Origin of the sequence: Nitrosomonas sp., assembly GCF_019752415.1 — a bacterium.
Lineage (GTDB): Bacteria > Pseudomonadota > Gammaproteobacteria > Burkholderiales > Nitrosomonadaceae > Nitrosomonas.
Genome location: NZ_JAIEME010000019.1, coordinates 1 through 45,658 on the forward strand (window position 1 = coordinate 1; position 45,658 = coordinate 45,658).

The window sequence follows — 45,658 nt, forward strand, 5'->3', positions numbered from 1 at the left end:
AGATGTCTCTACTTTGAAAGTTAATGGGACAGTAGTGAAACCATATCATAAATTTAATCAATTGAAGCATTTCCAATATATAAAAACTGCGAAACGATGCGACTACGCTATCTCCCGAGCGAAGGTGCAGAAGACTGATTCCAGAACTGAATATTGTTGATGATCAGCGGATCTGGCAGAACAGATTATAGGTAATTGATTACAAGTTAGAAACTGTGTATTTTGGCAGACTAATCATAGTAATTTTGTCATAGTCCACAGCATACATACATTCATTTTTCTTGGTTCGCGACCTGCCCAATGCAGCGCGGCTTTTTGCACAATTCCCCTTGACTGCCAGGTTAGGGCTGAATTTGGTCAATGCGTTCATTTGTGAAAACCCATTCGCCTGGAATTTTGTGGCTGTACTGCGAGCGAGGATGATGGAGCTGATAGTCTTCTTGTAGCGACCCGTGACCGCGACCGTTACATTGGGTTTTCATGTGATCCGCAATCTCCGTCGGGCTCGCAACGTAAACGCGTGGAGCTTGACCAAGTGCAACATTGAGAAATTGAACCAACACGTAAACAACGTCTTTCTGCTGAATGGTTAACCATCGGTCAATTGCGGCATGGTAGTTCACTCACGGTTTGACAAAGCGGACAGCGAGCATCCAATCGCCATCTTGGCTTCCCTTCACGGACACTGGAAGCTTGCGTTCGTCCTTGACGGCCATGAGATCGTAGTGCGGTTGATTCGCTCCGCACTGCGCACAAGAAGGCAAGCGGGTAAGACTCTGCGGCGATTTCACATTGGCGCGGTGTCATGGATAGAATGCCCTAACTATATACGACATCCGATGCCTTATAAAAACCGAAAATTGTCGTATAGTCATAGAAAACTCAAATTATCCTACTGTTAATTATCGGTTTACTATAAGCAAGCACGAACAATCAATGCTCCCTAAGCTTAATTTCAATTTTAGGTGTCCGGTGTTGCTCGGACGAAGGCAGGCGATTAAGTCCTAGTACCGTAATGCGGTGCGCGGCGTTGAAGCTGGGTGCGCCATCCTGGTCGCGCAGAATGGACGATACTTTGTATTCCAAGCTGTTGGCGTCCGGATTGAAGTGGATGTCATGGATCCAGATGCCTGCCCGTTGCACTTGCTGATGCTCGCATTCGTAGGAGAGGTCCCAGCCGGTCAGCATCGGCACGGCATAGTCGTAGGGTAAATCATTGATGCGGAATGTCTGGGTGCGGACAATGCCGTCGGTGTTTTTGCGGCAAGTAGCGGTTTTCCCGGCGCGGGGGTTCAGTGCCAGGAAATCTGCGCGCAGTTTGACGCTGCTGCCGCGAATCTGGGCGGCGCGTGTTTTAATGCGGTGCGTGCGCGGATCGTTATCTTTGAAAATGGTTTGAGTAACCCAGTGCGGGCTGCCGTCGCGGTTAGGCGAGGCGCCGGTTTGAGACAGGTTGTAGGCAGCTTGCAGCAAACGATAATCGGCACGATCCGCCCATTTGCAGGGGGGGAAACGTAATTCGCATTCGAAGATGTCATCAAACTGAAAATCAAATCCGCGCGGGATGATTGCAATCACATCATTGCCTTTTAGCGTACCTTTGCTTCCCAAGTTTTCCACAGTAGCCACTGCACCTTGCGCTTTATTCTGTAACGCCGATGCCTCAATACCGTTGTAATCCGATTCAATCACGGCATCAAACCAAACCGAGCGATAGCCGAATCCGCTATAAAATACACAGAACTCGTACGCATCAGCACGATTCTGGTCATCCAGTTTGCCTTGCACCTCAAACACCAGGAAGGAAGAACCGGCGCTCTTAACCAGCTTGCTGTGGATGATGTCCGCTTTCATCGAATTCACTTCGCGATCTTTTTGCAGATAGCGCAGATCCCAGCCATTCAGCACGACGGTCGCACTATCCACGTAGCCGGGCATTTCGATCCATTGCAGCACGGTTGCCGCTTCCGCACCATTATCCCGCTGCATGCATTTACTTCCCTCAATCAGGATGAATTTTCCCTCATCCTCAAAAACCGTTTTCCCTTCCGATTTAAAGGAGAGTTGTTCAAAAGGTGTCGCGATCTTGGCTTTATCCGTTGAATCAATCGTTTTCTTTACTTGTGTTTTGGTTGCACAGGCAGAAAACGCGAATAGTATGAATAGCCCAAGAAGTATGTACAGATAGCGAATCATTCATACCCTCCAAAGATGAGTGTTGTGTCACGAAACAAATATTTGCGCAAATAATCTTGGCGGCTGTTCGCTCATTATGCCACGCTATAAATTATTTTCCCTCACAAGCCATGCAAAAGATAATGGTGAGCTATTCAGGCCAGAAAATCTGCAATCGCGATAAATTTTTCTACCGATAAGTTCTCAGCGCGCAGCCCAGGATCAATACCCAGAGCGCTAAAATCCTCCGCCTTCAAGAAATGATGCAATGTGTTGCGGAGTGTTTTACGGCGTTGCGAAAATGCCGCCAAAACAATTTGTGCGAATAATGCTTCATCCTTAACGGTACGAGAGGATTGAGAACGTGGAATCATCCGCACGATAGCCGATTCTACTTTGGGTATCGGGCGGAAAGATTCTGCCGGAACGCTAAAAACATGCTCCATATCAAAGCGGTACTGCAACGTGACAGAGAGGCGTCCATAATCTGGCGTTGACGGCGTTCCCACCATACGCTCCACAACTTCTTTCTGCAGCATGAAATGCATATCCAAGATCTGTTCTGAGAATTGACTCAGATGGAACAGTAAAGGGGTGGATATGTTGTAAGGCAGATTACCGATAATACGCAGTTTCTCACCCAAAGCAGAAAAATCAAACTTCAGCGCATCGGTTGCATGAATGGTCAATTTTTCTTGCGGAAATTCCTTTTCCAGCTTGACTACAATGTCGCGATCGATTTCCACAACATCCAGATGATCCAGCACTTGCAGCAAAGGACGTGTCAACGCACCAAGGCCCGGGCCGATTTCAATGATTCGTTCACCCTTTTGCGGGTAAATTTCATGGATGATTTGCGCAATGATCTGCTGATCAACTAAAAAATTCTGGCCAAAACGTTTGCGCGGGTTATGGTGCATGAAGAAACAACGCGTGGTTTTTGGCCAGTTGCGCGGCCATTTCAATTGCGGTCAGTAAGCTGCCGGGATTCGCGCGCCCTGTTGCGGCCAATTCCAGTGCCGTACCATGATCAACCGAGGTACGGATAATGGGCAATCCTAAGGTGACATTAACACCGCCGCCGAAACTGGCATGCTTCAAAACCGGTAATCCCTGGTCATGATACATGGTAAAAATACAATCATATTGTTTGAGTTGTGCGGGACTAAACAAAGTATCCGCCGGAACAGGTCCGATCAACTGCATCCCCTCAGCACGCAATTTATTGAGGACAGGAATAATGACATCGATTTCTTCACGTCCCAGATGACCGGACTCACCGGCATGCGGATTGAGTCCCGCGACAACAATACGCGGATTATCCAGCATAAAACGAGTGATTAGATCACGCTGAATAATACGTAATTTGCTTTCGATTCTATCCGGTGTGATCGCCGCGGCCACATCCTTGAGCGGCAGATGCGTTGTCGCTAGCGTTACGCGCATGTTGCCACCCACCAGCATCATGACCACCGCGCTATGCATCAATTCTGCTAAAAACTCTGTATGCCCGGTAAACGGAATGCCCGCATCATTAATCACGCCTTTATGAACCGGCGCTGTGACCATGCCGTCAAATTCACCGGATCGACAGACTTCAACAGCACGTTTCAGTGTGGATAAAACATAACGTGCGTTAGCCGGATTCAGTGTTCCCGGTATGACCGTTTCCGATAAAGGGACATGCAGAACTTGCAAGCTGCCCGCTGTATGTTGACATGGTGTAGTGACTGAAATATCAATCAGCTTCAGCGGAAGCTTGAGTTGTTGCGCACGTATCCGCAATAATTCACGATCTGCGATGACTACCAGATTACATGACAGCGGCTGCTGTGCAATTTGCACACATATATCCGGGCCGATTCCTGCGGGCTCACCGGCAGTCAGCGCTAATCTGGGAATAAATTTATTGTTCATGTTTAATGATCGTTATCTAGACGATATTCCACATAGGCCTGATCCCGTAATTGCCGTAGCCATTCCTGAATAACAACATCAGATTTACGATTTCGTATTGCTTGCCGGGCTGACTGCCGGCGGCGGTTAAGACTGATATCTTGTGAGCGGCGTTCCATTACTTGGATTACATGCCAGCCAAATTGCGATCTGACCGGATCACTGACTTGACCCGGTAGCAGCGCGTTCATCGCCCGTTCGAAATCCGGTACGGTATCGCCCGGCGAAAGCCAGCCAAGATCACCGCCGGATGACGCACTGGTGTCCTCGGAATACAGTTTGGCTACTTCCGCAAAATCCTCCCCCTTATCAAGCCGCTCTTTAATCTGAAGAATTTTTTGCTTGGCATCATTTTCGGAAGTCAATTCATTAATTTTAATCAGTACATGCCGCGCATGCGTCTGATCAATGATCACAGTCGGCACTTCTTGAACACGCCTGCCGAGGAGTTTAAAAATATGAAAACCATTCGGGCTTTGGACTACTTGTGTCACATCCCCCGGTTGCAACGGTGTCAATAAGTCAGCAAATGCCGGACCCATTTGGGTAATTGGGCGCCACTCAATGATCCCGCCTTGATTAGCATCGGCAGCATCGGAAAATTCAGCAACTACCTGCGCAAATTCTACGCCTTCATTCAGTTTCTTTAGCGCCATATCGGCGCGCTCAGCTCTTTGCTGGATTTGGTCGGAATTCATATTTTCCGATACTAATATCAAAATATGTGCGAGACGGTATTCATCATTACCCTCGGCCGAGGTTTCCTGGGTATGAAGAAAATTGTCAACTTCTCCTTCCGTAACATTCACCTGATTTTTAATCTCCCGCTCCTTCATCCGCGCCATGATCATTTCCTCGCGAATCTCATCTCGGAACTTGTTATAACTGATTCCGTCTTTTTCCAACACAATATAAAATTCCGGCAAAGACAACTTATTATCCTCAGCAATACGCAGTATGGTCTCATCCAATTCACTTTCACCGACGGACAACCCCACTTCCTTTGCATGCTGTAATTGAATACGTTTGCTTATTAAAGATTCCAGTACCTGATTCTCCATTGCTTGGTGATTAGGCAATTGAGCACCTTGCTGCTGCAGCCGGCCGATAGCTATTTTGATGGCTTCATCAAGCTCCTGCCGGGTAATAACATCTTCATTCACAACTGCTACGATATGGTCAATCGGTTTTGCAGCCGGAACAAATTCCAATTCTTGTGCAGTAACATGAGCAGATAAAAATGCAATGAGCAATAGAAAGATGCAGGAATAGTTTCTGTTATGCATAGATTGATGATACTTGATGAATACGATTGGCGTGGCAAATCAATGATCAGTGAACGCTGGTATACCCCGGAATACTTTGTTGTAACACCTGCAATGGGTTATTGCCAATTCCCATTAGCCCCTTTAATTCCAGCTGCACAAAAACTGCAGTGGTTGTGGTTTGCGTAGCCGTTGTCAACCGTTGTACGACAAAGCGTAAAGCCCAACAACATGCGTTGTACTCAAAACCTGCCAATCCTGCGAGGATCTTGTCATCTTTCAGCGAATAATTTGCCCGGGCAATACCGTGCCAATTTCCAGCAATTGGCCATTGAAATGAACTATCCATCTGTTCCAGAACATTACGTGTAAAGCGATAACCAAGATTAAGTACCTTGCCCGGTTCCGGTTGATAACTGATACCAGTACGCACTTTCTCAATCCAAAATTTGGATTCATCCATCTGAATGTTAGAATCGGTACTAATGTGCTGTGTTAAACGCCCTGAAATAGCTGCAATGAAATCCGATTTGCCGCTGGCAACCTGGGGAGGAAGAAGCAAGACTCGCGGGTCGGTAAAATTGACTTGTTGCCCTACTGCAAGCCGCAAACGCTCTATTCCCGTATCCTGTTCAACGAAACGCGATGTCAATGCGACTGTAACACGGTTGGCATCATTAATACGATCACTGCCGCTAAATCGATTTTCAGTGAGCATTTGCGCAAAACTAAAATCATTAACTGCCGAATCAAAATTCGGCAGATAGTTTTGATTCCGGTATGGCACATAGGTATAAAATATGCGCGGCTCTAGAGTTTGGACAAAATTCCTATCACCCAATTGCAATTTCCGGTCAAATGCGATACCGCTGTCCACGCTGAAAATTGGGATGGCACGATCGATATTTTCCCCTTTATTTTCTACCGGTGTACCTAAACTATATTGCGTATAATGCAAGCCGATTTTAGGCGTAATGTAGCCATATTCATTGCGCAATGGCGCACTGACACTGGGATAGAATACAAAGCGTTTTCCATCGACGAGAGTAGGATGATAAAAATTTGTCCAGCTACTATTGAGTTCAAAGTCCATTTTTCCTACATCGCGTTTAATGGCATTCATGGAAAAATGCGGCAAACGCTCATAAGGAGATACAAACAGCGCCAACGGATCCTGGATTGTTTGAAAACGTTGTGCAAATCCGGTAAAACTCACTGCCCCGTTTGCGCCCAATCTGCCGTTATAAGAGACTCCGCCTTGTTGCGACAAATTGGTCAAACTGGTTTGAGCAAGATTGGGTGTGAGCTCACGGAAATAACGATCGTCCGAAACTTGATTGTAATTCAGAAAACCTTGCCAGCCTTTCCCAATATTTTGTGTATGTGTGAATAAAACACCCCAGCGGGTCTGATTGGTTTGGATATCCTGCGGAAGAAAATCGAACTGCAGATGGCCATTCATGTTCTTATTGCCGATATACCGCACTTCGTTACTCAGCAAGAAACCACGCTCAGTCATAATGCGTGGCGCAATGGTAGCGTCAATATTGGGTGCAATATTTAAATAAAACGGAAGTGCGACATCAAACCCTGTTCTTACGTTATAGCCCGCAACGGGCGCCAGCATTCCTGATTTACGTTTGCCGCTATAGGAAAAGTCTATCCAAGGGGAATACAGTATGGGCGTGTCTTTAAATACAACACTGACATGACGTGCGGTGCCTACTTCTTTCTTGTTATCAATTTCCAGCTCTTTGGCACGAATGTGCCAACCATTGTCACCTTCCGGACAAGTCGTGTAATGGGTTTCCTTCAACCGGTAATTGTCTTTACCTTCAAATAACAGCATGTCGCCAGCCCCACGCCCTTTCCCTTTATTCATCAAATAACGCGGCTCTGTTAGATAACCTTCTTCGGTTTTCAGATTGAGCTGAAGATATACACCTTTCAAAGTATCTTTAGGCCTCTCCAAGCGCACATTTCCTTCAACTTCAGTATCTTCAGTCTGCTGATAGTATTTCATACGGTCCGCGGTAAGTACATTATCCTCATGATGTAATACTGCATTACCGGTTGCTTCAATTTCCTGCTTGTAATAGCCTGTGATACGATCGGCTTCGATCTGCACTGGTTTCTTTTGCGGTTTGATTATTGGCTTTTGTCCGTTCTCAGGTTTAACGGATAACTCACTCGCCAAGCCGGTTAGCGGAAGTATGAACAAAAGAGCCAAAATGTATAGATTCTGAAAAAATCGCATATCCATTACAAGACTATTTTTGCAAGATACAACAAACTGATACAACTTATCTTTGCTATCAATATTTCCAATTGATCAGGTCGCCTCATCGTACAAGTACAAAGCTAATCGAATTTCGAATGGAATAACCCGCACAGTATTGTAATGTCTGTCTAGCCGGTTCAATTTGCTATGCTCCCTTTTTTCTTGTTCTATCTACTATAAAATCAGATTAATAATTTATGAATATAATTATTCATATCAGCAAAGATGGCATTGTACTATTTCTTCCAGCAGCTTATCTATCGAAGAACAGAATTTAGATTGCGAAAATGACCAAATTATTCAGCTTTTTCGTACAAAACATAAGGCGAGCCGCATCCGCCATATGCCTTAGATGAAAATAGAGGATTATCTACTGTTTCTTAAAATCCTAGCAGCTTATTTGCTCTCTACAATTCCATGCATACATAGTTGACTAAATCAATCGGGTATTGTATAGTTGACTAAATCAATCGGGTATTATTCATGCAAGTACTTATTTTTAACGATCAACCCACCCGATTTTTAAAAGGAGTCAATCATGAGATTAACAACAAAAGGCAGATTTGCGGTAACAGCATTATTAGATCTTGCCCTACAACAAAGCAACCGCCCTGTGACGTTGGCAGATATTAGTCAGCGGCAAAAAATATCACTATCTTATCTGGAACAGTTGTTCGCAAAATTGCGTCAATCTGAACTTGTAGATAGTGTGCGTGGACCGGGGGGCGGTTATTGCCTTGCAAAAGATTTAGATAAAGTTTCAGTAGCAGACATTATTCTTGCTGTTGATGAGCCCATCGATGCGACACAGTGTGGCGGCAAAGAGAATTGCCATAACGATGGAAAATGTATGACCCACGACTTATGGGCGAAATTAAACGACCTAATATTTGAATACCTTGGCGACGTAACGCTCAAGGAGCTTGTTGACAATCAAATAAATCAACAAAGCGACGGCATCATCCCGCTTCTTGATATGCGCGAAACAAACGCTGCATAAATTAAGTGTTCGCCAGTTAAAGATCTCGATTCTCAGAGATATCATCTTAAGGATTAAGGACTTTACAAGTTTTTATACTGAACAATTTAATCCGACTTGTGTCTTATCTTCACTGTGGTAGTTAATGTAATGAGTACGTCGGATCGTATCATCAGACGATATATAAGCACCTTGATAATTTTATTTAAATTGAGAATTCTGCATTGAATTAATACTATGCCAATTACCTTAACTGAAAATGCCGCAAAGCATATCCAACAGCAACTTGCAAAACGAGGCAAAGGGCTGGCGTTGCGAGTTGGGATTAAAAAATCAGGCTGCTCAGGATATTCTTATATATTCGACTATGCAGATGAGATCAAATCAGATGATCAATTATTTGAATCCCATAAAACAAAAGTAGTTGTGGATACAAGCAGCTTACCCTATATAGATGGCTCTCGAATCGACTTTACCAAGGAGGGCCTCAATAGCTCGTTCAAGTTTATCAATCCTAATACTGATAATACATGCGGCTGTGGCGATAGTTTTAGCGTGAAAGAACCTACTAAGATTTGACTCAAGGTCATGGTAGTTTCAAATGATTTTTTTCTTTTTAAAAAAACCTGACTTGACTGTTAAGCAATTTGAAATATCTGTTTAAAAACTAAAGATACTAAAATAAAGGAACAAACCAAATGAGCGCAGTACTGCAAAATCTGGTTAATCAACCATATAAACATGGCTTCGTTACTGAGATTGAATCCGATATCGCACCCAAAGGACTAAACGAAGATATCATCCGATTAATTTCGACTAAAAAGAATGAACCCGAATGGCTCTTGTCATTTCGACTAAAAGCCTATCAGAAATGGCTAACAATGAATGAACCAAAATGGCAGAATGTTCATTATCCAAAAATTGATTTTCAGTCAATCAGCTACTATTCAGCACCCAAACCAAAGCAAAAACTCGCCAGTATGGATGAAGTTGATCCTGAATTATTGCGCACATTTGAGAAGCTCGGTGTACCCATGCACGAACGCGCAGCACTTGCAGGCGTCGCTGTTGATGTCATCTTTGATAGTGTTTCAGTGGCCACTACCTATAAGGAAAAACTTGCTGAAGTAGGTATTATTTTCTGTTCTATTTCGGAGGCAGTACAAAATCACCCGGAGCTCATCCAAAAATATTTAGGCTCTGTAGTTCCAGTAGGTGATAACTACTTTGCAGCTCTGAATTCTGCAGTATTTACAGATGGCTCTTTCTGTTTCATACCGAAGGGTGTTAAATGTCCAATGGATTTATCCACCTATTTCCGTATTAACACGGAAGGTTCCGGGCAATTTGAACGAACCTTGATCATTGCTGAAGAAGGCGCGTCCGTTTGTTACCTTGAGGGTTGCACCGCACCCCGATTTGATACAAATCAGTTGCATGCAGCAGTTGTTGAATTGATCGCATTAGATAATGCAGATATTAAGTATTCAACAGTTCAGAATTGGTATGCCGGGGATGAGAATGGCGTAGGCGGGATATACAATTTTGTAACCAAACGTGGCCTGGCAAAGGGTGTTAATTCAAGAATTTCCTGGACACAGGTAGAAACCGGCTCTGCAATTACCTGGAAATATCCCTCTTGTATTTTGCGCGGGGATAATTCTGTCGGTGAATTTTATTCGGTTGCAGTCACTAACAATTATCAACAAGCTGATACCGGCACCAAGATGATTCATCTCGGAAAAAATACACGTAGCACAATTGTCAGCAAAGGTATCTCAGCGGGTCATTCAAACAGCAGTTATCGCGGCCTGGTACGCATCACGCCAACTGCAGAGGGCGCACGCAACTATTCGCAATGTGACTCCATGCTGATTGGCGATCAATCGGGTGCACATACTTTTCCCTACATACAAGTACACAACAACAGCGCAATCGTTGAGCATGAAGCTTCTACTTCTAAAATTGGCGAAGATCAGCTTTTTTACTTCTCACAACGCGGCATTGATGCCGAAGAAGCGGTTTCAATGATTATCAACGGGTTCTGTAAGGATGTGTTTCAGCAATTGCCGATGGAATTCGCTGTTGAAGCCACGAAACTTCTGAGCTTCAAACTGGAGGGAAGTGTCGGATGATTGATAAAAACAGCAGAACCATTCTTTCTGTTCAAGATTTACGCGCCAGTATTAACGGCACCGAGATTCTAAAGGGCATTGATCTTACTGTTAAGAGCGGGGAAATACATGCCATTATGGGTTTAAATGGATCAGGCAAAAGTACCTTTGCAAAAGTGTTAGCTGGTCATTCAGCATATCAAATCACCGGCGGATCAGTTCAGTTTGAAGGCAATAACTTATTAGAGCTGCCACCTGAAGAGCGCGCCCGTGCCGGATTGTTTTTGGCTTTCCAATATCCGATCGAAATTCCGGGCGTTGCTAACACACAATTTCTTCGCCTCGCTTACAATACTGTACAAACAAAACGTGGCAAAGAAGAACTGGATCCTCTTGAATTTGACGATTTTGTGCGTGAAAAAATGAAATTACTGGAAATGAATCCTGATTTCTTAGATCGCAGCGTTAATGAAGGTTTCTCAGGCGGTGAGAAGAAACGTAACGAAATTTTACAAATGGCATTATTAGAACCCACACTGAGCATTCTGGATGAAACAGATTCCGGACTTGACATCGACGCACTTAAAACAGTGGCCAATGGTGTCAATCAAATCGCCAATAAAAACAATGCAACGATTCTGGTTACGCATTACCAACGCTTACTGGATTATATCGTGCCTGATTTTGTACATGTCATGCAAGCAGGACGCATCGTCATGACGGGCGGTAAAGAACTGGCATTGGAGCTGGAAACACGCGGTTATGATTGGGTTAATGCAAACAAACCGGTTAACGGAGTAATCGCATGAGTGATCTCGCCAGCACGGATTATCTCGGATGTCTGCTTAAGTCTTGCCCGATCAAATCGACCGAATCGTTATCGTGGTTGAGTCAATTACGCGCTCAAGCAATTGATCGTATCAGCACACAGAAATTGCCAACCCGGCGCGATGAAGAATGGCGTTTTACGGATATATCGCCTATAGCCCACCTACCCTATCAACCGTCACAGCCGGAATGCAATCTGCATGCGCATGACATTGAACATTTGAGCTTGAAGGAAGCAAAAAACCGTTTGGTATTTGTTGATGGTCATTATTCTTCAAATTTATCGACCATTTTTGACGCTACGGCGCTGGTGATAGGAAACCTGCCGGAATTTGTAGCAACGCACGCATCGACGTTGGAATCGCACTTAGGGCAGCATGTTCAATTTGACAACAACGTATTTGCAGCATTAAACACAGCCTTCCTACGCGATGGCGCGCTGATCATTGTTCCAAAGAGTATCGCCATTGCTGAGCCAATCCACTTGCTGTTTATTGCAACGCAGAAAGAAGTAACCAGTTATCCGCGTTGTTTAGTGATTGGCGAAGCAGGAAGCAATGTAACGCTTGTTGAGGATTATGTAGCGCTTCAACAAGCCACTTATATCACCAATTCCGTCACAGAAATCAGCTTAGCTGCCAATGCGCAGGCCAAACATATTCGAATCCAGCGTGAAAGCGCACAGGCTTTTCATTTGGCAAACTGTGCAGTGTCTCTCGCCCATGCAAGTAATTATCAATCAACCAGTATTTCACTTGGATCGCAGATTTCCCGCTATAACCTGAATGTCCGGTTAACTGATGCAGCGGCGGAATGCGTTGTTGATGGATTGACTTTGATTTCAGATCGTCAACTTGCAGATACGCATACCTGCATTGACCATTTAAAACCCAACGGCACCAGTCGCCAGCATCATAAATGCATTGCCGATGATGCTGCACACGCTGTGTTTAATGGAAAAATCATAGTACACCCACATGCGCAGCAGACGAACTCATCGCAATCCAGTCGCAACTTGTTACTCAGCAAGCTGGCGCAAGTAGACACCAAACCGCAACTGGAAATTTTTGCCGATGACGTTAAATGTGCGCACGGCGCAACAGTCGGACAATTGGATCAAGAAGAGATTTTTTATCTGGAAAGCCGCGGCTTATCTGCAAAAGCCGCACGCAATCTATTAACCTACGCATTTGGCGCTGAAATCATCAGTCGTATTCCTGTCACTTCGCTCAGGCAACAATTGGAACAAGCAGTTCTTAATCAGACTCAAAGTAACTAATCATGAACTCAGCCATAGTCTCCCTGAAACCTGAAATTTCCGCCGATGATTTTGATGCGGAAAAGATTCGCGCCGATTTTCCGATTCTGAAACTTAAAATAGACGGCAAACCGCTTGTCTATCTCGACAATGCGGCATCCAGTCAAATGCCGCAGCAAGTCATTGATCGCTTGGTGCGCTACCAGACTACGCAACATGCGAATATCAATCGCGCTGTTCACTATCTGTCCGAAGTTGCCACAATGGAGTATCACAACGCGCGTTGCAAACTCCAACAGTTCGTCAACGCACGTGAAGATCGAGAAATTATCTTTACCAGCGGCACAACCGATTCCATTAATCTGGTCATGCACGGCTATGGGCGCAAGTTCATCAAGGCTGGCGATGAAATCATTCTGACTACTTTGGAGCATCATTCCAATATCGTACCCTGGCAAATGCTCGCCAACGAGAAAGGTGCAAAAATTCGTGTCGTTCCGATTAACGACAAAGGTGATCTGGAAGTCGATGAATATGAAAAGCTGTTTAACGAACGCACCAAGTTTGTTGGTTTAATTCACGTATCGAATGCACTCGGCACCATCAATCCCATCAAGCACATGATTGATTTCGCACATCAACATGGCATTCCTGTTCTGATTGATGGCGCACAAGCAGCTCAGCATATCATTATTGATGTACAAGCACTCGATTGCGATTTTTATGCCTTTTCTGCGCATAAACTTTGCGGTCCAACCGGTGTGGGCATACTCTACGGAAAGGCAGCTTTACTGGAATCCATGCAGCCTTTTAAAGGCGGTGGCGATATGATTGCTTCGGTCACTTTTGAAGAAACACTCTACAATACCATTCCACATAAATTTGAGGCAGGCACTCCGCCTATTGCCGCTGCGATTGGCTTTGGTGCTGCTGTTGATTATTTGGCGGCTATTGGTATCGAGCGTATAGCCGCATATGAGTTATCCTTACTTAATTATGCGACGGAGCGCTTGAACGATATTCCAGGTGTCAAGATCATTGGCACAGCGGCAGAAAAAACAGCCGTCATTTCATTTACGATCGACGGCATTCATCCGCATGATATCGGCACGATTCTCAATCAGGATGGTATTGCCGTTCGCACAGGACATCACTGTGCTCAGCCTGTGATGCAACATTTTAATGTACCGGCTACTTCTCGTGCTTCATTTGCCTTCTACAATAAAAAAACAGAAGTAGATGCCTTAGTCGCTGGCATTAAAAACGTCCAAAAGGTTTTTTTATAATGCACACAAACTCACTGTATCAGGAAGTCATACTTGACCATAACCGTAAACCGCGTAATTATGGAAAATTGGATCACGCTAACCATCAGGCAGTTGGCCATAATCCCTTATGTGGTGATCGTTTGGATATTACCCTGCAACTTGAAAATGATCAGATTACTGACATTGCTTTTCAAGGTGAGTCCTGCGCAATTTGCAAGGCTTCCGCCTCAATGATGACAGCAACTGTTAAAGGAAAATCTCGTCTAGATGCAGAAACACTCATTCATGAGTTTCGTGAATTAGCGACTGGAAAATTGGATACTACTCACCCGCATCACCTTGGACGCTTGACAGTTTTTTCGGGCATACGTGATCTGCCAACACGCGTGAAATGTGCAATCTTACCGTGGCATACCCTGCATGCCGCGCTCAACTCGATTGCCAGCACATCAACTGAAGCAAATCATGATTCAGCGCACGCGATATCGAGTAAGTCCTAATTGATTCAGTAGCATACTAAGTCAAATCACATCAGTGATCCTGGCATATATGCCCAAACAACTTTCCTGAAAAATAATTGCATACTCAGTATTGATAAAAAAATAAAATGCCAAAAATTGCTGATATTGAAGGAACGCCTAACAAAAATGCATTGAAATTCATCCTCAAAGAACCGCTGACCTGGGGAATTGCACGATCGTACGATAACGCTGAAGCTGCTCAAGATGATCCCCTGGCTGCTGCATTATTCGAAATTGATCATGTTACAAATGTTTTTTATATCGATCATTGGATCACGGTTACCCAAGATGGGGAGGCTAATTGGCAAGACTTGGCACGTGAAATTGCCGACCCTATCCGGGCAGCACCAGCCGCCTCGGCGCAATCTGCCGAAACGGTAGCCGCTGCCAGCAATGTACTCGCTGATTTAAGCCCTGAAGATCAGCTGCGCCTGGAAAAAATCAATGTCTTACTGGATGAGGAAGTACGGCCGTACCTGCAACACGATGGTGGTGATTTGCATATCTTAGGGCTCGATGGCAATATCTTGCGTATCCACTATCAGGGCGCTTGTGGCACTTGCCCCAGCTCCATTTCCGGTACGCTGAGGGGGATTGAGAATATGTTAAAAACCATCGAACCGGATATACAAGTGATTGCCAGCTAACAACCCAATAAAAAAGGTGGCTATCGCCACCTTTTTTAATTTGATCAAGCATCAAACACGCTTTCTGAATTCATTGTTGTGTGGATCAATTTCAATTTTGTCACCAATTTCTACAAAAGCAGCTACCGGAATTTCAAACCCTGTCCCAACCAAACGTGCTGGTTTCATGATCTTACCCGTTGTATCGCCCCTCACTGCGGGTTCGGTGTATTCAACTTCGCGCACAATTGTGTTAGGTAATTCAACGGATATGGCTTTATCTTCATAAAAAGTTACCTGACAAACATCTTCCATACCATCGATCAGATAATTCAAAACATCCGGCATATTGTCAGCCTCCACTTCAACCTGGTTATACTCGGCATCCATAAAAACGTATAGCGGGTCTGCAAAATAGCTGTAGGTGCACTCTTTACGATCCAGAACAACCAAATCGAATTTTTCATCCGCTTTGTATACGGTTTCCATCGTGGTACTGGAAAACAAATTTTTTAGTTTCATCTTAACCACAGAAGCGTTACGGCCAGACTTGGTAAATTCTGCCCGCTGCACGACCATGGGATCATTACCGACCATCACGACATTACCCGAGCGTAGTTCCATTGCCGTTTTCATATTTCAATTCCAAAATTAAGTTATAAGCAAGATTGATGTTGCTCTAGAGCAGTAAACATCAAATTCATAAACGATAAATTATAGCCGATTTTCAGCAAACTGCACCAGACTGGATGCTAAATCAACCTGTTCCAATAATTGTCTAACCCAGCGCTTATTGTGTTGCGTGATAGATTCCCGAAAAAATAAGAAGTTCAACCAAATAGTGCTGTTTATTTCGTACCTGCCACTCCAGCAGGCCCATATCTCACGAACTGCACCTGTCATATCTTCCGGCATATTTGCGGTATATAGTTCAAGAAACGCATCCAACTTCTTCCAATGCGTGCCTTCTGTTTGGGGGTAAATATTCCAGACAAATGGATTACCTGCCCATTGCGCGCGCACAAAGGAATCTTCACCGCGCACAAAATTAAAATCACAACTCCAAAGTAACCGGTCATAATCAGTCTGCTCCATAAATGGAATAATCCGGACGGTTAATTGCCCATGCTGAATCAACTTCCCGGTCTGTGATAATGAATTGTTTAGTTGAGACGCTATGTTTCCAGCCACACTCCCCTCTGGAACAATTAACAAAACCGGCTTTGAAGACTCAGACAATACTCGAATAAGTTTAGTGACCGGCGCAGTGTCATAACAAAAAAGTGAAATGCGTATTTCATCCGGTTTTCGCGCCAACAAATCTTTACGCTGCAAAAATGCACGCTCTGCTGTTGGGCTAAAAGTACTTCGTCGCGCGATTAAATTCTTTTCGCGCAATAATCCACCGGTACCTTGCACAAAACCAGGGAAAAAGAATGTTTTAACTAGAGGAAGGCGTGGGTGTGGCGATGGCAGACCATGACATTGAACCACCCAAGGTTCAGCACTGAGATATTCCAGATTAATCCAAACCGGTTGTTTTTTTCTCTGTAACAGCGCCGCCACATAAACATCTGGCAATTCACAAGCGAATGCTTCGATTACAACTTCAGCTGGTTCAACTTCGACGGATATGTACTGCCAATGACAGATTTCAACACCCTGCACTACTTGCTGTTGAATCTCTGGATTAACATCCGGTGCTACACAGGAAAAGCTGGTCAGATCATCAACCCAAAGCCGTACCACCTGATGATGATCTTGTGTTAATTGCCGTGCCAGACGCCAACACACGCCAATGTCACCAAAGTTATCGATAATCGTACAAAAAATATCCCACTGGCGTTGCATAGCATTTTAAGGAGATAACGTTAGTGATTGGTTACTTTAACCAAAAGCAGAAGAATTATGATGTTTTGAAAAGTCAGACTCAACGGAAAAATTAGTCTATTGATCGTTTCCTTTCAGAATACTATTTTTTTGCTGTTCAAATTCCTGTTCCGTAAGTATGCCTTTGTCTCTTAATTGCTCTAAGCGCTCTAGTGCTGCAATTTGATCATATTGCTGCGATTCTGCCTTGGGGGCACAAGAATCTGGCTCATTGGGTACAAAAGACCGTGCTTTTGTTAATCCGAGAAATTTTCCAATTTTAGAGAGCAATAGCTTAATTAAAATCCATAATTTAGGTAAAAACCAAATCGAAAAACCAAAGAAAATAACAAACAAAACAAGAAAGATCTCTGGATGTTTTAATGCTGCCCACATTCCCGACAGCACTAGCAAGTCGCCTCCAATGGAGGCCGACCAATTCGTAAATGGTTCTGGGGATGTATTAAGTAACAGCCGTGTACCTGTCTTGGTGGCGTGGCTCGTTGCAGCTACGCCACCTCCCAGAATACCTGCTGCTATCTCGAGCGCTGGCGTCACATCGCCAACTGCGCCTGCTGCCAGCATGGCGCCAGCCGGAATACGAACAAATGTTTGAATAGTATCCCACACGGAATCCATGCCCGGTATCTTATCCATAAAAAATTCTATAAAATACATCACACCGGCTGCCGCAATCACCAAGGGGTCTTCCAATACCGATAATTCTGCAGGCAAATCGATATGACCTGTTGAGCCACCCCAGCCTAGCACCAGTAACACAGCATACAGATTAATGCCACTTGCCCAGGAAGCACCCATCATTAATGCAATAGTTGCTAATAGCGCTTCATAATTTTCCATGTTCTAATTTTATTATTAAAAGAATTAACTATTTAACCGCAAACATATTGCTTCATTAAGTCATAGCCGTCTTTGCACATCAAGACATCATCAGACATCAACTCCGCGAGCCAGAAGAATCGGAATATGTGCTGTTCGTACCACGCCTTCCGCAATACTGCCAAATAACATACGGCTAAAACCAGATCGGCCATGCGTTCCGATGATGATCAAATCTGACCGGTTATTCTTAGCTTCAGTAACAATAACACTGGCAATACGCTCCCCTTGCGTTTCAAGTAACTTTATTTCAGCTGCGACTCCGGCCTGTTTAAATTTCTTTTGCGCTTGCGCCAGTATTTTTTCACCAATTCCTCTCATGGCTTGGATTAGCTCCGCATAGTTTAGATAATCTTCATTGTCGAAATACCAGATATCTTCTAATACATGGACCACTTCCACTTGTGCATTGTGCTGTTGTGCAAATTTAATGGCTTCATCCAGTGCTCGCTCAGATGTAGCACTACCATCAATGGGTACCAAAATTCTCTGATACATGACACCCTCACATAAATAATGTGTTCAAGAACTTCGTTGAAATGAAAAAGTCTCTTAGCAGACTTCTAATTGACATATCTTCGTCCAATACTGTCGAGTATGGTAGAAAAATTACAATAATTCCTACAAATCATTACTACGCTGATGATGAATTGATTTATCATCTAAAACAACTCCAAGTTATCAATATTACGCGTCGCTTAATTGTTTGGAAAATTAAATAATTCTTGGGTACATTTTGTTTCTTTCGATCTTCTCTGTTTTTCAACTTAATTAATCGGATTATAAAAGATTCAATGAAAAATTTATTGTTGCAAACCATACCATTTTGTCCAATTAGCAGTTCTATTTTGTCATTGAATAAACTAATATTCTGCTTATTTGCACTGAATTTGTCAGGGTGTATTTCGCAGGAACCAACCCCCATTCGATTTATTGAACCAATACCGGTTTCAGTATCCGAGGATGAAGGCTTGAAAAATGAGATTGCACGCTTGGAGAAAGTGATTGCTGAAAAAGATGAATTGATTAAGAGTCAGTAAATGCGTCAACAAAGCCAGGCGCAAACACTACGAGAAGTCAATAAAGAAGCTACTCGTACACAAGTAAAACTCCATCGATTAGCCACAAAACCAAGTACAGCCTCTGCAATTGCAGAAATCGAAGTGGCTTTAGAACATCTGAAACAAGTTAAAATTTCTGCAGCAGATCAAATATTGCAGATCCAAGCACAACATTTAGTAGAAACTGCATCAATGTTTTATGAGAAAGATCAATATGCCCAGGCTATGAATCATATTGCGCAAGCCAAACATTTGATTAATCTGATAACTAGCTCTGATCGCAAGAGAACATCCATTGAAAATAATTCCCTGCTCGAATTTCATACGCCGATAAAATTACGCGCCAAGACAAATGTCAATTTGCGCAAAGAACCCAATACCAGCGCACCCATATTAGCTACCTTGAAAAAAGATACGACGCTGGCAGCAAATGCCAGTCTTGGTTCTTGGCTTCGAGTTCAGACTGAAGGCAATCAAGGTTGGATTCTTAGCACATCGCTTGAAGTAGAGGAATAACTACAGTCCATAACCGCACTTATAATGTGCCATTGGACTGTGGTGGTTTCATGCAATAAACTTGATTGCGTCCAGCATGCTTGGCTTCATACAGTGCACTATCAACCCTGGAAAGCAGAGAAGTTACGGATTTATCCTGAGATTCACTTTGAATAACTCCAATACTGAGTGTCACTTGAAGTATTTTATCTAATGTACTGCAGTACACATCGGCCACATGCCCTCGGATACGTTCCGCTGTCTTCATTGCTTCATCGACATTCGCCTCAGTTAAAATAATCATGAACTCGTCACCACCATAACGCGCGGCAAAATCAACATTGCGAATGCATTGTGAAATATTTTTTCCTATTGCGGCGATTACTTCATCACCGACAACATGACCGAGACTATCATTGAGTGTCTTGAAATTGTCGACATCAATCATGAGTACAGCAAAAGGGCGTCTTGTCCGTTCATATCGAGCCAACTGCTCTCGAATAATCGAGTTCAGCTTGCTGCGATTATATAACCCAGTCAAACTATCAGTTGCCGATAACGTTTCCAACAGCTGATTTTTTTCCTGCATGGCAACACTGGCCGCAGTAATTTCGGCTTGATTCTGACGTAATTTGTCGGTCATCTGGTTAAACATGCGCATCAATTGACCGAGCTCATCACGCCGAGTATTAGTTAATTCAGCGTTAAGATCGCCCTTTACAATCCTCTCAGTCGCATCAATCAATTTTTGTAAAGGAACCACGATGGCATGGCTCATCCGAAAAGCGATTGTAGTAACGACAAAGATAATGATACAGATCAGACCGATGTAAAAATCGCGTTGCTGCTCCCAAGCAGCATAAATCAATTTATGACTTCTGTTGACGATTATTGTTATGGGCGGTTTCTCGGACATATAAGCCAAGCCCACTACATTTTCTTGCCGGGGTCCATGAAATACTTCAAGTTCCCCTGGATTATCCTGCAATCGTCTTAATACACCAGACTCAAGCGATACTGGGGTATCTGTACTGATGATCGAAACATCACTGACCAACATGACCAATCCATCTTTATCTAATAAAAGTACATCACCAGGCGGTGATTTTATTTTATCTTTTAAACTTGGCTGAATATTGCGCAAATCAAACGTTACAATCAGTGCGCCTAAGATAAAATCATCCACCGATAACACAGGAACCGAAATACTCAGTATCGCCGTTGCATAATTCGCACTCCATTGTGGCGGCACAACAACATCCCCTTGAATGGATGCATCTTGCGGCCAATCTTGTGAAAGCGTCACTGGAAAAGGCGAATCCACATTGCTGGCAATTACTTCACCTTCGGTATCGACTACTGTTAGTTCCAATACTGTTTCCAATCGCTTATGTACAGACTTCAAATAGAGTTCCAATGCTTTTTGCTGTTTGATGAATTTATTTTTCTGAGACTGAGATCCTAAAGACAGTCCTTCAATAAGAATTTTAGACGTTGCGAGTTCGCGAACAACAAGAATTTGCTCTTTAATCCATAAATCTAATTCCCGGTTGGCATAATTTGCCAAGGCACGCAATTCTCGGGTTACATTCTCACTAATCATCGTTTCATTCTGCTGAAACGATAATATACCCAGTCCCAGTGAAGGAATCAGTGTGGCTAGCATTGAAAAAACGATAATTTTACTTTTTATACTTTTCAAAATATTTTGAGCAAGACTATAAAAGCTTATGCGATATGCAATGCTACGGGCTGTTTGTCTGGGTAATTGCTCATTTGATAACCCTGCCACAACCTGCTTGCAATAAATGAGGCAATTGCATTGGCATGTTGTTGCAAATTCGGATCGCCTAGTTCTTCGGTTGTCTGCCGAAAAAGATAAAGCCAGCGTTCAAACAACTCTGCGGTGAGTTCAGGAAGTGCGATATGTTTTGGCATAGGCGCGCCGCGGAATCGGCTGGTGCCGCGTAACTGAGCTGACCAGAAATTGATCATTTGTACAAAATGAGCATCCCAATCGATCACATGCGCTTCAAAAATAGGGCCCAGTGAAGGATCATTTCTAGCTTTTGCATAAAAGGTATGAACCAATTGTGCTATTTCTTCTTCAGTGTATAAATGGGGATCGGGTATAGGAAATGGTGATTGACTCATAATTTTTTCAAGTTATCTCTGGATAAAAAATCGTTACTAGTTAAATAATCAGCTCAATGTAGATAAAAACTAGAGTCTATGATTACAAATACGACCGAAAGTATTTTCTATTGAGACAAATAAGTTTATCTTTGGTTGTCTGGATTGTCCAACCCATAATGAAATTAAGCAACTTTGTTTCTTACCGTTAACTACAAGACCCATCCGTTACTCCAAAGGCATTGATTAACATGAAGAATTTATATGGAAAAACGCTGCTGGATGATCCGGCACTCACCAAATCAACTGCATTTACGCGTGAAGAACGCAAACACTTTGGTTTGCGAGGACTCCTTCCTTATGATGTTGCAAGCATCAATAAACAAATAGAACGTGTTTTAGGCAGTGTGCGTTGTAAAAGCACTGCGATTGAAAAATATATTTTTCTTAATGCACTGCTAGAACGCAATCAACGGCTTTTCTATCGAACAATGATTGACCATATCGAAGAAATCATGCCTTTAGTTTATACCCCGACAGTCGGCGAAGCGTGCAAGGAATTTGCACACATTTTCAGAAAACCGCAAGGATTCTATATTACCCCTGATGATCGTGGCGAAATTGCAACAATTCTGAGAAACTGGCCAGAAGAAGATATTCGCGTGATTGTTGTTACAGACGGGGAGCGAATTCTGGGTTTGGGGGATCTAGGTGCCAATGGTATGGGAATCCCAATCGGAAAAGTCGCTCTGTATGTAGCCTGCGCGGGTATTCACCCGGCACAATGTATACCCATCATGCTAGATGTTGGCACAAATAACATGCCAATACGTGAAGATCCGCTTTATTTAGGTTATCCTTATCCGCGTATCAGTGGCGATGCTTACCGTTCACTGGTTGATGAATTCGTCAAAGCTGTGCAATCCCGTTTTCCAAATGCATTGATACAGTTTGAGGATTTCCTCACACCACATGCATTTGAATTTCTAGACCGATATGGCGAACAGGTTCGCTGTTTTAATGATGATATACAAGGTACTGCCGCGGTGACACTCGCTGGCATTTACACCTCATGCCGTATTACCGGGAAGAAGTTTGCCGATCTAAATATCATGTTCCTAGGCACCGGTTCTGCGGCAGGCGGCACTGCCGAATTGATGGTCGAAGCATTCTGTGCGACCGGATTAAGCAAACTACAAGCGCAAAAAAGGTTATGGTTTATCGATAGAAATGGATTGGTAACAGCGGCAAACGAAACTATCAAACCGCGCATCAAAGCATTCGCTCATAAACATGCCGCTTGCAGTTTTGTCGATGCTATCGGTGAGATCAAACCTGACGTACTAATCGGTGCTACCGGTGTTGCCGGAACTTTTAATGAAGCTATTGTGCGTAGAATGGCCACAGTGAATGAGCGCCCGGTCATTATTGCCTTATCGAATCCAACTTCACATACGGAGTGTACTGCTGAGCAGGCTTATCAATGGAGTGATGGACGAGTTATCTTTGCCAGCGGCAGCCCTTTTGACGCCGTGCAGTACGGCAATCAGTTATTTAAGCCCGCCCAAGGTAATAATGCTTATATTTTCCCAGGTATAGGCCTGGGTATTTACGCCAGCTCATCACGGCTTGTCACACAAGCTATGTTTTTAGCGGCCGCCGAGGTTTTGGCAAACACCGTTACTCAACAGGAAATTCGCACTGGCGCGGTTTATCCGGCGTTAACACGAGTGCGCGAAGTATCCCACGCGATTGCTGTCGCTGTCTGTCGGGTGGCAGCTCAAGAAGGATTGACGGATTCCAACTTACCTGAGGATCTGGCTGGCTATGTTAAATCGCTGATGTATGAACCAAATTATTAAATTCACCTAACGAACAAGCAAGCCGATCCAATTTATTTGAATAAATTGATAACACCATCCAACCCGACATACTCAATCGCGTAGGTTGCATGATCCCTTACGATGGGTTTAGCATGATAAGCAATACTGACCCCAGCCTCTGTCATCATACCCAGATCATTGGCACCATCCCCAATAGCGATAATCTGCTCACGCTTAATACCCAGTTCATCACGAATCTGATTTAATACTTGTGCTTTTCCTTGTCTACCGATAATGTCTCCAACCACTTTACCTGTCAGTCTATTTTCCTCAATTTCCAGCACATTGGCAGCTGCAAAATCAAATCCCAATCTGGCTTTAATCCGATCCGTAAAAAATGTGAAGCCGCCAGAAATGACCATGGTTTTTAACCCGGCTAGCTTGGCTTGTTGCAACATTTTTTCTGCACCGGGATTAAGTTTGACACGTTCGTCATAGACTTTTTGCAGTGCATCGTAATGCAAGCCTCGTAATAAAGCCGTACGACGGGTGAGGCTCTCTTCAAAACTTATCTCGCCCTGCATAGTTTGCAATGTAATCACCGCCACTTGGGATTTTATGTCATGCATGTCAGCAATTTCATCAATAGATTCAATAGCCAATAACGTAGAATCCATATCCATCGCAATTAATTTAAAATCGACAAGCTTTAGGTCAGCGTTTACAAAAGCAAAATCTAATTTTGCTTTTGTACAATATTCTGAAATATCATTGGAATGAACAGCATTTATCAACCGGAAAGCTTGGCCGGTAATTCGCTCTATTCCATCTGCTTGGGATAGCTTAGCCAAAGCCCTCAAGTCACTATTATTAACATCCAGCCCTTGAATGATTAGATTCATGTAATTTATAATTTCGCGGAGTCAATTTCGAAGTGCAACGCCTAACGGTGATTTGGTGTAGCGAACCGTCTTTCCGAAGAATACCTCAAACGGGGTTCTGAATCCAAGCACCTTGCGTGGTCGATGATTGAGTCTATCCACCGCCCACTGCACTTGTTCTTGGGTAACCCCAATCAATTCCATCTCTTTGGGGAAATACTGCCGCAGCAGACCATTGCTGTTCTCGTTCAAGCCACGCTCCCATGAATGGCAGAAGTGGGCGAAATAAATATCCGCATCGAGTTCCACCGCGATGGTTTCATGCTCCGCAAACTCTTTTCCGTTGTCGAATGTCATGGTGTAGCACTTGCCTTTATGGGGGCGAAGCAGTCGCGTTACCGCTGCTGTCACGCCCGGCACATGTTTGCCGGGCACTTGGGCTGCCAGAATGTAGCGCGACCTCCTCTCGGCCAATGTAACCAATGCCCTTGATGGTTCTTGCCGATCACGGTGTCGCCCTCCCAATCACCTATGCGGCTCTTCTGATCCACAATCTCCAGACGTTCGTCAATGCCGATCCGGTTTTTGATCATACCTCGGCATTCTTGTCCGCTCGCATAACGCTTCCTGCGCGGCTTCTGGCAGCGCAAGGCCGCCACAGGTCACCCACCACGGCGCTTATCTGCATAAATGCCATGGCTGATCGGCAACCCGCCTTCCAGAGCAAGCCGCTGAGACGCTTGTTCCATCTGAATTCCCGAGAAATCGTCGACTTGTGTACGCCAAACCTCATCCGCAATTTGCGATTGATTCAAACCTGCTATCTTCAAGCCAGAAATCTGGTATCGTTGCTCTCTGGTGAGCTGCTTGTAGTGCTTCACTGTGTGCTCCTTCTACTTGGTCGTTTAAGTGGCTCCGATACTACCGCAGCTTGCCTGTAAACTTCCTTACAAAAGTTGCACTCCAAAGTTGAATCCGCCTTTTCTTTAATGCAGACAGCTTGGGTTATGAGAAACTTAACTAGCGCTCCACTCCATAATTTGATTGCGGCCAGCATGCTTGGCAGCATAAAGCGCGTAGTCAGCGGCTTTGATTAGATCCCTAGGTTCCTGGAAATGTGTTGCATTCTCATAATAAGAAGCGACACCAATGGAAGCAGTAATTTGGATTGTAATGTCCCCATCAAATTTATACGCAATCGCGGCAATGGAATCTTTTAAACGGGAAATTAGCGTTCTTGAGGCAGCAAGTGTTGTGCCTGGAAGAATCAAAGCAAATTCTTCACCTCCATAACGGCTCAGCGTGTCATCCTGGCGAATTTGATCGAAAAGTGTTTTTACGACAATAGCCAATAATGAATCTCCTGCGACATGTCCGAAGGTATCATTAACATTTTTAAAATGGTCAAGATCAATAATAGCGATGGTCAAAGGCAGATTGTATTGCATTGCAAGATTAAATTCGCGCCGTAATGTTTCATCGAAATAAGTCCGGTTGTATGCTCCGGTTAATCCATCGCGCTGCGATTTATCTTCTAAATCCTTCAATCTGGATAGATCGTGTATCATTAGTAACTCTTTGGCTTCTGCCAGAATTCCTGTTATTTCACACGGATGATGAATAGTCATTTCAAAAAGTTCTTCTACAGAACTCAGCCCAACTTCCATAATCTTGATGACCTCAATAAGTGCAGAAGGATCAAGTCCAAGCCAATTTTGTGTGGCTTTATTGAGAGTAATCATTTTTCCAGATTCGTGCGGATACAGAAAATAGTCAGCTAAGTAACGGGATACAGCCAAACACGATTGAAGCGTTGGCCCTAAATTTTGGGGCTCCGGTTGGGAGTGACTGTTGACACAGGATAAGGCGATATAATCCGGAATATGCCATTTTTTGAGAAGCGCGTAACCCAATTCATCATGTCCAGCCCCAAAAGCTTTACGTTCCATTTTAAGCAACTCGTCATGATCAGGAGCCGATGCAAAGATTTTGCCATATTCTTCAGGCATGATAACCCAATACGCGAGAATACCAATTTCCTGTATTAATCCGGCCAGAAATAAATCATCCAGAAAATTCAGCTCAAGCTTTTCCCCAAGCGCGCGACTGGCGAGGGCTGATGTAATCGACCGACGCCAGAAAATATTGCTGTCAAAAGCAGCACTACCACCTGACAATGGCGTCGTCATGAGTGAACTGGCTAATGAAAAGGATAACGCAATGACAAGAACAGTATGTGTCCCAAGAATGCTGACAGCCTGACGGATATTCGTTGCAACCCGGCGCGATTTATACAAAGGGGTATTGGCTGTACGAAGTAATTTTGCCGCGAGAACCGGATCCAGGGAAATATATTCACAAACCGTCCTGATATCGGCATCAGGATCGTTGGCCATTTCGATTATTTTGACGGCAACCGCAGGTAAGCTTGGTAGCGTTGTGCAATAATCTAGTCGTCTCTTCAATGTATCATCAATCACTTATTATCCTTATTATTAGATAACACTCATATATTATTGAAAGTATGATTTATTCTGTTTTTAGTATCATATAAAGATAACATATTCAATTAATTTCATAAGATATATTTGCAGTAACTTGTAAGTTTTCTCTGCTCTATACTTTATACCCTTAACAAGTATTCCTTGTTTCAATTAAGCAGATGTTATGCTATTAATCTTCCGTATAAATTGTTTAAATTATTTGAAATAATTCGACTACAAGTGTGCCAAAAAACAAACGACATATATAAATTTCTTAGAAAAAATTTTTAAAAAGGAGTCTGACGTGGATTTTGCAATAAAAGTAGGAACCCCGGAGAAACAACGCGGAGCCTGTGTAGTAGTGGGTATTTTTGAATCAAGAAAACTGACCGATTCAGCCAAAATTCTGGATAAAGTCACCCAAGGATATATTAAAAATATACTTGCGCTGGGCGATATGGATGGCAAGGCCAGCACCTCGCTGTTATTGCATAATGTTCCAGATACGCTGTTTAAAAGGGTTCTACTGATTGGATTAGGCAAGGAATCGGAATTCAAAGAAAAAACATTTCTGTCTGCAGTCAATACTACTTTAAATACTTTGCAAAAAACGGCGGTTACTGACGCAACACTGTTTTTATCTGACTTCCCGATCAAAGAGCAGGCAAGCCATTGGAAAGTTTCACAAATTGTCATCGCCACAAGCAACAGCAACTATCGGTTTGATCAGCTTAAAAGTAAGCCGGAAAACAGTCCGCGTAGTTTACGCAAGCTAGTACTGTGCATTGATAACCGTACTGAGTTGGCGGCCTGCGAAGAATCCGTGCAGCAAAGCCTAGCAATAGCACATGGCATGAATCTGGCGAAAGATTTGGGAAATCTTGCACCGAATATTTGCACACCCACATATCTGGCTAAACAAGCTAAAGATCTTGCTAAATCCCACAAACTCAAAACATCTGTACTTGAAGAAAAAGATATGGAAAAGCTGGGAATGGGCTCTCTTCTAGCCGTCACGCGGGGTAGCGAGCAACCGGCGAAGTTAATTGTGCTGGAATACCAAGGATCGGGCAAAAAAGAAAACCCGATTGTTTTGGTAGGAAAAGGGGTTACCTTTGATACCGGTGGCATTTCTCTTAAACCTGCTGCCGAAATGGACGAGATGAAATTCGACATGAGCGGAGCCGGCAGTGTTCTGGGAACTCTGCTTGCGGTTGCCGAAATGAAGTTACCTATCAATGTAGTTGGGATCATTCCAGCAACCGAAAATATGCCTGGTGGCAGAGCAACAAAACCAGGTGATGTGGTAACCAGCATGTCTGGCCAAACAATCGAGATTCTGAATACCGATGCAGAAGGACGCCTGATTTTGTGTGATGCATTAACTTACGCAGAACGTTATAACCCGAAAGTAGTCATTGATATCGCAACATTGACCGGCGCATGTGTAATTGCGCTCGGGAATTTCACGACAGGATTGATCAGCAACGATGACAAGCTGGCACAGGCGCTTTTGGCTGCTGGCGAGCAAGCCATTGACCGCGCCTGGCAGCTGCCTTTATGGGATGAATATCAGGATTTGTTGAAAAGTAATTTTGCAGATATTGCCAACATCGGGGGACGCGCTGCAGGGACCATCACAGCCGCTTGCTTTTTATCCCGTTTTACCAAGAAATACCGTTGGGCGCATCTGGATATCGCGGGGACAGCATGGAAATCCGGCAAAGAAAAAGGTTCAACTGGACGACCTGTTCCGTTGTTGACACAATTCTTAATTACACAAGCGAAGACAGGCAATTAACATAGCGCTTAAACTTGCTGATTAATTCCACTATCCGTGATGAATAATGCATCATTATTCCATGTGTGCGCCGAATTAATCAGCAATAACGACGCGGTGGCTATGCGAATTGAAGTGGTGAAGCATTAAGCGGATGAATATTGAATGACTCAAATTTATTTCTATTCAGGATCCAATGATAAATTGCAAACAGCCTGCCGACTGTGCGCCAAGGCTGCCAAACAAAATATGAAAATAATGGCTTATTCCCCTGATGCGACAGTACTTGAACAATTCAATGAATTGCTTTGGACATTCTCCCCTACCAGTTTTATTCCGCATTGCACACTTCAAGATGATCCCCAGTTGCTCAACGTTACACCTGTTATTCTGAGTGGACAGATCCCACCGGATAGTCATTATGACGTACTACTTAATCTACATCAGAAACATCCACCTTTATTCAATATATTTAATAGAATTATCGAGATCGCGGGTGTTTCTCATAAAGATAAGCTGGTTGCCCGTGAACGCTATCGTTTTTATAAAGATGCTGGTTATGAGATACAACATTTCAATCTTGATTGATTAATCAGAGTCACTCTACGATGAATGATGATAAAACCTCAATAGATACCGACGATTCTGAGATATTGACAAAATTCCGCAGCTTGCTGAATAAATATCAGAATCAAGGTAATATAATCGCTAGCCCTAACTCGATAGTCACTCCCGTTTCTACGTTACCAGATGATCATGCAGCGCCAGTCCTTGCGGACAAAATACCGGTGTTAACCGAGGCAGTCATCCTCCATCCAGCAGTCATACAACCGCAACCAAAGCGCTTGACACCCATCCGGCAAATACTCGATGCCGCACTGGCGGACGCAAACATCGAAATGGATACCTTGGATAGAGAAGCTTTAACTAAGGCACTGGAAATCCGCCTAGTTGATCAAACTAAATAATCGCCCCGTTTTTCAACCCGATCACCTTCAAGATCCTTCTCCAAACAATTCTTCTCGGCATCTATAAAAGGAGCTTTTGTTTGTTGTCATACGCATCGAAATGCCATCCGCTATAATGGCGGTCCTATTTGTACCATTCAATACAACTTAAATTCCATGGAACTCGAAAAAAGTTTTGACCCAAAACGCATTGAAGATCATTGGTATTCCATCTGGGAATCGGCTGGCCATTTCAAACCAACCGCTATGACAGATCAATCTGCCTACTGCATTATGTTGCCGCCGCCGAATGTCACGGGTACCTTGCATATGGGACATGCGTTCCAGCATACCTTGATGGATGCGTTGACCCGCTACCACCGTATGTTAGGGGATAACACGTTATGGCAGCCAGGCACTGATCACGCTGGTATCGCCACACAGATTGTGGTTGAACGTCAACTGGATCAGCAGAAACTCGATCGTCGCGCGTTGGGTAGGGAAGCTTTTCTGGAAAAAATTTGGCAATGGAAAGAAGAATCCGGCTCCACGATCACCCGGCAAATGCGGCGCCTAGGCACTTCCTGCGATTGGACGCGCGAATGTTTCACCATGGATGCCGCATTATCGCGTGCAGTCACTGAAGTTTTTGTCCGTCTCTATCGCGAAGGCCTCATTTATCGCGGCAAGCGACTGGTAAATTGGGACCCGGTCCTACAAACAGCGGTTTCCGATTTGGAAGTGGTAGCGACAGAAGAGAATGGTTCTTTGTGGCATATTCGTTATCCGCTGGAACAGGCGGATGGCAACCATACCGAACAAACAGAAGCCTTAATTGTCGCCACCACTCGCCCTGAAACCATGCTTGGCGATGTCGCAGTTGCTGTACATCCGGATGATCCGCGTTATCAACACCTGATCGGACGCCATATAAGGCTTCCGCTGTGTGAGCGAACCATCCCCATCATTGCAGACACTTATGTCGATCTGGAATTCGGCACAGGGTGTGTCAAAATCACCCCGGCACACGATTTCAATGATTACCAAGTGGGTCAACGACATCATCTGGTTCCCATCAATATTTTTACCCTCGATGGAAAAATTAATGATCTGGCGCCGGTTGAATATCAGGGGCTAGATCGTTTTGATGCCAGGAAAAAGATCATTGCGGATCTGGAAACACAAGGTTTCCTGGTTGAAACCAAGCCCCACAAACTTATGGCTCCGCGTGGCGATCGAACCAACACAATCATTGAACCGATGCTAACCGATCAATGGTATGTTGCGATGGAAGGTTTGGCCAAACGTGGATTGGACGTCGTCGCGAATGGTGAAGTCAAATTTACACCGGATAACTGGGCTCATGTCTACAATCAGTGGTTAGAAAATATTCAGGACTGGTGCATTTCCCGTCAATTATGGTGGGGACACCGCATTCCCGCATGGTACGACGAAGACGGCAACATCACGGTTGCGCATAGTCTGGAAGAAGCGCAACAGCTTTCCGGGAAAAACAATCTAAAACAAGATGAAGATGTTCTGGATACCTGGTTCTCGTCAGCACTCTGGCCATTTTCCACCTTGGGTTGGCCGGATCAAACACCAGAACTAAAAACCTTCCTGCCGACTTCGGTGCTCATCACCGGTTTTGATATTATTTTCTTTTGGGTCGCACGTATGGTGATGATGTCGCTGCATTTCACCGGCAAGGTACCATTCAGGGAAGTTTACATCACTGGCCTGATTCGTGATGCTGAAGGTCAGAAAATGAGTAAATCCAAAGGCAATGTTCTGGACCCACTGGATCTGATTGACGGCATCACCCTGCCCGCTTTGATTGCAAAGCGCACAACCGGATTAATGAATCCGAAACAAGCCGAATCCATTGAGAAAAACACCCGAAAACATTTTCCCGATGGCATCCCAGCCTTCGGCACCGATGCCTTGCGCTTTACATTCGCCAGCTTGGCATCCCATGGACGGGATATCAAATTTGATATGCAGCGTTGCGAAGGGTACAGAAATTTCTGTAACAAGCTATGGAACGCAACCCGCTATGTCATGATGAATTGTGAAGGAAAAGATACCGGGGTGGATGAAGCGCTACCTGTAACATACTCCGCCGCGGATCAGTGGATCATCAGCCGTTTACAGCAGGCAGAGCTGGCGGTTGAGCAAGCATTCAGCAATTACCGTTTTGACTTAGCCGCACGCGAAATTTACGAATTAGTCTGGGATGAATATTGCGATTGGTATGTTGAGCTTGCCAAAGTACAGCTAAATAGTGATCAAGACGCGATTCAACGAGCAACACGCCGTACCTTGGTTCGGGTATTGGAAACCATGCTACGGCTGGCTCATCCGATCATTCCATTTATCACCGAGGAATTGTGGCAAAAAGTTGCGCCATTGGCTGGAAAATCGGGTTCAAGCATTATGTGCCAGCCTTATCCAATCGCGAATCTTACAGCCATTAATCCGCAAGCCACTGAAAATATTAATTTACTAAAAGAGATGATCAATGCCTGCCGCACGCTACGCAGTGAAATGAACCTATCACCAGCATTAAAAGTACCATTGCTGGCGGCCGGAACTCAGCAAACATTGGCGGATTTCTCGCCGTACTTATTGTCTCTGGTCAAATTATCCGGCATAGAAATTTGCCAGGATGGATTGCCCGATGCGGATGCGCCAGTATCTATTGTAAGAGATTTCAAGTTGATGCTGAAAATTGAAATAGATATCGAAGCTGAGCGCGAACGTTTGACCAAAGAAATAACACGTCTCGAAGCAGAAATAGCCAAAGCGCAAACCAAACTGTCAAATCCAAGCTTTGTAGAACGCGCACCGGCAAACGTTGTGACACAGGAGATGGATCGTTTAACCGCGTTTCATACAAAACTTGATAACCTGAATGAACAACTACAGAAACTGAATTGATTACACTAGAAGCCTGTCGGATTTAAGCAATCCTCACGAGAAAAGTGGGATGGCAAATGCAGATTTTCTTAATTCTTAGGCGCATAGCTAGAGCTTACTCAAAAAGTATAGACAATTGAATAAAGCACCCCGCCGCAAGCAGCGAGGAATTAAACCCGGAAGAGATTAAATTTAATAATATTGTGTTTTTGCTAAAATAGTGCACATAAATAGATGAACCAACTCGAAAAACCGTGCACTATGATGTCAGCCAAATAACTGCTCCTGAAGGATTTGATACACCACCAGGCATGATTCTTGACCCCAATAATCGCTGAGTAAAACTGAGAGATTGCCTACCGTGAAATGAGTTGTCCGAGAGTTACTATAAGACGTTATGGTGGAGAATAGCGGCAAGCCTCAAAGCTCGCCGCCCTCGCAGAGCCGGACTTGGAGCGTTATACCATCCAGCCCCCAGCTTGAGTCATGCACAGTGATGAGGGTATAAGTTGTGCTTGATACGTTTTGGCGGTAACCATGCTTTCAGCTTCTTGCTGAATCAGCAGCGGCCTTTCCTTCTAATCTTTCTCGACGCTTGTCTCGCTGACCGCGGCTCATCCGTTCAATCGATTTTATCCAACCTTTGAATCCAGCTGCTTTCATGATGTATACCTCTTTTTACATTCCGATGTATCCTTGACTTGCAATTCAACAATTAATTGCTACAAAACCAAAAATAACTTGTCTATCAGTCTATCGGCTCTTCAAACCAGCACGACATGTTCAAAGTAAATCGTTTAAAATGCTCAGAGAATTTATTGATAGCGACCATTGCGCAATTGTTATACCGCCATATCGATACAGTTAATGCTGGCAAAGCAACCTTGATTATCATCATAGTCACTCGCAGGAAGGATTTTTATGCAACAGGAAAAAGATCTCTTTACACACCAGGATACGCTTGCGAACTTACATGAAAATTTACCACTGTCAGAAAAACTGCGTTTCTTACATCAAGTCATTCGTCAGGATTTTCCGTTTATTGATCGTTTGGCCATTGCCCTGTTTGACGAAAAAACAGAAATGCTCAAAACCTATACCCATAGCACGGAAGGTAATGACAGCCCCGTGACGACCTACGAAGCACCGCTCAGTTCCGCACCGTCACTCTATGCCATCATCGAGCACCGTCGTCCACGCTTGGTGCAGGATCTCAATATTTTTTCCCAAGGCACTCATGAACATACCAAACGTGTCGCAGCCAAAGGTTATAAATCCAGTTACACCATGCCACTCTATCAAAGTGGCACTTTCATTGGCTTTTTGTTTTTTAATTCACTTCAAGAACACCCATTTGCTCCCAAAACTCTGCGCCAGATTGACATCTATGGGCATCTAATCGCGCTGATGGTCATCAATGAATTGACTGCCATACGCACTTTGCTTGCTGCAGTCCGCGCTGCACGTAACATGACGCATTACCGCGATCTTGAAACCGGTTCACATATTGACCGGACTGCGCACTACGCTCGGCTTATTGCACGCGAGCTTTCTCCAAGCTATAACATTAGCGATGAACAAATCGAGCATATTTTCTTGTTCTCACCGATGCACGACGTTGGCAAGATTGGAATTCCAGATAATATTCTGCGTAAGCCTAGCAAACTCAATTCAGAAGAGTTTGATGTCATGAAAACTCATCCGGCGAAAGGCCGTGAAATTATTGATTCTGTTCTCGAAAACTTTAGTCTGGGTACTTTTGGTCACGCCAATATCTTGCGCAACATCGCTGAGTTTCACCATGAAGCGGTTGATGGCAGTGGGTATCCCAAGGGCTTAAAAGGTGAAGAAATTCCTATTGAAGCTCGTATCAGCGCAGTAGCGGATGTATTTGATGCATTAACTTCGCGACGGTCGTATAAAGCACCGTGGAGTAATGAAGATGCTTTTAGCATGTTGCAGAAAATGTCTAATTCCAAATTAGATCGAGATTGTGTCGAAGCATTGATCAACAACGCTGAGAAGGTGCGGGAGATTCAACAACGTTTTATTGATAACGATCTGATCTAAGAAATTGAAATGATAAATACTTTATTCGTTTGATTGATCTTGTTTGATCCATTTCTGTACCACCAGACTTCCCACCAAATCCCCTTCTACATTTACCATGGTACGAAACGTATCGAGTATTCGATCGACTGGTAACAAAATAGCGATCGCTTCAACCGGCAATCCAACCGATTGCAGCACCATTACCATCGTTACCATTCCGGCACTGGGAATACCCGGTGCACCAATTGCGGCTAGCATGGCCGTCAAAAATACAACCATCTGCTGCAAGAATCTCAGTTCAACCCCGGCCAGATTGGCAATAAACAAAGCCGCAACCGCTTCATAGAGTGCCGTACCATCCATATTCATCGTCGCACCCAATGGAATAACAAAACCTGCCACATCTCGTTTGACATGCAAATGCTGCTCAGCACAACGTAATGTAACGGGCAGTGTCGCTGCACTGGAACTGGTGGCAAAAGCAGTGATTAATGCTTCACGTGCACCCAACCAGAATTTGAGGGGTGTCATGCCAGTAATCAGATAAAGAATTAATGGCAGCACCACAAGCCCATGCAACAAAAGGGTACCCATAACAATAGCTACAAACTTGATCAAAGTCGTCAGCAGACTGGTATCTTGTGTGGCGACCAATTGCAACAATAATGCCATGATTCCAAATGGCGCCAGGCGCATGATCCAGCCAACCAACATCAATATCAACTCCAGAAATTCTTGCATCAATGTCAGGATATTGCGATAGCGCTCACCGCCCACCACCAACGCAATACCCAGCAATAAAGCAAATATCACGACAGCCAACACATTGCTCTGCGCCAGCGCCGCAATTGGATTTTGAAACAATGAGTGCAAGAAATGTGCAAAAAAGTCAGGTAGAGACATCTGCGTTGCCTGAAAACCTTGCATCGCATCCTGAAACATGGCTATCTGTAAACCACCACCCGGTTGCAATAAGTTAGCAGCCGTTAATCCCAACACAACAGCCAGCGCCATCGTCGAAACAAAAAAGATGAGCGTCACCTGCCAAACACGATTCATTTGCTGATGCGAACGTAAATTGGCCACCCCGACCACAATTGATGTAAAAACCAGTGGAATCAATACCATCCGCAATAAATCAATGAACAATGTACCCACCAGTTTTGCAGCATATAGCCCATTCTGTGTAATGCTTGACGCTTGCCCTAACTGGGCAAACCAGAGACCCAATGCAACACCCGATAGCGTACCGAGCAAAATCTGCGTGTTCAGCGATACCCTGTTCACTGATTCATGCCCATTCTGCTAAGCACTCCAAAAATGTATCAAGTTGATTACACCCAATCCTTGCCAATCAGAAAATCGGTATACAGCTTATCTTCTGCAGTACCCGCTTCCGGTTTCCAGTCATAGCGCCATTTAACAATCGGCGGCAAAGACATCAATATGGATTCCGTCCGCCCGCCCGATTGTAGGCCGAATAAAGTACCCCGGTCCCATACCAGATTAAACTCCACATAGCGCCCGCGCCGATACGCTTGAAAATCTCGTTCACGTTCGCCATACGGCGTGTCTTTGCGTCCTTCCAGAATGGGACGGTAAGCTGTCAAAAAATACCCCCCTACATTTTGGGTCAGTTTAAAGCAGGTATCAAAATCGGGTTGATTCAGATCATCGAAGAAAACCCCCCCTATGCCACGCGGTTCTTTACGATGCTTTAAATAAAAATAGTCATCACACCATTTTTTCAGACGCGGGTAGCAATCATCGCCGAACGGTTGCAATGCATTCTTGCAAGTTTGATGAAAATGGATCGCATCTTCTGCATAGCCATAATAAGGCGTCAGATCCATACCGCCGCCGAACCACCAGACCGGCTCAGCACCCTCCTTACGCGCTTCGAAGTAACGCACATTCATATGGACTGTCGGCGCATAAGGGTTACGCGGATGCAAAACCAGAGACACCCCCATCGCTTCAAACGAACGGCCGGCTAATTCGGGGCGCGCAGCCGTGGCTGACGCTGGTAATCCGGCACCATACACATGAGAAAAATTAACACCACCACGTTCCAAAACATTGCCTTCTTCGATGACACTGCTCATTCCACCGCCGCCTTCCGGGCGATCCCATTGATCACGTTTGAATGTTTTACCATCCACCTGCTCTAGCCCTTTGACGATGCTATCTTGCAGATTGATCAGAAATTCTTTAACTCGTGGTGTATTCATGCAAGCTCCCGGTTTTAATTTTAATAGTATTCAATGCAGGGTGTATGCGTATTCGGATATTTCAGAAATTCGTATAATCCCGTTTCTCTTCGTATATTCCAAAGAATGGTATATTTTTATAATAGCCCTTAGGCAATGGCCCGCATTTTACCGCAGGTATAGCATGATGAGAGCATTTCATTCTTGATATTCCTCAATCGGATTCGTGGTTGTTTCGCATTGAATGGCGTGAATTTTACATATTGCAGAAACCAAATCACCCATTTCCTTTAAGCCGATTCAAAAAACTATGGGTGCGTATGATAGACTCATACAATCAGTTTTAAGAGAAAAACAGAATGTCCGGAAATACCTTTGGAAAACTTTTCAGTGTCACCTCTTTTGGCGAATCTCACGGCCCCGCGATTGGTTGCGTCGTGGACGGCTGCCCGCCCGGATTAGAAATAACCGTGGAAGACATCCAGTTGGAACTCGATCGGCGCAAGCCGGGAACATCGCGTCATGTGACGCAACGGCGCGAATCCGACACGGTAGAAATTCTATCGGGTGTATTTGAAGACAAAACGACCGGCACACCGATTGCATTGTTGATACGCAATGAAGATCAACGCAGCAAAGATTACAGCAAGATCATGGACGTTTTCCGTCCTGGCCACGCTGATTACACGTATTGGCAAAAATACGGTATTCGCGATTACCGTGGCGGCGGTCGCGCATCGGCTCGTGAAACGGCAGTCCGGGTTGCAGCCGGTGCCATTGCGAAGAAATGGTTGCATGAAAAATTTGGCGTTGTCATTCGCGGTTACATGTCACAACTGGGGCCGATAGAAATTCCCTTCAAACACTGGGATGACGTCCACAACAATCCTTTTTTTGTTGCTGACAACAGCTACACCGACCAATTGGAAATATTTATGGACAAACTGCGCAAATCCGGTGATTCAGTAGGCGCCAAGATCAGCGTAGTGGCGCAAGGCGTGCCAGTCGGCTGGGGCGAACCGGTCTATGACCGGCTGGATGCAGAAATTGCTTACGCGATGATGAATATCAATGCGGTGAAAGGCGTAGAAATCGGCGCAGGATTCGCCTGCATTACACAAAAAGGCACGGAACATTCGGATGAAATGACGCCGGATGGTTTCCGAAGTAATAACGCGGGAGGCATATTAGGCGGCATTTCTACCGGACAGGACATCACCGTCAATGTCGCGATCAAACCGACATCCAGTATACGTCTTGGACGCCATTCGATTGATAAAACTGGCATGCCGGTAATTGTTGAAACGCATGGCAGGCATGATCCCTGTGTCGGTATACGCGCCACACCGATTGTCGAGGCTATGCTTGCACTGGTGTTGATTGATCACGCCCTGCGGCATCGTGCACAAAACGCTGATGTAAATTGCAAAACACCGGAAATCCCCGGAAGTATTAACACTGAAAAAGGTATCACCACACAGTTAGCAGTAAATACACCATTACGAGAAGATCCAGAACCCGAAGAAGATGTATAAGCATTAGAGCAAGCATTCATGCAGTTAAACCTGTATATTCCAATCCAGAAATGAGTCTGAAGGAAGGGTTCTGACTCTGAGTAATTGAACTGTTTTCTGATTCGATCTGGTTGATAGGGGATTATTCATTCTGCCTGGCTATTCTTATTTCTCAAGCCTGTTTTCTGATTAATGCAGAGATATCTTTAAATAACTTTTTTCTTGCGGTGTTCAATACCAAGGCGTCATCATTGTCGCTCATTTTTTCTGCTTGTCCTTGTAGCGGTATTTCTTGCGCCCTTTTCCATTGTCGTCTGTGATTGTTTGCGGGAAGAAGCACGGACAATGAAAGTTGATGTAAGGTGTGATTTTTATTAGCGTTGTTTACATCTTCTTGAGAGGATGTAAACATGAAAATACACCAAAGAACACGGTTAACGCCACTTGATCGTGAAGAGATCTGGCGACTCTATGGAACTAGGGAATGGAGCATTGTTGCCCTTTCACAGAGATTCCGAGTATCCCGTCCCACGATTTACAAGGTAATTGATTGATCGAGCGAGGAAACAGGAATTTTCTCCCAGGTAATCAACCAACAAGCGCTTCTTGCAGGCAAAGTATGGGATGAAGCGCTTGGCAAAGATTGAACTTTCTCTTGAAAGCAAGAAAAAGCTTGCGGCCCGTCACTATAATAAAAGTTATCCCGGTGAGATGGTTCATTTCGATACAAAACGTCTACCGCTACTCAAGAGTGAGACCAAAACTTTGCCGAGAGATTACTTGTTTGTAGGCATCGATAACTTCTCACGGGAATTGTATGCTGCCATTCTTCCTGATAAGACACTGAATTCTGCAGCTACTATCTGGAATTAGCAATATGACTCCGTATGAAAAATTAAGAAACTTTTTCTTCAATCTGTAAACAACTCTCCCGCAAGATCTTTCAGCGCCCTCTCATAGTTTTTCTGGTCAATTTCTATAGGCTAGAAATTCGATAGTTTGACAAACAAAATCATTTAGCCGCAGAATTCGGGCAAGTGCTGAGCACACTACAGCAAGCAAACAACCGCGCACTCGATGAAATCATGCACACCAAACTCAGAGTAAGCACATAGCCAATCAGCACGGCAGAAAACTAATCTCTCCCTATATTAATCAAACCAAAAACAGGAAGCCATCATGTAAACCCATACCGGAATAAATATTGCACACATCAAAATGGGTAACTGTCCAAGCTCTTCCCGGACAGCCTAAGTGAAAGTATTGCAGGAGATAGTGAATTGATTAATAAAATATTTTATGGTTTAGTAGTCTTGTTAATGGTTCTTGTAATTGCATGGGGTGGGTCGTGGTTATATCAAGCCATATTAAAACAATTCACTAAAGTTATTTCATGACGAGACAATGATTTTCCAGTCTGGATAGGTGTTTAAAAGATCTAAGGAAGAATAAAAATGGCTGAATGGAAAGAATGGAACGGATCCAGAGAACAGTTGGATGAAATGCGCACCGCTAAGGAAGGTTTTATTCTGCGCGGTATTGAACATGCCTATGAAAAAGAAATTACATTTCATGACATAAGCGGTCTTTCTTGTGTGGATATGTCGAACATAACGCATTACCTAATCTGCCAGCCTGTTCCTCAATTCGAAATGAGAGTAAGGCAGGCGCAGACAGGTCAGCCGGTTTGGTGGAGAGCAAAAGATAATCACGGTGAATCTTTTTGTGATTGTGCAAATATACCTTGGGATTATTTGGGATATGATTTCTCTTTCATTCCATTCAATGAGGTTAAATCATGAGCGAGAAGATAAAAGTTTTTTTGTATACACTTCTTTTAACTGCGATCTTAATAACATCGTTTATATATTCTAGTAACGAAAAAGAATCTTGTGAATCCATCGGTGGCAATTATGCGAGACAATCCATGGCGTGGTCGTATGAATGCATAATACCCAATCCCACTAAGATAACACCATGAGCAACTGGTAAGAATTATCGAAAGAATCGGAATAATAAATTACTACTTAATAATGAGTATTTTGAGTCTGTTTTTAACACCCTCTTGCTTCCCTTTATCGGGAGAACCAATTTTTCCCAAACAAACCACCTGCTATTTATTCGTCCATTTTATCGGGCTCCATATCTTCTAAGGCAGAAAACTCAAGTCCTTTAATTTCTTGCAAAGACTTCCCCGCAATTCCCTGCAGATCCCCATACATACCGACGGTAGCCCCCATCACGCGTTCAATCTGCTCCTCACGCTTAGCCCATTGTTTCATAATGACTTTACGCTCTTTATCCAGATCCTCCTGCATCGTGGAAAACGCCTCAACGATGGCTTCCACGCGCTGGCGGAAACGCGGGCCGGTGAGGTATTGGTAGACCATTTCGGTCTTGGTTTGCTGGCCTTCTGAGGATTGGCGTGCCAAAGCGATTTCCAGCAAGGATTGGCGCAGAATCATGGCCACCGGTAAAGCGGCGCGCGGGTGGGTAACCCAGACGCCTTCAACCATTTCAAAGGTTTCCACACCTTTCGGCAATATCTGGCTCACGATCACGGCGATTTCCGCCTTGGCGGTGCGTTGATCATCGCGCAGTTTTACCAGCCAAGCATCGCTCCAGTTCTTGGTGCGTTTGAATTCCCACAAAATGGTGCCTCCGGCCTGACCACCCGTGCTAACAACCCGATGCAGCACATCCCCGCCAAACTCACCCTTAGGGACTGGTTCAATCGCATCGAAAGGAAATTTCATACGCAACAGGTTCTCAAACTCAAGTTCCTGTACTTCCCCTTGCAGTTGCTGCGAGCCCTGCTCAGCTCTGCGTTTGAGATCTTCGATCTGCTTCTGCATCGCGGCAATGGTTTGCTCTTTTTCCATCACCTTAAGTTTCTGTTCGACTTCGGCTTCTTTTTTGGCGAGTGTACGCACCTCGGTCAATCCGTCCTGCACACGCTTTTCTACGGTGAGCTCCAGTTCACGCTTGGCATCGTCGAGCTCGCGCTGTTTTTTGATGAGCTCGGCTTGCGCCTTTTGCGCTTCTGCCAATTTCTCGTCGCGGGATTTGAGCACTTCTTGCAATTCCGCCAGTTCACGCGCTTTATTATCCAGCTCGGCAGCGCTGGCCAGTTTGGCTTTCTTGGATTCCTCCACAATCACGCGGGCACGCTCTGCTTTCAACTGTTCCGCCACTTGACTAGCCACCTGATCGTCAAGCTTGCGTCTATCTTCCGTCAATTGCATTTGTTTTTCACGCATGGCCTGCTCGCGCTGAATGATTTCAGTATCTTTTTGCGCCAGCCTTTGCTCAAATTGCCTACGCGTCGATTCAATCAGCGGCGCTGCCAATGATTCAGTGAGTTTGATTTCCGTTTTACAATTCGGGCAGACAATCGTTGGTTCTGTCATAACAATATTTATACCTGTTTATATCGGCGATAAAATAACGAAGACATGCATTTTATGTTTTGAAATATTACGCTGTATTTCTGATGAGCGCCTATCGGTTATTGAAGTAATCTTGGCTTGCTATCGCTGCATTGCTGAAATCTCAATTTTTGCATGCCGGTCTGCAAGCTCGAGTCCAATTATTATTTCGGCAATATTTGCCGGTCTTGCCATCCATCCGCTAGAAAAAAGCAAGTAAAAAAACGCCAACTCACCCAGCGTATGCCGTTCCGAAGATTGGCATGATCATTGCTGTCAACAGTCACAGCAACTCATTATAAATTCGCAGCGCTAAATATTCAGGAATCCCTATGAAAAATAAATTCGAGAGCTTGGAACTTGGCCAATTCATTCCCCTGCATTACCATCACAATATGCTGAATGACACTATCCGGATGAAAGGCTTTAAAGAGGCGATTAATTTGGTGGTCAAACCGGGTTCTAAGGTTCTGGAGCTGGGCGGCGGCACTGGCGTACAATCGTTTTTTGCCGCGCAAAAAGCCCAGAAAGTTTATTGTGTAGAGCGCAACCCGGAACTAGTAAGTGCTGCACGCAGCTTTCTTGCGAAAAACGCCAACGGTGGCAAAGTTGAAGTTATCCAAGCCGATGCGCTGCATTACTTGCCGCCGGAACCGGTCGATGTGGTGATCTGTGAAATGCTGCACACCGGCTTGTTGCGCGAAAAGCAAATGCCTGTTATCGATTCCTTTAAAAAACGTTACTGGGAAAAGTTTGGCAGCCCCTTGCCGGTCTTTGTGCCAGAAGCCAGTATTCAGGCCATTCAACCGATAGAACAAAACTTCCATTTTGAAGGTTTCTACGCACCCACGATTTTATTTCAAGACCCCTGCGCAACTCAGGAAAGAAGCAAAAGCCTCGGAAATCCTGAGGTATTTCAGCTGCTGACTTATGCCGAGCCATTTAGCCAAACCTGTCACTGGGACGGAGAAATCATCATTGCTGAAGACGGTCAACTCAATGCATTACGACTCATCACCAAAAATATACTGGCAATTAATATGCTGACACACAACACCGTCGATTGGCATACCCAATACATCATCGTTCCACTATCCACACCAATTGCAGTTTCCAAAGGCGATCATATTTCAATACGTTTCAGCTACCAAGGCGGCGCTCCCCTTAACGCACTGTCTGACTCGCTGGAAGTTCGCCTTGTAAGCAAGCGAGTTCCTGTTTTTGAATTAGCACTCGAGGCGCTAAACTACCCACCTAAATTAAAGTCGAATACTACACAAATGCACCATCACTGAAAAATAGCAGACAAGAAAAACCCGCCATATAGGCGGGTTTTTCATTCAACCGTATAAGCTTAATAAAAATAACTGGTTTTTAAGCTTTCTTGTTACGCAATGTAAAGCCTATTAAGCCCAATCCTACTAACAACAACGCATAGGTTTCCGGTTCTGGCACCGGCGACAACAACATGTTAGGCGTCGCATAGATGTCATAACCAGCGAAAGCTGTTGGGAAGGCTAACCCTGAGCCATAGACATAGAGACTGGCATCATCAGCAATCGAAATCAATGGATCGACCGTAAGCGTGATTGGCGGCACAAAACCGTAGCGGTATCCGTCGCCCGCCGAGGTATGGGCGGCCAACACATATTGAGTACCCGCAGTTAACGCGTAAGCGCTGCCAAGCGTGACGTAACGATACTCTCCGATCAGATCACCTGTCGTGCCATCGGGAACGGTCGCGCTGGCGAGCAATGTACCAGACAGATCATACAACCCTACGTCATGAGCATTGAAGAGTCCGTCCAGGCCCTCATCGTGGTAGCCAAGTGCGGTCAGGTTGCTAGCTGACTCAGCGGTGAATTTAAAACCCACGGTTACAGGCCCATCGGAACCGAAAAAATCAGAGCCCGAAATGGAATAAGCCGGGGTGCCGAGTGCAAGTACAGGAGAAGCGCCGCACAGCATCACCAAGGCGAGCATCGTTCGCCCTTTCGATCCTGCAAAAAAAGAATACTTCATGGTAATTTCCTTTGTCTTTGTCTTTGTCTTTGTATTAATCAAATGTTGTTGATGGATATATTGAGTGTTACGTTAAAACCCAATCAACTACAAACCATAGTTGTAGCCTACAATTTTTATCTGTTTATCTGTAATAAAATTGCCGTTCTACAGACAAAAAGCTTTCAGAGGACAATATCTTTGTACAAACTCAACCCTCTAAAAGAATATTGCAGGATTTCTTAGGTAAATCAACTAAGTACCTCATTTAAATTTGATCACAATAGCGATCCAGTAGATATAGTCAGCATGTCATTTTCAGCCAGTACATCTGTACTGAAATACTCATACTTCGGCAAATCCTATTTTTCTAATCAATACTTGCACACACATCAGCACAGGAGTAACCAAGAACAGCGACCCAAAACCCACAAAAAAGTATCAAACCCATAACTAAAAATTCTTATTAATACACTGAGGCCGGCTTTGGATGCATTTGATAGTACTCTCTGAACTCTCGTTGACAGTAATGTATGCGCCGGTTTTTTAGGCGGGGCGTCTTATTATGGCAACAAAAAGATGCTCGTTCACAACAATGCTTGCTCATGTTCGCCTTGTTCATAGACAACATGCGCACGACCTACCAACAAAGGATCTAATGAAGAGCTATTATCATTTTGATGTGGTCCAATAGACCCGGACACTCCAGTTAAGAGAAAATAATCTTAAAATGGAAACGAGGAAACAATATACAAAGGAATTCAAACTGAATGCAAGCAGTCTGTTTGTGGATCAGGGATTTACGTTAGCAGGAGCGGCCAGAAGCGTCGAAATCAGGGCTAACTGAATCGGCAATTTACTGTTGCCAAACCGGATCAAGTGGATGTCAGCGCTATCCCATACATCTGGACACAGGAAGGCTGGCTGTATGGAGTTGTCCCAATTTGACGGACATTTTTTCATGGAGTCGAGTGAGTCTCGACCTGTGAAAGCGGATTGCAGTTTATCGCGATTTTATTTTTCTCATTCAGTTTTCTCTCAAAATTGTTTGGTGATAAGTATCCCAGCCCGGAATGCCTGCGAGTTGGGTTGTACCATGACTCGATCCAGGTGAATATGGCTAACCTTGCTTCAGTTTTATTTTTCCAGGAGCGCCTATCGATCAATTCACATTCTAGGCTGGCAAAAAAGCTTTCAGCCATCGCATTGTCGTAAGCATCCCCCACACTGCCCATGGAGGGACGCACACCCATTTCCCTGCATCGCTTGCCGAACTCAACACTGGTGTATTGACTGCCCTGATCGCTGTGGTGAATCACTTTGCCCGGTTTACGAGTGATTAACGCCATGTTCAACGCACTGATTACCAGGCTTGTTGTCATGGTTTCACCGAAAGACCAGCCCACTACCTTACGGCTGAATACATCGATGACCACGGCTAGGTACAAAAATCCTGCCCAGGTAGGAATGTAAGTCATGTCCGCAACCCATAGTTGATTGATGCTAGCTGCCTTGAAATGACGTTGCACTAAATCCGGTGCAGGGCGGTCACGCTTATTCCGATGAGTCGTGATCACAAAGCTTCGCCTGCGACTCACCCCTTTAATTCCAGCTTCACGCATCAACCTGCCTACGCGCTTATGATTGACCCTGACTCCACGATCGGCTAATTCAACGGTAATGCGGGGGCGGCCATACGTACAATCGCTTGTACGGTATATAGCCATGATCTGCTCGATCAATCGACAGTTGGTAATGGCCCGTCGGTTGGGTGTGCGTTTTGCCCAGTCATAGTAACCGCTGTGCGATACACCGAGTGTCTCACATAGAACACGAGCCGGAAATTGGGCCCGGTTTGCCTTGATTAATTGGTACACCTTTCCCATCAATC

The 45,658-nt window shown here is 44.4% G+C and carries 41 protein-coding genes and 1 pseudogene; 20 read left to right on the top strand and 22 right to left on the bottom strand.

From position 1 onward, the window contains the following. Nucleotides 1-933: 933 nt before the first annotated feature. The 5 genes from K2P83_RS04135 to K2P83_RS04155 form a co-directional block, all read right to left on the bottom strand. The gene (locus tag K2P83_RS04135) at nt 934-2,196 is read right to left on the bottom strand and encodes a hypothetical protein (protein ID WP_292926614.1); all 1,263 of its coding nucleotides are present in this window, start codon (nt 2,194-2,196) and stop codon (nt 934-936) included. 134 nt (nt 2,197-2,330) lie between these two features. Then, on the bottom strand, nt 2,331-3,095 hold the full coding sequence (gene rsmA / locus K2P83_RS04140; RefSeq protein WP_292926615.1) for a 16S rRNA (adenine(1518)-N(6)/adenine(1519)-N(6))-dimethyltransferase RsmA: 765 nt from the start codon (nt 3,093-3,095) through the stop codon (nt 2,331-2,333). After that, nucleotides 3,085-4,092, bottom strand: a complete 1,008-nt coding sequence (gene pdxA / locus K2P83_RS04145) for a 4-hydroxythreonine-4-phosphate dehydrogenase PdxA (protein ID WP_292926616.1) — start codon at nt 4,090-4,092, stop codon at nt 3,085-3,087. Before pdxA ends, rsmA begins: the two co-directional genes overlap by 11 nt. A 2-nt stretch (nt 4,093-4,094) precedes the next feature. Next, entirely contained in the window at nt 4,095-5,417 is a 1,323-nt protein-coding gene (locus tag K2P83_RS04150) for a peptidylprolyl isomerase (protein ID WP_292926617.1), read from the bottom strand. Between the two features lie 46 nt (nt 5,418-5,463). Continuing rightward, a complete protein-coding gene (locus K2P83_RS04155) occupies nt 5,464-7,626 on the bottom strand; it encodes an LPS-assembly protein LptD (protein ID WP_292926618.1) in 2,163 nt (720 codons plus the stop codon). A gap of 589 nt (nt 7,627-8,215) precedes the next feature. Between K2P83_RS04155 and iscR the strand changes: the two genes are divergently transcribed. The 8 genes from iscR to K2P83_RS04195 all read left to right on the top strand — a co-directional run bounded on the left by iscR (nt 8,216) and on the right by K2P83_RS04195 (nt 15,292). Continuing rightward, nucleotides 8,216-8,677, top strand: coding sequence for a Fe-S cluster assembly transcriptional regulator IscR (iscR, locus tag K2P83_RS04160; protein ID WP_292926619.1), 462 nt, complete (start codon nt 8,216-8,218; stop codon nt 8,675-8,677). Between the two features lie 216 nt (nt 8,678-8,893). Continuing rightward, nucleotides 8,894-9,235 carry an iron-sulfur cluster assembly accessory protein gene (locus K2P83_RS04165; RefSeq protein ID WP_292926620.1) on the top strand — a complete coding sequence of 114 codons (342 nt, stop codon included), beginning with the start codon at nt 8,894-8,896 and terminating at the stop codon, nt 9,233-9,235. 119 nt (nt 9,236-9,354) lie between these two features. After that, the gene (gene sufB / locus K2P83_RS04170) at nt 9,355-10,791 is read left to right on the top strand and encodes a Fe-S cluster assembly protein SufB (protein ID WP_292926621.1); all 1,437 of its coding nucleotides are present in this window, start codon (nt 9,355-9,357) and stop codon (nt 10,789-10,791) included. After that, nucleotides 10,788-11,579, top strand: a complete 792-nt coding sequence (gene sufC / locus K2P83_RS04175) for a Fe-S cluster assembly ATPase SufC (RefSeq protein ID WP_292926622.1) — start codon at nt 10,788-10,790, stop codon at nt 11,577-11,579. The genes sufB and sufC overlap by 4 nt, the downstream gene beginning before the upstream one ends. Next, nucleotides 11,576-12,877: a Fe-S cluster assembly protein SufD gene (sufD, locus tag K2P83_RS04180; RefSeq protein WP_292926623.1), complete on the top strand. Its 1,302-nt coding sequence runs from the start codon at nt 11,576-11,578 to the stop codon at nt 12,875-12,877. The genes sufC and sufD overlap by 4 nt, the downstream gene beginning before the upstream one ends. Nucleotides 12,878-12,879: 2 nt before the next feature. Next, the gene (locus K2P83_RS04185; protein WP_292926624.1) at nt 12,880-14,142 is read left to right on the top strand and encodes a cysteine desulfurase; all 1,263 of its coding nucleotides are present in this window, start codon (nt 12,880-12,882) and stop codon (nt 14,140-14,142) included. Continuing rightward, nucleotides 14,142-14,624, top strand: coding sequence for a Fe-S cluster assembly sulfur transfer protein SufU (sufU, locus tag K2P83_RS04190; RefSeq protein WP_292926625.1), 483 nt, complete (start codon nt 14,142-14,144; stop codon nt 14,622-14,624). The genes K2P83_RS04185 and sufU overlap by 1 nt, the downstream gene beginning before the upstream one ends. Before the next feature lie 107 nt (nt 14,625-14,731). After that, nucleotides 14,732-15,292, top strand: a complete 561-nt coding sequence (locus tag K2P83_RS04195; RefSeq protein ID WP_292926626.1) for a NifU family protein — start codon at nt 14,732-14,734, stop codon at nt 15,290-15,292. 51 nt (nt 15,293-15,343) lie between these two features. Here K2P83_RS04195 and K2P83_RS04200 read toward each other — a convergent pair whose 3' ends face one another. The 4 genes from K2P83_RS04200 to K2P83_RS04215 form a co-directional block, all read right to left on the bottom strand. Next, the gene (locus K2P83_RS04200; RefSeq protein WP_013966075.1) at nt 15,344-15,907 is read right to left on the bottom strand and encodes an elongation factor P; all 564 of its coding nucleotides are present in this window, start codon (nt 15,905-15,907) and stop codon (nt 15,344-15,346) included. A 78-nt stretch (nt 15,908-15,985) separates the two neighbouring features. Then, nucleotides 15,986-17,122, bottom strand: a complete 1,137-nt coding sequence (earP, locus tag K2P83_RS04205) for an elongation factor P maturation arginine rhamnosyltransferase EarP (RefSeq protein WP_292926627.1) — start codon at nt 17,120-17,122, stop codon at nt 15,986-15,988. A gap of 96 nt (nt 17,123-17,218) precedes the next feature. After that, a complete protein-coding gene (locus K2P83_RS04210; protein WP_292926628.1) occupies nt 17,219-18,001 on the bottom strand; it encodes a DUF4126 family protein in 783 nt (260 codons plus the stop codon). Nucleotides 18,002-18,091: 90 nt separating this feature from the next. Next, nucleotides 18,092-18,538, bottom strand: a complete 447-nt coding sequence (locus tag K2P83_RS04215) for a universal stress protein (RefSeq protein WP_292926629.1) — start codon at nt 18,536-18,538, stop codon at nt 18,092-18,094. 296 nt (nt 18,539-18,834) lie between these two features. On the opposite strand from K2P83_RS04215, the gene K2P83_RS04220 reads away from it, so the two are divergent. Next, nucleotides 18,835-19,080 carry a hypothetical protein gene (locus tag K2P83_RS04220; protein ID WP_292926630.1) on the top strand — a complete coding sequence of 82 codons (246 nt, stop codon included), beginning with the start codon at nt 18,835-18,837 and terminating at the stop codon, nt 19,078-19,080. Then, nucleotides 19,081-19,617, top strand: coding sequence for an SH3 domain-containing protein (locus tag K2P83_RS04225; RefSeq protein ID WP_292926631.1), 537 nt, complete (start codon nt 19,081-19,083; stop codon nt 19,615-19,617). A gap of 19 nt (nt 19,618-19,636) precedes the next feature. Here K2P83_RS04225 and K2P83_RS04230 read toward each other — a convergent pair whose 3' ends face one another. Continuing rightward, a complete protein-coding gene (locus K2P83_RS04230) occupies nt 19,637-21,262 on the bottom strand; it encodes a diguanylate cyclase (protein WP_292926632.1) in 1,626 nt (541 codons plus the stop codon). A 62-nt stretch (nt 21,263-21,324) separates the two neighbouring features. Next, nucleotides 21,325-21,750 (bottom strand): group III truncated hemoglobin, encoded by a 426-nt coding sequence (locus K2P83_RS04235; protein ID WP_292926633.1) that lies wholly within the window; start codon nt 21,748-21,750, stop codon nt 21,325-21,327. A gap of 230 nt (nt 21,751-21,980) precedes the next feature. On the opposite strand from K2P83_RS04235, the gene K2P83_RS04240 reads away from it, so the two are divergent. Beyond that, complete coding sequence (locus tag K2P83_RS04240) at nt 21,981-23,591, top strand: NAD-dependent malic enzyme (RefSeq protein ID WP_292926634.1); 1,611 nt, start codon at nt 21,981-21,983, stop codon at nt 23,589-23,591. Nucleotides 23,592-23,623: 32 nt separating this feature from the next. On the opposite strand, the gene serB is transcribed toward K2P83_RS04240, so the two are convergent. The 4 genes from serB to K2P83_RS04260 all read right to left on the bottom strand — a co-directional run bounded on the left by serB (nt 23,624) and on the right by K2P83_RS04260 (nt 26,913). Then, nucleotides 23,624-24,454 (bottom strand): phosphoserine phosphatase SerB, encoded by an 831-nt coding sequence (gene serB / locus K2P83_RS04245; RefSeq protein WP_292926635.1) that lies wholly within the window; start codon nt 24,452-24,454, stop codon nt 23,624-23,626. A gap of 21 nt (nt 24,455-24,475) precedes the next feature. After that, a complete protein-coding gene (locus K2P83_RS04250) occupies nt 24,476-24,958 on the bottom strand; it encodes an IS30 family transposase (RefSeq protein WP_363279370.1) in 483 nt (160 codons plus the stop codon). Nucleotides 24,959-25,095: 137 nt separating this feature from the next. After that, nucleotides 25,096-25,314, bottom strand: a complete 219-nt coding sequence (locus K2P83_RS04255; RefSeq protein ID WP_292926637.1) for a hypothetical protein — start codon at nt 25,312-25,314, stop codon at nt 25,096-25,098. A gap of 135 nt (nt 25,315-25,449) precedes the next feature. After that, entirely contained in the window at nt 25,450-26,913 is a 1,464-nt protein-coding gene (locus K2P83_RS04260) for a GGDEF domain-containing protein (protein WP_292926638.1), read from the bottom strand. Between the two features lie 307 nt (nt 26,914-27,220). Here K2P83_RS04260 and K2P83_RS04265 point away from each other — a divergent pair, with 307 nt between their 5' ends. The 4 genes from K2P83_RS04265 to K2P83_RS04280 all read left to right on the top strand — a co-directional run bounded on the left by K2P83_RS04265 (nt 27,221) and on the right by K2P83_RS04280 (nt 32,583). Beyond that, nucleotides 27,221-28,717, top strand: coding sequence for a leucyl aminopeptidase (locus K2P83_RS04265; RefSeq protein WP_292926639.1), 1,497 nt, complete (start codon nt 27,221-27,223; stop codon nt 28,715-28,717). A 144-nt stretch (nt 28,718-28,861) separates the two neighbouring features. Beyond that, nucleotides 28,862-29,284 (top strand): DNA polymerase III subunit chi, encoded by a 423-nt coding sequence (locus K2P83_RS04270; protein WP_292926640.1) that lies wholly within the window; start codon nt 28,862-28,864, stop codon nt 29,282-29,284. 20 nt (nt 29,285-29,304) lie between these two features. Further along, complete coding sequence (locus tag K2P83_RS04275; protein ID WP_292926641.1) at nt 29,305-29,664, top strand: hypothetical protein; 360 nt, start codon at nt 29,305-29,307, stop codon at nt 29,662-29,664. Between the two features lie 156 nt (nt 29,665-29,820). Further along, nucleotides 29,821-32,583: a valine--tRNA ligase gene (locus K2P83_RS04280; RefSeq protein ID WP_292926642.1), complete on the top strand. Its 2,763-nt coding sequence runs from the start codon at nt 29,821-29,823 to the stop codon at nt 32,581-32,583. Nucleotides 32,584-33,120: 537 nt separating this feature from the next. Here K2P83_RS04280 and K2P83_RS04285 read toward each other — a convergent pair. Next, nucleotides 33,121-33,225 (bottom strand): annotated as a pseudogene (locus tag K2P83_RS04285) (IS1595 family transposase); the annotation flags it as partial. A 258-nt stretch (nt 33,226-33,483) separates the two neighbouring features. Here K2P83_RS04285 and K2P83_RS04290 point away from each other — a divergent pair. Then, complete coding sequence (locus K2P83_RS04290; protein ID WP_292926643.1) at nt 33,484-34,632, top strand: HD domain-containing phosphohydrolase; 1,149 nt, start codon at nt 33,484-33,486, stop codon at nt 34,630-34,632. Between the two features lie 21 nt (nt 34,633-34,653). Here the strand turns inward: K2P83_RS04290 and K2P83_RS04295 are convergent, their stop codons facing one another. Together K2P83_RS04295 and hemF are read right to left on the bottom strand one after the other, a co-directional pair. Next, the gene (locus tag K2P83_RS04295; RefSeq protein ID WP_292926644.1) at nt 34,654-35,901 is read right to left on the bottom strand and encodes a dicarboxylate/amino acid:cation symporter; all 1,248 of its coding nucleotides are present in this window, start codon (nt 35,899-35,901) and stop codon (nt 34,654-34,656) included. Nucleotides 35,902-35,948: 47 nt separating this feature from the next. Further along, nucleotides 35,949-36,845: an oxygen-dependent coproporphyrinogen oxidase gene (hemF, locus tag K2P83_RS04300; protein WP_292926645.1), complete on the bottom strand. Its 897-nt coding sequence runs from the start codon at nt 36,843-36,845 to the stop codon at nt 35,949-35,951. Between the two features lie 338 nt (nt 36,846-37,183). Here hemF and aroC point away from each other — a divergent pair, with 338 nt between their 5' ends. Continuing rightward, nucleotides 37,184-38,359: a chorismate synthase gene (aroC, locus tag K2P83_RS04305; RefSeq protein ID WP_292926646.1), complete on the top strand. Its 1,176-nt coding sequence runs from the start codon at nt 37,184-37,186 to the stop codon at nt 38,357-38,359. A gap of 151 nt (nt 38,360-38,510) precedes the next feature. Here aroC and K2P83_RS04310 read toward each other — a convergent pair whose 3' ends face one another. Beyond that, nucleotides 38,511-38,750, bottom strand: coding sequence for a hypothetical protein (locus K2P83_RS04310; RefSeq protein WP_292926647.1), 240 nt, complete (start codon nt 38,748-38,750; stop codon nt 38,511-38,513). A 221-nt stretch (nt 38,751-38,971) separates the two neighbouring features. Between K2P83_RS04310 and K2P83_RS04315 the strand changes: the two genes are divergently transcribed. Next, nucleotides 38,972-39,211 (top strand): hypothetical protein, encoded by a 240-nt coding sequence (locus K2P83_RS04315; RefSeq protein ID WP_292926648.1) that lies wholly within the window; start codon nt 38,972-38,974, stop codon nt 39,209-39,211. 581 nt (nt 39,212-39,792) lie between these two features. Beyond that, a complete protein-coding gene (locus K2P83_RS04320) occupies nt 39,793-40,140 on the top strand; it encodes a hypothetical protein (protein WP_292926650.1) in 348 nt (115 codons plus the stop codon). A gap of 315 nt (nt 40,141-40,455) precedes the next feature. On the opposite strand, the gene K2P83_RS04325 is transcribed toward K2P83_RS04320, so the two are convergent. Continuing rightward, complete coding sequence (locus K2P83_RS04325; RefSeq protein ID WP_292926652.1) at nt 40,456-41,748, bottom strand: DUF2130 domain-containing protein; 1,293 nt, start codon at nt 41,746-41,748, stop codon at nt 40,456-40,458. 350 nt (nt 41,749-42,098) lie between these two features. Between K2P83_RS04325 and K2P83_RS04330 the strand changes: the two genes are divergently transcribed. After that, complete coding sequence (locus K2P83_RS04330) at nt 42,099-43,061, top strand: methyltransferase domain-containing protein (protein WP_292926653.1); 963 nt, start codon at nt 42,099-42,101, stop codon at nt 43,059-43,061. Between the two features lie 79 nt (nt 43,062-43,140). On the opposite strand, the gene K2P83_RS04335 is transcribed toward K2P83_RS04330, so the two are convergent. Together K2P83_RS04335 and K2P83_RS04340 are read right to left on the bottom strand one after the other, a co-directional pair. Beyond that, on the bottom strand, nt 43,141-43,737 hold the full coding sequence (locus tag K2P83_RS04335; RefSeq protein ID WP_292926655.1) for a DUF4082 domain-containing protein: 597 nt from the start codon (nt 43,735-43,737) through the stop codon (nt 43,141-43,143). 989 nt (nt 43,738-44,726) lie between these two features. Further along, a partial coding sequence (locus tag K2P83_RS04340) for an IS3 family transposase (RefSeq protein ID WP_292926657.1) occupies nt 44,727-45,658 on the bottom strand: 932 nt, incomplete at its 5' end.

What these genes read in the sequence shown, in the direction of transcription:
- K2P83_RS04135 (WP_292926614.1), bottom strand. Translation starts at nt 2,196, where the DNA reads ATGATTCGCTATCTGTACATACTTCTTGGGCTATTCATACTATTCGCG.
- rsmA (WP_292926615.1), bottom strand. Translation starts at nt 3,095, where the DNA reads ATGCACCATAACCCGCGCAAACGTTTTGGCCAGAATTTTTTAGTTGAT.
- pdxA (WP_292926616.1), bottom strand. Translation starts at nt 4,092, where the DNA reads ATGAACAATAAATTTATTCCCAGATTAGCGCTGACTGCCGGTGAGCCC.
- K2P83_RS04150 (WP_292926617.1), bottom strand. Translation starts at nt 5,417, where the DNA reads ATGCATAACAGAAACTATTCCTGCATCTTTCTATTGCTCATTGCATTT.
- iscR (WP_292926619.1), top strand. Translation starts at nt 8,216, where the DNA reads ATGAGATTAACAACAAAAGGCAGATTTGCGGTAACAGCATTATTAGAT.
- K2P83_RS04165 (WP_292926620.1), top strand. Translation starts at nt 8,894, where the DNA reads ATGCCAATTACCTTAACTGAAAATGCCGCAAAGCATATCCAACAGCAA.
- sufB (WP_292926621.1), top strand. Translation starts at nt 9,355, where the DNA reads ATGAGCGCAGTACTGCAAAATCTGGTTAATCAACCATATAAACATGGC.
- sufC (WP_292926622.1), top strand. Translation starts at nt 10,788, where the DNA reads ATGATTGATAAAAACAGCAGAACCATTCTTTCTGTTCAAGATTTACGC.
- sufD (WP_292926623.1), top strand. Translation starts at nt 11,576, where the DNA reads ATGAGTGATCTCGCCAGCACGGATTATCTCGGATGTCTGCTTAAGTCT.
- K2P83_RS04185 (WP_292926624.1), top strand. Translation starts at nt 12,880, where the DNA reads ATGAACTCAGCCATAGTCTCCCTGAAACCTGAAATTTCCGCCGATGAT.
- sufU (WP_292926625.1), top strand. Translation starts at nt 14,142, where the DNA reads ATGCACACAAACTCACTGTATCAGGAAGTCATACTTGACCATAACCGT.
- K2P83_RS04195 (WP_292926626.1), top strand. Translation starts at nt 14,732, where the DNA reads ATGCCAAAAATTGCTGATATTGAAGGAACGCCTAACAAAAATGCATTG.
- K2P83_RS04200 (WP_013966075.1), bottom strand. Translation starts at nt 15,907, where the DNA reads ATGAAAACGGCAATGGAACTACGCTCGGGTAATGTCGTGATGGTCGGT.
- earP (WP_292926627.1), bottom strand. Translation starts at nt 17,122, where the DNA reads ATGCAACGCCAGTGGGATATTTTTTGTACGATTATCGATAACTTTGGT.
- K2P83_RS04210 (WP_292926628.1), bottom strand. Translation starts at nt 18,001, where the DNA reads ATGGAAAATTATGAAGCGCTATTAGCAACTATTGCATTAATGATGGGT.
- K2P83_RS04215 (WP_292926629.1), bottom strand. Translation starts at nt 18,538, where the DNA reads ATGTATCAGAGAATTTTGGTACCCATTGATGGTAGTGCTACATCTGAG.
- K2P83_RS04220 (WP_292926630.1), top strand. Translation starts at nt 18,835, where the DNA reads ATGAAAAATTTATTGTTGCAAACCATACCATTTTGTCCAATTAGCAGT.
- K2P83_RS04225 (WP_292926631.1), top strand. Translation starts at nt 19,081, where the DNA reads ATGCGTCAACAAAGCCAGGCGCAAACACTACGAGAAGTCAATAAAGAA.
- K2P83_RS04230 (WP_292926632.1), bottom strand. Translation starts at nt 21,262, where the DNA reads ATGCTAGCCACACTGATTCCTTCACTGGGACTGGGTATATTATCGTTT.
- K2P83_RS04235 (WP_292926633.1), bottom strand. Translation starts at nt 21,750, where the DNA reads ATGAGTCAATCACCATTTCCTATACCCGATCCCCATTTATACACTGAA.
- K2P83_RS04240 (WP_292926634.1), top strand. Translation starts at nt 21,981, where the DNA reads ATGAAGAATTTATATGGAAAAACGCTGCTGGATGATCCGGCACTCACC.
- serB (WP_292926635.1), bottom strand. Translation starts at nt 24,454, where the DNA reads ATGAATCTAATCATTCAAGGGCTGGATGTTAATAATAGTGACTTGAGG.
- K2P83_RS04270 (WP_292926640.1), top strand. Translation starts at nt 28,862, where the DNA reads ATGACTCAAATTTATTTCTATTCAGGATCCAATGATAAATTGCAAACA.
- K2P83_RS04275 (WP_292926641.1), top strand. Translation starts at nt 29,305, where the DNA reads ATGAATGATGATAAAACCTCAATAGATACCGACGATTCTGAGATATTG.
- K2P83_RS04280 (WP_292926642.1), top strand. Translation starts at nt 29,821, where the DNA reads ATGGAACTCGAAAAAAGTTTTGACCCAAAACGCATTGAAGATCATTGG.
- K2P83_RS04290 (WP_292926643.1), top strand. Translation starts at nt 33,484, where the DNA reads ATGCAACAGGAAAAAGATCTCTTTACACACCAGGATACGCTTGCGAAC.
- hemF (WP_292926645.1), bottom strand. Translation starts at nt 36,845, where the DNA reads ATGAATACACCACGAGTTAAAGAATTTCTGATCAATCTGCAAGATAGC.
- aroC (WP_292926646.1), top strand. Translation starts at nt 37,184, where the DNA reads ATGTCCGGAAATACCTTTGGAAAACTTTTCAGTGTCACCTCTTTTGGC.
- K2P83_RS04310 (WP_292926647.1), bottom strand. Translation starts at nt 38,750, where the DNA reads ATGTTTACATCCTCTCAAGAAGATGTAAACAACGCTAATAAAAATCAC.
- K2P83_RS04320 (WP_292926650.1), top strand. Translation starts at nt 39,793, where the DNA reads ATGGCTGAATGGAAAGAATGGAACGGATCCAGAGAACAGTTGGATGAA.
- K2P83_RS04325 (WP_292926652.1), bottom strand. Translation starts at nt 41,748, where the DNA reads ATGACAGAACCAACGATTGTCTGCCCGAATTGTAAAACGGAAATCAAA.
- K2P83_RS04330 (WP_292926653.1), top strand. Translation starts at nt 42,099, where the DNA reads ATGAAAAATAAATTCGAGAGCTTGGAACTTGGCCAATTCATTCCCCTG.